General features: G+C 39.7%; 51 protein-coding genes and 1 pseudogene (1 of these 52 running past the window's edge). 16 read left to right on the top strand and 36 right to left on the bottom strand.

Annotated elements, in window-relative coordinates:
• The 4 genes from gltB to mutY form a co-directional block, all read right to left on the bottom strand.
• Window positions 1-2468 carry the 5' portion of a glutamate synthase large subunit gene (gene gltB, locus BW935_RS03435; RefSeq protein WP_076498599.1) on the bottom strand. 2023 nt of this gene lie to the left of the window's left edge, so the window shows 2468 of its 4491 coding nt (coding positions 1-2468); it begins with the start codon at window positions 2466-2468; its stop codon lies beyond the left edge, outside the window.
• A gap of 408 nt (window positions 2469-2876) precedes the next feature.
• Window positions 2877-4226 carry a gliding motility-associated protein GldE gene (gldE, locus tag BW935_RS03430; RefSeq protein ID WP_076498597.1) on the bottom strand — a complete coding sequence of 450 codons (1350 nt, stop codon included), beginning with the start codon at window positions 4224-4226 and terminating at the stop codon, window positions 2877-2879.
• 158 nt (window positions 4227-4384) lie between these two features.
• On the bottom strand, window positions 4385-4840 hold the full coding sequence (locus tag BW935_RS03425; RefSeq protein WP_076498595.1) for a single-stranded DNA-binding protein: 456 nt from the start codon (window positions 4838-4840) through the stop codon (window positions 4385-4387).
• Window positions 4841-4891: 51 nt separating this feature from the next.
• A complete protein-coding gene (mutY, locus tag BW935_RS03420; RefSeq protein ID WP_076498594.1) occupies window positions 4892-5965 on the bottom strand; it encodes an A/G-specific adenine glycosylase in 1074 nt (357 codons plus the stop codon).
• Between the two features lie 160 nt (window positions 5966-6125).
• Between mutY and BW935_RS03415 the strand changes: the two genes are divergently transcribed.
• The 4 genes from BW935_RS03415 (at window position 6126) to BW935_RS03400 (ending at window position 10341) form a co-directional block, all read left to right on the top strand.
• Window positions 6126-6434, top strand: a complete 309-nt coding sequence (locus BW935_RS03415) for an HU family DNA-binding protein (RefSeq protein ID WP_076498592.1) — start codon at window positions 6126-6128, stop codon at window positions 6432-6434.
• Between the two features lie 22 nt (window positions 6435-6456).
• Complete coding sequence (locus tag BW935_RS03410) at window positions 6457-7275, top strand: tetratricopeptide repeat protein (RefSeq protein WP_076498590.1); 819 nt, start codon at window positions 6457-6459, stop codon at window positions 7273-7275.
• Window positions 7276-7459: 184 nt separating this feature from the next.
• On the top strand, window positions 7460-9031 hold the full coding sequence (locus BW935_RS03405) for an Rne/Rng family ribonuclease (protein ID WP_076498589.1): 1572 nt from the start codon (window positions 7460-7462) through the stop codon (window positions 9029-9031).
• A 179-nt stretch (window positions 9032-9210) separates the two neighbouring features.
• Window positions 9211-10341: a DUF4221 family protein gene (locus tag BW935_RS03400; RefSeq protein WP_076498587.1), complete on the top strand. Its 1131-nt coding sequence runs from the start codon at window positions 9211-9213 to the stop codon at window positions 10339-10341.
• Here the strand turns inward: BW935_RS03400 and BW935_RS03395 are convergent.
• The 3 genes and pseudogenes from BW935_RS03395 to BW935_RS03385 form a co-directional block, all read right to left on the bottom strand.
• Complete coding sequence (locus BW935_RS03395; RefSeq protein WP_076498586.1) at window positions 10338-10808, bottom strand: YehS family protein; 471 nt, start codon at window positions 10806-10808, stop codon at window positions 10338-10340. The two genes, BW935_RS03400 and BW935_RS03395, sit on opposite strands and share 4 nt — an antisense overlap.
• A gap of 7 nt (window positions 10809-10815) precedes the next feature.
• Window positions 10816-10965, bottom strand: a pseudogene (locus tag BW935_RS03390) (SIMPL domain-containing protein); the annotation flags it as partial.
• A gap of 76 nt (window positions 10966-11041) precedes the next feature.
• Complete coding sequence (locus BW935_RS03385) at window positions 11042-12511, bottom strand: M14 family zinc carboxypeptidase (RefSeq protein WP_076498584.1); 1470 nt, start codon at window positions 12509-12511, stop codon at window positions 11042-11044.
• 77 nt (window positions 12512-12588) lie between these two features.
• Between BW935_RS03385 and BW935_RS03380 the strand changes: the two genes are divergently transcribed.
• Both BW935_RS03380 and BW935_RS03375 read left to right on the top strand, forming a co-directional pair.
• Window positions 12589-13611, top strand: coding sequence for a dipeptide epimerase (locus BW935_RS03380; protein ID WP_076498583.1), 1023 nt, complete (start codon window positions 12589-12591; stop codon window positions 13609-13611).
• Window positions 13612-13742: 131 nt separating this feature from the next.
• Entirely contained in the window at window positions 13743-14165 is a 423-nt protein-coding gene (locus BW935_RS03375; protein ID WP_076498581.1) for a secondary thiamine-phosphate synthase enzyme YjbQ, read from the top strand.
• Here the strand turns inward: BW935_RS03375 and BW935_RS03370 are convergent, their stop codons facing one another.
• Window positions 14166-15077, bottom strand: a complete 912-nt coding sequence (locus BW935_RS03370; RefSeq protein ID WP_175606631.1) for a TlpA family protein disulfide reductase — start codon at window positions 15075-15077, stop codon at window positions 14166-14168.
• A 96-nt stretch (window positions 15078-15173) separates the two neighbouring features.
• Window positions 15174-17579, bottom strand: coding sequence for an alpha-L-rhamnosidase-related protein (locus BW935_RS03365; RefSeq protein WP_076498578.1), 2406 nt, complete (start codon window positions 17577-17579; stop codon window positions 15174-15176).
• A gap of 296 nt (window positions 17580-17875) precedes the next feature.
• On the opposite strand from BW935_RS03365, the gene BW935_RS03360 reads away from it, so the two are divergent.
• Window positions 17876-18832, top strand: coding sequence for a Fic family protein (locus BW935_RS03360; RefSeq protein WP_217695341.1), 957 nt, complete (start codon window positions 17876-17878; stop codon window positions 18830-18832).
• Window positions 18833-18849: 17 nt separating this feature from the next.
• Here the strand turns inward: BW935_RS03360 and BW935_RS03355 are convergent, their stop codons facing one another.
• Window positions 18850-19437: a hypothetical protein gene (locus BW935_RS03355; RefSeq protein ID WP_076498828.1), complete on the bottom strand. Its 588-nt coding sequence runs from the start codon at window positions 19435-19437 to the stop codon at window positions 18850-18852.
• A gap of 129 nt (window positions 19438-19566) precedes the next feature.
• Between BW935_RS03355 and BW935_RS03350 the strand changes: the two genes are divergently transcribed.
• The gene (locus BW935_RS03350; RefSeq protein ID WP_076498574.1) at window positions 19567-20991 is read left to right on the top strand and encodes a DASH family cryptochrome; all 1425 of its coding nucleotides are present in this window, start codon (window positions 19567-19569) and stop codon (window positions 20989-20991) included.
• 531 nt (window positions 20992-21522) lie between these two features.
• Here BW935_RS03350 and BW935_RS03345 read toward each other — a convergent pair.
• Window positions 21523-22284 carry an alpha/beta fold hydrolase gene (locus BW935_RS03345; RefSeq protein ID WP_076498572.1) on the bottom strand — a complete coding sequence of 254 codons (762 nt, stop codon included), beginning with the start codon at window positions 22282-22284 and terminating at the stop codon, window positions 21523-21525.
• Between the two features lie 309 nt (window positions 22285-22593).
• Here BW935_RS03345 and BW935_RS03340 point away from each other — a divergent pair, with 309 nt between their 5' ends.
• The gene (locus BW935_RS03340) at window positions 22594-23682 is read left to right on the top strand and encodes a BF3164 family lipoprotein (protein ID WP_076498570.1); all 1089 of its coding nucleotides are present in this window, start codon (window positions 22594-22596) and stop codon (window positions 23680-23682) included.
• Between the two features lie 17 nt (window positions 23683-23699).
• Here the strand turns inward: BW935_RS03340 and BW935_RS03335 are convergent, their stop codons facing one another.
• Genes BW935_RS03335 through dxs form a run of 3 tightly spaced genes read right to left on the bottom strand, consistent with a single transcriptional unit; the run spans window position 23700 to window position 26068 of the window.
• Window positions 23700-23933, bottom strand: coding sequence for a DUF2442 domain-containing protein (locus BW935_RS03335; protein ID WP_076498568.1), 234 nt, complete (start codon window positions 23931-23933; stop codon window positions 23700-23702).
• On the bottom strand, window positions 23911-24147 hold the full coding sequence (locus BW935_RS03330; protein ID WP_076498566.1) for a DUF4160 domain-containing protein: 237 nt from the start codon (window positions 24145-24147) through the stop codon (window positions 23911-23913). Before BW935_RS03330 ends, BW935_RS03335 begins: the two co-directional genes overlap by 23 nt.
• Before the next feature lie 10 nt (window positions 24148-24157).
• Window positions 24158-26068, bottom strand: a complete 1911-nt coding sequence (gene dxs, locus BW935_RS03325) for a 1-deoxy-D-xylulose-5-phosphate synthase (protein WP_076498564.1) — start codon at window positions 26066-26068, stop codon at window positions 24158-24160.
• Between the two features lie 187 nt (window positions 26069-26255).
• On the opposite strand from dxs, the gene BW935_RS03320 reads away from it, so the two are divergent.
• From BW935_RS03320 to BW935_RS03310, 3 genes are read left to right on the top strand one after another with little or no spacing between them, the layout of a single operon-like run.
• Window positions 26256-27005, top strand: a complete 750-nt coding sequence (locus BW935_RS03320) for a segregation and condensation protein A (protein WP_076498562.1) — start codon at window positions 26256-26258, stop codon at window positions 27003-27005.
• Window positions 27006-27008: 3 nt separating this feature from the next.
• Window positions 27009-28058: a lysylphosphatidylglycerol synthase transmembrane domain-containing protein gene (locus tag BW935_RS03315; protein ID WP_076498560.1), complete on the top strand. Its 1050-nt coding sequence runs from the start codon at window positions 27009-27011 to the stop codon at window positions 28056-28058.
• A complete protein-coding gene (locus tag BW935_RS03310) occupies window positions 28058-30526 on the top strand; it encodes a bifunctional UDP-N-acetylmuramoyl-tripeptide:D-alanyl-D-alanine ligase/alanine racemase (protein ID WP_076498559.1) in 2469 nt (822 codons plus the stop codon). Before BW935_RS03315 ends, BW935_RS03310 begins: the two co-directional genes overlap by 1 nt.
• A gap of 35 nt (window positions 30527-30561) precedes the next feature.
• Here BW935_RS03310 and BW935_RS03305 read toward each other — a convergent pair whose 3' ends face one another.
• From BW935_RS03305 to BW935_RS03290, 4 genes are all read right to left on the bottom strand, one after another.
• Window positions 30562-31353, bottom strand: coding sequence for a M15 family metallopeptidase (locus BW935_RS03305; RefSeq protein ID WP_076498557.1), 792 nt, complete (start codon window positions 31351-31353; stop codon window positions 30562-30564).
• Window positions 31354-31485: 132 nt separating this feature from the next.
• Window positions 31486-31923: a ribose 5-phosphate isomerase B gene (gene rpiB / locus BW935_RS03300; protein WP_076498556.1), complete on the bottom strand. Its 438-nt coding sequence runs from the start codon at window positions 31921-31923 to the stop codon at window positions 31486-31488.
• 4 nt (window positions 31924-31927) lie between these two features.
• Window positions 31928-32776 (bottom strand): twin-arginine translocase subunit TatC, encoded by an 849-nt coding sequence (gene tatC, locus BW935_RS03295; RefSeq protein ID WP_076498554.1) that lies wholly within the window; start codon window positions 32774-32776, stop codon window positions 31928-31930.
• A 15-nt stretch (window positions 32777-32791) separates the two neighbouring features.
• Window positions 32792-34060, bottom strand: coding sequence for a serine hydroxymethyltransferase (locus BW935_RS03290; protein ID WP_076498553.1), 1269 nt, complete (start codon window positions 34058-34060; stop codon window positions 32792-32794).
• A 414-nt stretch (window positions 34061-34474) separates the two neighbouring features.
• Between BW935_RS03290 and BW935_RS03285 the strand changes: the two genes are divergently transcribed.
• Window positions 34475-35644: an ATP-binding protein gene (locus BW935_RS03285; RefSeq protein WP_076498551.1), complete on the top strand. Its 1170-nt coding sequence runs from the start codon at window positions 34475-34477 to the stop codon at window positions 35642-35644.
• A gap of 380 nt (window positions 35645-36024) precedes the next feature.
• Here the strand turns inward: BW935_RS03285 and BW935_RS03280 are convergent, their stop codons facing one another.
• From BW935_RS03280 to BW935_RS18160, 4 genes are all read right to left on the bottom strand, one after another.
• Window positions 36025-38289 (bottom strand): TonB-dependent receptor, encoded by a 2265-nt coding sequence (locus tag BW935_RS03280; protein ID WP_076498826.1) that lies wholly within the window; start codon window positions 38287-38289, stop codon window positions 36025-36027.
• An 88-nt stretch (window positions 38290-38377) separates the two neighbouring features.
• Window positions 38378-38695: a hypothetical protein gene (locus BW935_RS03275; RefSeq protein WP_245802632.1), complete on the bottom strand. Its 318-nt coding sequence runs from the start codon at window positions 38693-38695 to the stop codon at window positions 38378-38380.
• Between the two features lie 174 nt (window positions 38696-38869).
• Entirely contained in the window at window positions 38870-40039 is a 1170-nt protein-coding gene (locus tag BW935_RS03270; protein ID WP_076498550.1) for a hypothetical protein, read from the bottom strand.
• Window positions 40040-40138: 99 nt separating this feature from the next.
• A complete protein-coding gene (locus BW935_RS18160; protein WP_139325484.1) occupies window positions 40139-40546 on the bottom strand; it encodes a hypothetical protein in 408 nt (135 codons plus the stop codon).
• 157 nt (window positions 40547-40703) lie between these two features.
• Here BW935_RS18160 and BW935_RS03260 point away from each other — a divergent pair, with 157 nt between their 5' ends.
• Window positions 40704-41078, top strand: coding sequence for a UDP-glucuronosyltransferase (locus BW935_RS03260; RefSeq protein WP_076498546.1), 375 nt, complete (start codon window positions 40704-40706; stop codon window positions 41076-41078).
• On the opposite strand, the gene BW935_RS03255 is transcribed toward BW935_RS03260, so the two are convergent.
• Entirely contained in the window at window positions 41075-41305 is a 231-nt protein-coding gene (locus tag BW935_RS03255) for a hypothetical protein (protein WP_076498545.1), read from the bottom strand. The genes BW935_RS03260 and BW935_RS03255 overlap by 4 nt on opposite strands.
• A gap of 89 nt (window positions 41306-41394) precedes the next feature.
• Here BW935_RS03255 and BW935_RS03250 point away from each other — a divergent pair, with 89 nt between their 5' ends.
• Window positions 41395-42300 carry an AEC family transporter gene (locus BW935_RS03250; protein WP_076498543.1) on the top strand — a complete coding sequence of 302 codons (906 nt, stop codon included), beginning with the start codon at window positions 41395-41397 and terminating at the stop codon, window positions 42298-42300.
• 171 nt (window positions 42301-42471) lie between these two features.
• Here the strand turns inward: BW935_RS03250 and BW935_RS03245 are convergent, their stop codons facing one another.
• The 12 genes from BW935_RS03245 to BW935_RS03190 all read right to left on the bottom strand — a co-directional run bounded on the left by BW935_RS03245 (window position 42472) and on the right by BW935_RS03190 (window position 55529).
• A complete protein-coding gene (locus BW935_RS03245; protein ID WP_076498542.1) occupies window positions 42472-45486 on the bottom strand; it encodes an AsmA family protein in 3015 nt (1004 codons plus the stop codon).
• 78 nt (window positions 45487-45564) lie between these two features.
• Window positions 45565-46359 (bottom strand): inositol monophosphatase family protein, encoded by a 795-nt coding sequence (locus BW935_RS03240; protein WP_076498540.1) that lies wholly within the window; start codon window positions 46357-46359, stop codon window positions 45565-45567.
• Between the two features lie 144 nt (window positions 46360-46503).
• Window positions 46504-47190 (bottom strand): 16S rRNA (cytidine(1402)-2'-O)-methyltransferase, encoded by a 687-nt coding sequence (gene rsmI / locus BW935_RS03235; RefSeq protein ID WP_076498823.1) that lies wholly within the window; start codon window positions 47188-47190, stop codon window positions 46504-46506.
• Window position 47191: 1 nt separating this feature from the next.
• Complete coding sequence (locus BW935_RS03230) at window positions 47192-47419, bottom strand: 4a-hydroxytetrahydrobiopterin dehydratase (protein ID WP_076498538.1); 228 nt, start codon at window positions 47417-47419, stop codon at window positions 47192-47194.
• 25 nt (window positions 47420-47444) lie between these two features.
• Entirely contained in the window at window positions 47445-47711 is a 267-nt protein-coding gene (locus tag BW935_RS03225) for a DUF493 family protein (RefSeq protein ID WP_076498537.1), read from the bottom strand.
• A gap of 192 nt (window positions 47712-47903) precedes the next feature.
• Window positions 47904-50015, bottom strand: coding sequence for a peptidylprolyl isomerase (locus tag BW935_RS03220; protein WP_076498535.1), 2112 nt, complete (start codon window positions 50013-50015; stop codon window positions 47904-47906).
• Between the two features lie 74 nt (window positions 50016-50089).
• Window positions 50090-51376 (bottom strand): hemolysin family protein, encoded by a 1287-nt coding sequence (locus BW935_RS03215; RefSeq protein ID WP_076498534.1) that lies wholly within the window; start codon window positions 51374-51376, stop codon window positions 50090-50092.
• The gene (locus tag BW935_RS03210; protein ID WP_076498532.1) at window positions 51376-51585 is read right to left on the bottom strand and encodes a hypothetical protein; all 210 of its coding nucleotides are present in this window, start codon (window positions 51583-51585) and stop codon (window positions 51376-51378) included. The genes BW935_RS03215 and BW935_RS03210 overlap by 1 nt, the downstream gene beginning before the upstream one ends.
• 3 nt (window positions 51586-51588) lie before the next feature.
• A complete protein-coding gene (gene lptC, locus BW935_RS03205; protein ID WP_076498530.1) occupies window positions 51589-52131 on the bottom strand; it encodes an LPS export ABC transporter periplasmic protein LptC in 543 nt (180 codons plus the stop codon).
• An 89-nt stretch (window positions 52132-52220) separates the two neighbouring features.
• Window positions 52221-53525 carry a tetratricopeptide repeat protein gene (locus tag BW935_RS03200; protein WP_076498528.1) on the bottom strand — a complete coding sequence of 435 codons (1305 nt, stop codon included), beginning with the start codon at window positions 53523-53525 and terminating at the stop codon, window positions 52221-52223.
• A gap of 11 nt (window positions 53526-53536) precedes the next feature.
• On the bottom strand, window positions 53537-54820 hold the full coding sequence (locus BW935_RS03195) for a BamG family beta-barrel-assembly machinery protein (RefSeq protein WP_076498526.1): 1284 nt from the start codon (window positions 54818-54820) through the stop codon (window positions 53537-53539).
• Window positions 54804-55529, bottom strand: a complete 726-nt coding sequence (locus tag BW935_RS03190; protein ID WP_076498524.1) for a type III pantothenate kinase — start codon at window positions 55527-55529, stop codon at window positions 54804-54806. Before BW935_RS03190 ends, BW935_RS03195 begins: the two co-directional genes overlap by 17 nt.
• Window positions 55530-55674: 145 nt before the next feature.
• On the opposite strand from BW935_RS03190, the gene BW935_RS03185 reads away from it, so the two are divergent.
• The gene (locus BW935_RS03185) at window positions 55675-56742 is read left to right on the top strand and encodes an anhydro-N-acetylmuramic acid kinase (RefSeq protein WP_076498522.1); all 1068 of its coding nucleotides are present in this window, start codon (window positions 55675-55677) and stop codon (window positions 56740-56742) included.
• A gap of 256 nt (window positions 56743-56998) precedes the next feature.
• Here the strand turns inward: BW935_RS03185 and BW935_RS03180 are convergent, their stop codons facing one another.
• Entirely contained in the window at window positions 56999-57475 is a 477-nt protein-coding gene (locus BW935_RS03180) for a hypothetical protein (protein ID WP_139325483.1), read from the bottom strand.
• Window positions 57476-57671 lie beyond the last annotated feature (196 nt).

Genomic DNA, 57671 nt, shown 5'->3' with positions numbered 1-57671 from the left:
AGCTTGGTAGATTTCTGAAGTAAATGAATGGTTTCAGGATTGAAAAGGTGTTTTTCTCCCCTTCTTTTCCATTGGTATACGCCACCAGTCTCTAGCACTTGACGCTCCGCTTGGTAGGCTGCCTGATGTCTGATCAGGACTTCCTCAGCCAATTCATCAAATGAAATTCCCGAAATCCTACTTACTGTACCCTTGAAACAACGGTCAATCACCTCTGGTCCCAAGCCAATGGCTTCAAAAATCTGAGCACCTTGATAAGATTGAAGCGTACTGATTCCCATCTTAGAAAGTACCTTGAGCAACCCTTTGCCTACAGCGGCTTGATAATTGGCAAAAAGTTGCTTGGAAGGCAGCTTCTTACTAAGTTGTTCTTTTTCGTTGAGATCTAGAAGCGTCTCGAGGGCTAAGTATGGGTTGATCGCAGAAGCTCCATAGCCAATAACAGTAGCAAAGTGATGCGTCTCTCTAATGTCACCTGCCTCTACTACAAGGCCTGCTCTGGTACGGAGTTTTTTCTTCACCAAATGATGGTGTACAGCGCCTATAGCTAGCAAACTAGGAATTGGTGCTTTGGATTCATCCGTGCCTCTATCAGAGATGATGATGATGTTCTTGCCTGCATAGATGGCTCCTTCAGCTTGCTTTCCGAGTTCATTCAGTGCCTCGAGCAAACTACCCGGTCTGCTTGTGGCATCAAAATGTGCATATAAAGTCACAGCCCTATAGCCTTGATCTTCTAAATGTTTTAGTTTTTCTAAGTCTTCATTAAGTAAGACTGGCTGAGAGATATGGATCTGCCTTGTGTGTCTAGGGCTTTCATCCAATATATTATGGCTTTCTCCGATTCGGGTAAATAGAGACATCACCAGCTTTTCTCTGATCGGATCAATCGGAGGATTGCTGACCTGTGCAAAAAGCTGCTTAAAGTAATTTGAAATGTGTTGACTTTGCTTAGATAGAACAGCTAAAGGCGTATCTGCTCCCATTGAACCGATGGGCTCGTAGGAAGTATCACCCATAGGAGAAAGAATCACCTTGATCTCTTCTGAGGTATAGCCAAAAATGGTTTGCCTCTTCTTGATCTCTGCTGTGTCATAAGGGTTGCTGAGCGTCTTAGGGTCAGGCATTAACCTCAATTTTAACCGCTCTTCTCTTACCCACTTGTCGTAAGGCTTGTTGTCACATACTGTTGATTTAACTTCATCATCGAATGATATTTTACCCTTCTCTAAATCTATCCAAAGCATTCTTCCTGGGCTTATTCTACCCTTTTCTTTGACGGTAGCTTCTCTGATAGGTAGTGCGCCTGCCTCTGAAGAAAGGATAACTCGATCGTCATTGGTGATGAAATACCTCAAAGGTCTCAGCCCGTTTCTATCCAATGTAGCTCCGATTGATTTGCCATCTGTAAAAAGTAAGGCGGCAGGACCATCCCAAGGCTCCATCAAGGCAGCATGGAACTTATAGAATGCCTTGCGCTCTTTGTCCATCATTTGGTTGTCTTGCCAAGCTTCTGGCACAAGCATCATCATCACATGTGGTAGGGAGCGACCACTCAAAGTCAGCAGCTCTACCAATGCATCCAAGTTAGCAGAATCTGAATATTGCTTATTGGTCACAGGCATGACCTTAGCTAGCTCCTCATCAGTGAAGTTCACAGAGCGCATCAGAGACATTTTTGACTTCATTTTATTCAAATTTCCTCTGATGGTATTGATCTCCCCGTTGTGTGAAAGGTACCTAAATGGCTGCGCTAACCTCCAGTTAGGGAAAGTATTGGTCGAAAACCTTGAATGGACAATAGCCAGCCCTGAGGTGATTTTGTTGTTTTGCAGGTCTTTGTAAAATGGCAATACCTGATCTGTTCTAAGCTGACCTTTATATATAATGGTATTAGAACTGAAACTAGCAAAGTAAAAAGCATTATTGACACCAGCAATTTCTTTGTTGATCTCACGCGTAGCAAAGTTTCTCAATACATATAGCTTTCGCTCCAAGTCTATATCCTGTAGCCCATCTCTATGCCTAACAAAAACCTGCTCAATGATCGGCATCACATCCAGTGCACCTGAACCTGGTACTGTTTCATCTACTGGCACTTGTCTGTATCCGAGCAACTTGAACCCAAGTTCTTTGATAATCTCATTGAGCCTTTCTTTCGACTTTTTATAAAGCTGTTTATTTTTGGGAAAAAATGTCATCCCCACTCCATAACTTCCTTCTCCAGGAATATCAAAGCCAGCCCTACTGGTGACTTCTTTCAAAAATGAATGGGGTATTTGAATCAAAATTCCTGCCCCATCGCCAGTCTTTGGGTCACTTCCTCTTCCTCCTCTGTGCTCCATGTTACTCAACATATAGAGTGCATCGCTAATGGTCTCGTGAGTCTTCACTCCTTTGACGTTGACGACCGCACCTATACCACAAGAATCATGTTCAAATGCTGAACGGTACAATCCTTTATTCATTATCAATAAGTTTAATAGGTTTTCAATTTGGTTGCTGAATTTACAAAAAATATTCTTTTTATTAAAATTTAAGCAACCAAATAGCCGTTTATGTACATAGTTTGTATCGTAAAATGACTTTAATTACCATAAATAAAAAATAAAATCCGGTTTATAAAAACAACACATATATAGTTTTTTATACAATAAGTTCAAAAATTGGTTTATAATTTAACCACATTTTTTACTTTTTGTGTTAAAACGATCAATATTAGTCTTAATAATTTCAAGTGAAAAAAATTTAAAAATTTTTCACTTAACAATAAAAAATTCACAATTACCAAAAGCTTTTGTTACTCATCTCCACTTCTTAATCTATTGTAGGTGAGCAAAAACACGAATTATTATTTGGTTTATTTCAAAGGATTTTTAATCCTCGTATTGTCCAAGGTCCTTCTCTTCGCCTGTAATAATCCTTACTTTGACCTTTTTAATCTTGCGGGTATCTACAGCAAGGATGGTGAATTCAAAGTCCTCAAAATGAATCTTTACTCCATTCTTTGGAAGATTGGAATTCAACTCAAGCAGCAGCCCGCCCAGTGATTCACTTTCTCCTTTGACATCATCAAAAATCCCAGTGTCTAGGTCAAGCTTTTTGCAGAAATCATTGAGTGAGACCTTGCCTTCAAAAACAAAAGTCTGGGGATCGATTTCTTTAAAATAAAAGTCTTCTACGTCATCAAATTCATCATTGATCTCACCAATGATCTCTTCGATCAAATCTTCCAAAGTAACCAAGCCTGAAGTACCACCATATTCATCTACGACAATGGCCATGTGGACTCGTTTTTGTTGGAAATCCTTGAGCAAGGCATCAACTTTTTTATTTTCTGGGACAAAGAAGCCCTTTCTTATCAGTGTCTGCCATTGAAAATCTTCCTCTTTTTCTATATGCGGGAGTAAATCCTTGATATAAAGAATCCCTTCAATATTATCTATGGTTTCGTTGTAAACAGGAATTCTAGAGTAACCACTTTTATTGATTTTGTCCATCAATTCATGAAAATCTGTATCCAAATCAACAGCTGTGATTTCCATACGAGATTTCATGACCTGCTTGACTGACAAAGTGCCAAAGTTTACAATTCCTCTTAAAATGTCCTTTTCTTCTTCTGATGTATCTTCGGTCGTAATCTCTATGGCTTGATGCAACTCGTCAACTGATAGCGAGTACCCTTTTTTCTCAATTCTTCGCTCAATGACATTGCTGATTCCCATCAAGAATAAAGAAAGTGGCTTGAGTATAACTGAAAAAAAATGAATAAAAGGTGCCATCATCAGAGAGAACTCTCGCTTGGCTTTGGTCGCATAAACTTTGGGCACAATCTCCCCAAAAAACACAATAGCAAAGGTGACTCCTATGGTTTGAATCAATATAATCACAATACTAGTAGCATTGAAACCAAATATACTCCATGTGACAAAAGTAGTTAAGGTGACAATTCCAATATTAATCAAATTATTAAGTATAAGAATGGTACTCAGCAGCCGCTGAGGATTTTCTACAAGATGAACTACTTTAGGCGTGTTTTTTTCTGCCTGATCATTCAATTCTATAAGGTCTTCGGTAGTCAAGGAAAAAAATGCGACTTCTGAGCCTGAAATCAATCCTGATGCAATCAATAAAAGAATAAATATCAATCCATTGATCAAAAGATAGCTGACTGAGACCTCTGAGATCTCAGCCAGCAACATTATACTCGGATAAGGGTCGTCCATTAATGTCTAAATTGTTTTTGCAAAATTAACCAATTCTGAACAAGAAGCTCAAAATGTCATTGATAACTAAGCTAAAGATGAGAAATTATCTTATTTGTATCAAGTTTTTGCAATCTTGTTTGATTGTAATTGGTCGATAAAGCAAGGCAGGAGCCTTTTTAGAAAGGAAGATCATCTTCTTCCCCTGGACCTTCAGAAACTGTAGGTGAAGGCATCTGCTGTGTCGGAGCATTGTTGTAGCCTTGGTTAGAGGCACTTGAAGAGCCAGTATTTTGGCCATCAGGTCTACCGTCTAACATTGTCAGGTTGATTACTCTAATTTTTGTTCTTTTTCTATTATTCCCTTGCTCGTCTTGCCAGGTATCACTTTTGATTTTTCCTTCTACATAGAGCTTACTGCCTTTTTTCATGTACTGTTCTGCTACTCGAGCCAGTCCATCCCATACTTCCAAATCGTGCCATTCGGTATTTTCTACCCTGTTGCCACTTCTATCTTTGTACGCCTCTGTGGTAGCCAACCTTAAATTTGCTACTACCTTGTCACCTTCTAGGTGCTTTACCTCAGGATCTGCACCAAGGTTACCGATCAAAATTACTTTATTTACTCCGGCCATAATTGTATTGGTTTAAATGTTTAACAAAAAGTTTGCGATTAAATTTAAGCATTATTTTTCTTCGTTCAAAAACCGCAAAAGCAACCTAGGTTTAGGAAGATTTTCTAGCGTTTCCATATCCACCATCTCAAACCCACGCTGCTTAACCCATTCGCGCAATTGCTCTTGACTTTTTTCATTAATCGTAAACTCCACAAAGTTGGCGAAAATTCTTTGATGAGTGAGTATATGCTTGAATGTACTTTGTGGATTAAACTTAACTTTGTCAGTAATTGACTCAATATTTGAAAACATATCTAGGTCTTCAATATTACTGATCAATTCTCTCTTTGACTCGTGTAGCGGAAAATCATACAAACCCTGCCATATATCACCTGCACCACGTTGCTTGACAATTACATTTAATCCACACCTAATATATAGGTAATTGAAATACCTGGTCTTAACCTTCAATTTATTGATTTTGACGGGGAGTTGCTCAACCATTCCTTCTTTGAAAGCAAAGCAATTAGCTTTTAGTGGACAATGCGTGCAATCAGGATTTTTGGGAGTACATTGTAAAGAGCCAAACTCCATGATAGCTTGATTGTATTCGGCTGGGTGGTCTTTGGAGATGTTTTGATTTGCAATTGCTTCAAACTCCATTTTGCCTTTACTACTGGCAATGTCAGTGGAAATTCCAAAATATCTTGCCAATACTCTAAACACATTGCCATCTACCACTGCGACTGCCTGATCGAATGCAAATGAGGCAATTGCAGCTGCTGTATAGCTGCCGACACCTCTGAGTCGAAGAAGCCCATGATAGGAATCAGGGAACCGACCTCCATATATGGAAACTACTTCTTTTGCACAATAATGTAGATTGCGAGCACGACTATAATAACCGAGACCTTGCCACAATCTCATGACTTCATCAGCAGGTGCTACTGCTAGGTCTTCCACTTTGGGATAATTCTGAATAAATTTTTCAAAATATGGGAGGCCCTGTGCTACACGTGTTTGCTGAAGAATAATTTCAGATAGCCAAATTATATAAGGGTCTTTCGTGTTTCTCCATGGCAAATCCCTTTTGTGAAGACTATACCATTCCAATAAAGTAGATGCGAAATACTTGTTATTCAAAATGTTGAAATTTTTATTTAGTAATATTCGTTAAACAAATGAAGCTAATTTTGGGCAATATGTTTTTATATTGAAATGCTTCTTGTAAATTTGCAGTCCCAAAATTAGTTGGTTAATAGGTCGTTAAGCTTATTCGATAATAATTTAAATTAAACTAACAGTGACTAAAGCAGAAGTAATTAACAAGATTTCGGACAAAACTGGAATCCAGAAAGACGATGTGACTCAGACTATTGAGGCGTTCTTCAAAGTTGTAAAAGATTCCATGGCAGAAGGAGACAATATTTATGTGAGAGGATTTGGCAGCTTCATTAATAAGAAGAGAGCTAAAAAAATCGCCCGAAATATCTCTAAAAACACTGCAATTGTGATCGATGAGCATTATGTGCCAGCCTTCAAACCTTCGAAGGTATTTATCGAGAAAATTAAGAACAGCAAAAAAATTAAAGAACTAGCTCCTCAGGATTAATTCCTGAGAGCTTTTTTTCCTGATGAAGAAATCCCAAATCATAGCTATAGTCATCGGAGTCGCAGCCATTGCGATTTTGTTTTCTTTGCCACGGGTAGTCGTGGACAATGACGAGGGAGCTGCTCAAATCACCGATTCGGAGGAACCTACCTCATCCAACCCAGCTGATATGCATCTTGGTACTGTAGATGAGTCTATGGCAGCTGAGATTGCATCCCTCAAGGGCAAAATGGAGGCAGAAGATAATCAGGAAAATTTCGCTACCTTTGCTGACTCCATCGCCGAACTCTATTTAGAGATAGGTAAATTTGATAGTGCGGCTTACTTCTTTGAATTGGCAGCAGAAAAGATCAATAGCCTAGAGCGATTGGAAAAAACAGGTACTGCTTATTACGAGGCATATACATTTGCACTCAATGAGCAAAAAATAGCTTTCTTAGCAGAAAAAACTAGAAGCTACCTCAATCAAGTTTTGGAGAAAGATCCAAAACGGTTAGACTTGAAAACGAAAGTAGCTATGACTTATGTCTCTTCTTCCAACCCAATGCAGGGAATCACCATGCTCAGGGAAGTATTGGAAGCCGAGCCTACCAATGAAGATGCCCTATTCAATATGGGGATACTCTCCATGCAGTCAGGTCAGTACAAAAGAGCCGCTGATAGATTCGAAGAATTGGTCAAATACCATCCTAATAATCTTCAAGGGCAATTCTATCTGGCAGTGAGTTACTTTGAATCCAAGCAAAATAACAAAGCAAAAAAGCAGTTCGAGCAAGTAAAGGACATGACGACAGATCCTATGGTCTTGTCAAGTGTAGATAGCTATCTGGAAAGGCTGTAAAATAATTGTTCAACTTTAAATCTTTAAAACTATGCCTTGCGGTAAAAAAAGAAAAAGACATAAGATCGCTACGCACAAGCGTAAGAAGAGACTTAGAAAAAACAGACATAAGAAGAAGTAATTAATTACTTCTTCTTTTTGAGTTTTTACAGTAAACGTTCATTCACATAAATAGAGACACGATTTGAGCACAGAATTAATAATCGATTCTGCTCAAAGCGGTAGTCGTATCGCCCTTTTGAAGGACAAGGGCTTGGTGGAACTTCATTCTGATGGAGATGACAACAAGTTCAAGGTGGGAGATATCTATCTCGGCACAGTAAGGAAAATAGTCAATGGGCTCAATGCAGCTTTCATTGATGTTGGCTATGAAAAGGATGCCTTCCTGCATTATCAGGATCTTGGCCCCCAGGTCAATAGCCTCAACAAGTTTACCAAACTAGCCAAGAATGGAAATCTCTCCGCTTACAATTTGAAAGGACTAGACCTTGAACAGGATATAGAAAAGCTTGGAAAAATTTCCAATGTCCTTCCTAAAAACAACCAAATCCTGGTACAAGTAGTCAAAGAACCGATCTCAACGAAAGGTCCTCGACTATCCTGTGAGCTCTCCATTGCCGGTCGCTATCTTGTACTCGTACCTTTTTCCAACACAGTCAATGTGTCGAAGAAAATACGCAGTGCAGATGAAAGGCGCAGGCTCGTGAGGCTTATCACTTCTATCAAACCTGCCAATTTTGGCGTTATCATCAGAACAGTAGCCGAAGGTCAGTCAGTCACAGAACTAGACAAAGACTTGAGGAACTTGGTGAGCACTTGGGAAGATGGAATGAAAAAGCTTCCAAAAGCCAAGCCTAAAGACAAGATAATAGGAGAAATGAGCATGGCTTCCTCTATCATTAGAGACCTGCTCAACGAATCATTCGATGCAATCACAGTAGAGGATGAATTGATCTACGATCAGATCCGATCTTATATCCGATCGATCGCCCCTGAAAAGGAAAAAATTGTTAAGCTTTACAGTGGTAAAGCAAAGCTCTTTGAAAGTTTTGGAATAGAGAAGCAAATCAAAAGCTTGTTTGGACAGACAGTCAGTCTCCCTCAAGGTGGCTATGTCATCATAGAACATACAGAAGCCCTGCACGTCATCGATGTGAACAGTGGCAATAAGTCCAATCAAGAAAGTGATCAGGAAACAACAGCACTTAAAACTAACCTGGTCGCTGTAAAAGAAATTGCAAGACAATTGCGCCTCCGAGATATGGGAGGTATCATCGTCATTGACTTCATCGACATGAAGAAGGCTGACAACAAAAAGGCCATCTATGATGCGATGAAAGAAGAGATGAAATCAGATAGGTCCAAGAACACCGTGCTACCATTGACCAAATTTGGTCTTATGCAAATCACAAGGCAACGCGTGCGACCTGAAGTAAACATTGTCACTAAAGAAACTTGTCCGTCTTGTAACGGTACAGGCAAAATACAAGCTTCAATCTTAGTAGCAGATAAGCTAGAAAAGGATCTAGAACATATTGCTACCATCCAAAACGTATCGAAAATCCACATCGGATTGCACCCCTACTTGCATGCCTACTTTACGAATGGCATCATTTCACAGCGGGTGAGATGGTTTTTCAAATATTTCAAGTGGGTAAAACTGATCAAAGATTCCTCACTACCTGTGACGGAGTACAGATTCCTGGACGATTCAGGAGAAGAAATAGAACTACAAGTAAAAAGCGAGACTGAATAGTCTCGCTTTTTTTTTTGGTAATAGCCCAGTTTAGATAAGAACTTTTCCAAAGTTTGGAACTTTGGAAAAGTTAAACACGAGTTAAAGTAGTCTGATTTTTAGTAGATTAGAATTCTCTAGCACTAAACTTTGTTTTATAAATGTTAATTTTTTAGTTTACACTGTTCTTCAAAAAACTTATGAAAAAGCAAACGATTTTCTTCTTTGTATTTGGTTTACTCTTCTCTTGTAGTCAAAAGGCTACAGATGATTTTGGGGAAGTGTTCTCCTATAGTTTAGATACTTTGGTGATTGACTCTAAAGATAGAAATCTCGATCTATCTAGAAATATCACCAATGCGAGTTTAAACATGGAGAAAAACACCATTTATCTATTCAATAAGTTTGATCATTCAATAGATGAGATCAACCTAGAAAAACTGGAGTATGTACAAAGTATTCCTTTTGATAAGGAAGGACCTAATGGTACAAGTCATATCAATTATATCTACGCGTTGGAAGATGACCTGTTTTTCATCAAAGGATCAGTCAAATCAGGTGTATACGACAAGGACGCCAAGCTACTCAAAAGTGCTGATTGGTCAAAGGTCAATGATGGTGATGATTTTCAAATGATTAGAAATGAATTAACCTTGGAATATTCCGATTCTATGAAAGTTTTTGGTTTGCCATTTAATTTCGATAGAAGCATTAGCTTAGACATATTGTCTGTAAATACCCATACAAAGGAGACTATTGAGATTGATTCAGAAAAAGCATATCAAAATAACATTTTGGAATTTGATGATGATGGCCGGTATTTCTTTTTAGACCCAATGGTGTACTTGACATCAGAAAATGGCTATGCCATGGTAAGTCATGATTTTTCCAATGAAATATATATTTTCAATGCAGCAGGGGAACAAGTAAAAAAGGTCTCTTATGAACCAACCTTGACTCCCAAAAGTGTCAAACAAATAGATAAAAAAGAGATTGTGTCGGTAGCTATTTTAGAAAAAACATATCAGGGGTTTCTAGAACAGGTAAAGTTCAGCCCTCCCGTTTGGGATCAGGAAAATAAAAGATACTTACGCTTATCTGCCCAAAGGGAGTATACCGATATAAAGCCTGAAAATGCCTTTCTTCCACAAATTAAAGAGACCAAAGTCTTCTTGACAGTGTTTGATGATGACTTCAATCTAGTCCTAGAAGGAGAAATTCCTGAACTGGTCACAGAAAGCACCAAGTATTTCGTCAAAGATGGTAAGCTTTGGGTGTTTGCTAATTTGGATGATGAAATGGGGTTTGTAAGGGTAAGCTTGGGGAATTAACCTCCACTAGCAGGCCTAAATTTCTCTTGTAAGCTTTTCAAAAAATACCTCAATACTTGGTCTTTGCAGGGACGGTATTGGCTTTGGGTGGGCTTGCGGAAAAGTGCGCTGAGTTCATGCTTGCTAAATCTAAAGCCTATCAAATCCAAGGCATCCAAAATATCTTCATCCTTCATGTTAAGGGCAATTTTGAGCTTCCTGAATACCATGTTATTGTTTAGACTCTTCTCAGGCTTGGGATCTTCTCCATCCTTTTTGCCGCGGTTTTTGACAATCAGGCCATTTAGAAATGCTGCTAAATCCACATCATAAATGGCGCTAAAACCCGGATCATCATCTCTCTTGAGCCAATTGCTCACCGTTTCTCTATTGACTTCAAGTGTGCCCTTCTTGAAAATGGAGATCATCTGTTCATCATTGAAATCAAATGTGTAGCGGAGACTTCTGAGTATATCGTTGTTATTCATTTATTCTTTATTTTACACTATAGCTAAGTCTCATCGTGATTGAAGCTGTTTTCTCCTTTGAACTTGTATTGAAAGTTCCGCCCCAAGAATAGTCCTCTGTGGAATTTTGTCCCGTGATTTGGAAAATTCCCATGTTTGCAGAAATGATGATTGCCAAGGCAAAAATAGCTGCGGTGAGGTGTTTTTTCATAAAATGGGCATTTGTGTTTCAAATGTAAAAACATTGAGAGAAATTATTGAACTTTCATTCGGTACTCTTGAGGGTTTTTGTTTTGAAGATCTATCAAATAGCCATTCACAATGGCAAATTTCATGTCCTCACCCTTTGCCAAGTAGAAATTGGGACTGCCTCCAACTCTGATACTAAAAGGAATTTTGTCATTTTTGGATAAGGTCAATATTGGTAAACTATGAACTTCAGCTCCTTTTGTATCTTTCAAACTTACAGCTAAATAGCCCTTTTGCAAAAGCTCATAAGCCCTTTCTTCGGTAATATCTGTGATTTGTTCAAACGGTATATCGTAAACCTTTCCCTCACGGATTTGGAGTCCTGATGCATCCAATGTTTCATAACCATAAAATACAGAAAGATCCCCTATATCTTCGATGCTGCCGTTGACATAATACCCTTCTTGCGTATCTCCTTCCCTTCTTCTGATTCCTAAATCAGCCTGATAGGTATAGCCTGAGCTCTCCAAACTAAGATTCTTGATCAGTAAATCCATCATTTTCAAATCATTGTCAGGAATCGCATAATAATCATCCAGATTTTGTTCTGGATAAGTCTGTTCGGCGATTTGAATCAAAGCATGAAGCATCATCATAAAGTTGAGCTTTCTAATATATTGCTTCTCTGGATCCTGTACATAACCTCCTGATTCAATTAAAATTGTACTCGTCCCCCACTTTTGAAAATTATCCCCAAATGCTCTTGGCTCAAAGGCGTCATCATATTTTCCAACTTGTCCTGGAATGGTCTGTTGGAGCATCTGATTCATACCTATGATCACTTGCATGGCTCTTTTTCGTACTTCATTGACCTCTGTTTCATAGTTATATGCTGGAGCTAGTACAGAAATAGTAGCAGGTTTTGCTGTCCCACTTACATTATAATAAATCTGCTGATCGTGTAGGTTAAATCCAAACTCAGGCTCAAAAGTGTCTCTGGCTTCTTTCAGGATTTTAGCTTCTGGAGAGACCAACGCAACAGCATCCCTGTTGAGGTCGATTTCTAAAGCATTTCTTCTAATCCACATATCCATACCATCTGGATTCACCATAGGAATAATTCGGATTTGAAGATTTTGCAGTATGGTGTTTCTAAGGGATTGAAACTGCTGATCATCTGCCTCTAGGAAATTCATCAAATCAAAAAGTGCCATTGTAGCGGTGCTTTCATTCCCATGCATTTGTGACCAGAGCATGACTTTAACCTTTCCCTCTCCTACGCTAAGCTGATAAATCGCCTTATTATGGACTGATTCACCCAGTTTTTCCACTTCAAACAATCCCACACGATCAGTGATCAAATGGATCACGTCTGCATATTTAAACCTTCTATTTTGAACACTTTTTTCTTGATAGGTTTCAAAGGCTGCTTCCAATAAATCCAGTTCTACACTGTCAAAAGTTTGGTTTTGACGATCACAGCTGATTAACGTTATCCACATTAAAGAAAGGAAAACTAGGGTGTGCTTCTTCATTGAAATAGAAAGTTTTTACCAATAATGTAAACTTAGCCAAAAATTTACATTTACTTTTGTTTTAAACATTTACAGATATGAAGCTCACCTTTTTTGTTCGCGACTTAGCATTAAAGCACACCTTTACTATCGCTCATCAGAGTAGGGATATCCAAGACACGGTGATTGTCAAATTAGAAGACAAGGGTTTCTATGGCTTGGGTGAGACGACTACCAATCCATTTTACGGAATGACGCAAGAAAACATTTGTATGTCGCTGGAAGCCTCTAGAAGAGTGGTAGAAACTGAGCCATGGGAGACTCCTGAGCAACTTTGGGAAATTTGTAAGGAGATTTTTGTGGATAACCCATTTGCCCAATGTGCTTTGGATATGGCAGCATGGGACTTATACACCAAAAAAAGAGGAAAGAAACTCTACGAATACCTGAATCTAAACCCTAAAGCTATTCCACTAACGAACTTTACGATAGGGATAGACAATGTGGATAAGATGATTGCAAAGATGAAGGAGGTAGATTGGCCCCTTTATAAAATCAAGCTGGGCACAGATCATGACTTAGAAATTATCCGTGAATTGAGGAAGCATACAGATGCCCCATTTCGTATCGACGCCAATTGTGCATGGACTGCGGAACAAGCTATTGAATACGCGGTAGAACTAAAGAAATTGAATGTAGAGTTTATGGAGCAACCACTAGGAAAAGATGACTTAGCAGGGATGAAGGAAGTGTTCAAATACAGCAAGCTACCAGTCATCGCTGACGAGAGTTGTATTGTGGAGTCAGATGTAAAAAAATGTCATGGGCTATTTCATGGAATCAATGTGAAGTTGGTCAAAGCTGGAGGTATTACTCCTGGGCTTAGAATGATTAAAGAAGCGAAAAAGCTTGGCATGAAAACCATGGTAGGGTGCATGACAGAGTCTTCAGTAGGCATCACGGCAATTGCACATATTGCTCCGCTTTTAGATTATGTAGATATGGATGGAGCAATGTTATTGAAAAAGGATATTGCAAGAGGGGTTATCATCACAGCTGAATCTGTGATTTTTCCAGAAGGAAATGGGATTGGAGCGGAGTTGGTGGATTTGGTGGATTAAGACGCAAAATTTTAAACTACTTTTATATGTTGGATTAGTCTGTTCTTTTTTAATTTGGATTACTTTTATCTTAATTGTGTCTTTAGGCGCTAACTAAAATAGAAAACAAGCTTTTCAAATAATATAATTCAATGAAACTTTACCAAAAAGAAATTCAGCTAAAAAGCTATCCAAGAGGGTATCATTTGGTCTCTGCAATTATTGAAGAAATGCTACCTGAAATCAAGCAGGTACAAATGGGCATGTTGCAGGTATTTATCAAACATACCTCAGCAGGATTGACCATTAATGAAAATGCCGACCCAACTGTAAGAAAAGATTTTGAATCCTTTGTCAATGAGCTTATTCCAGAAACTTATCCACGATTTGTCCACACTTACGAAGGTGCAGACGATATGCCTGCGCATCTTAAAAGCAGTATTTTAGGAAATAGTCTCCAAATACCTATTACTGGTGGAAAACTTAACCTTGGAACTTGGCAAGGAATTTATCTATGCGAATTTAGAGATTATGGAGGCCCCAGAAACCTAGTTCTTACAGTCATGGGAGTTTGATTAATCTAGGTTTAAGGCAGCGATTTTACGTTTGACTTTTCCATTACCAATTATCAAGAATTTATCTATCATCTCACCATGTTCATTCAATAGTATAAAAGTTGGGTAAGTATTGACTTGATTTACCCTTGAAACAAAATCAGTTGGATCCCAAAGTGAAGTCCAGATAACTAATTCTTTTTTATAAACTGGGTTATTGTTTTCAAATGACTTTCTTGTTTTGTCACTGTAGATGCTAACAATATTCAATTTTCCTTCATATTGATCGTAAACTTCTCTTAGCTCTGGAAGAATTTTTACACATCCAGCACAACCCGTAAATGTAAATTCTATTAAGGTAGGCTTCCCTTTTAAGTCTTCAAGGGTGACAATTTCGCCATCTTTGTTTTCTAATTCGAATGCCGTAAAAACCTCTCCCTTCTTTGATTTTGTGAGGACCTCTTCATTTTCCAAAAGTTTATTTTTAAGAAGCTCATCTTCTAACTGTAAGTAAATTTGATTTTGATGCATGGAAGGAGGTATTTGCTCAATTAGTGCTTCTAACTTTTCTGATTCTAGTTTACTACTGATTGTAATCAGGTTTGACAATGAAACTATATTTTCCAAATTTGATTCAATAATTTCTAATTTAGTAGACAGGGAAATCGCATTATTGATTTCATTTTGAAAACTTTGATATTCATTAATTGGATCCAACTCGACATGAAATGGATCCAATGTACCTGTAAAAGTAGATTCTCCCGGTACAATCCAAAAATCTTTGATACCTAATACTCTTCCTCTCTTTGTTAATTTCATTAAAGAGATTTGCTCAACAGTACCAGCTTTAAAATCAATTCTTTCTTTACTCAAATCTCTTGGAGAATATTGTTGACCACCAATATAGAATAGACATGTTTCATTTTTTTTCAACTTTCCCTCCATTTGAAAGTTGAGAGATGCGTTTTGAGAAAATAAATTTGAACTGATTAAAAAGATCAAAATTAAAGAAAGAATAGACTTCATAATTTAAAATTTTAAAATGTAGGAAACTAAATTGCCAGTACTTGAGTAGGTTCCCTTTATTACGGAATCAAAGATTGTTTCGTTCATTTTAATTGATTGTGCGGGATAAAATGATGGATCCAAATGGACTTCCCAGTCATCTTTCTCCTGAGTGACCAAGACTTGTATTTCATCACCCTGCTTCTTGAATTCCATAGAAATACGATTATCTCCGATGATGACATTATCGATTTTAGCATTGTCCCAACTGCTAGGCATCTGAGGCTTGATGAGGATAACTTTGTTTTGAGCATCTGGCTGTATCCCAAAAAACTGTGTCACTATAGGAACTGCATAACTGTATAGATTCCAAGCTTGAGCCATCATCCCATAGTCAGGAGAGACTTCATAGATGGACCCTGGAAGCGCAAAACCGAATGATCTTGTCATACGCTTCAAATAATCAAGTGCTTGGTCTGGTCTGCCATAATTGTTTTCTGATATTGCTTGCACACCTGTTGGTAAAGTCATCACCGCTCCTGTGTAAGAGAATACCTTACTTCCTTCAAACTTCCCATCGGCTAACTCTGAACTTTCATCACGATCAATACCCGTCACAAAAACCCCAAAAGGATTGACAAATTTACTCCCTTTGTCTAGTGCTTTGATTGCCTTTTCATGATCTGCTATTCCCATTTCCATAGGCGTATTGACCACCCAGTTGTGAAATAGTACAAAACCTTGTTTTTGGTTTCTTGGATAGGTGGATAACTTTTTCTTCGTTGCTCTCAATTCTTCCACAGCCCACGGCTTATTGAGTGTATCTGCTCTCACGATAGCTGCATCTATCAAGTGAAGCGCCTCGGCTGTAGTACCAATAAAATCAGCATAGGAATTGAATTCTTCCACCCAAAATTCTTCGTTTATTTTCTCCCTCAGCAAATCAGCGGTTTGTTGATAACTTTCAGCTTGATCATTCTCTCCCATGATGATCGCCATCTTAGCAGCATCTGAGAAAGCCCTTTGGGTGTAAACCGCCACATCAATCATTTCTGATTCCAAGCCATGGATTTCCATCATGCCATATCCATCAGGGAAAAGATTCCCATCTTCATCATTTTCCTCCATCAACCAAACCAGACCTTGTTTGATAAAGGGATAGTATTTCCCCAAAAATGCCTTATCTCCAGTCCACTGATATACCCACCAAATCAGAGAAGCAAACTGAGGTGTTTCATTGATATTACCAGGATTGAAGATTACCCCATTCGTACTGACTTCATGAATAACTTGTCCATTGCCATTGAACTTGGAAAGTTTGTGGATAAGTTCAATCGTACTATAAACCAAATCCTTCCTACCTGTCGCAATTGCACCCTTGAGCGTATACTCGTTGTCCACACCAAACCACCATGGATAATCCGGCATGCCTGCGCCAAGGCCCCTGCCTTGCTCAGGCACATCGCGAACCAACCATTCCGTATTGTACTTTACCCATTCGAATGCCTGCTCCAATGCTTTATCAGGTATGGTTAGTTTTGATAAGGATGCAATCTCTTCGTAATGTTTGATTTTTTCCTTAAGCAAGTCCTCAGGCCTAGATTTTATCAAATCAAAAGTCTGCTCAACATCCTGTTGACTAGTATAAGACCCAGCAATGTAAAATCGGATTGTAGTTTCTTTACCTGGCTTGATGCGTAGCTGATATTGAAGATTTGCAGATTTTCCCTTTCCCTGTGGCTGATAATCACATCCTACTTCAGGGGACTCAGTTGCTGACACTTTCCTGTCAGAACCAAAGAGTACAAACCACTCATTACCTTTGTCTTTACCTCTCCAAGCTTGTCTACTGTCATCGAATGTCAGCTCATCTTCGTAGTCAATCATTCCTACTTCTTCACCCAGCCAAACAGGCATCAAGTCAGTATGCCCAGAAAAATCGAAATTGGTGTCCAGGACAGTATCTCCTTGATTTCGAATCAAAAACTCGACTATCAAACCTTGTTGCCCCTCGGGCACAAACTGAAAGCGATCTATCAGTAAATTGAGTTCTGGAATTTCAAATTGATGTTTATTTGCAAAAGGAAAATTGACAAATGAGCTGGCTTGATTTAAGCAAAATTGAGAGCCATTAGCCCCAACACTAGCCGTAAACCCATCCATTAGCTTGATCGGATGATTCCAAATTCCACCCATCTCTCCTGCTACATGCCAACCCAAATCAGGGAAAGTCCCATCCTGGTGGCCCACCATATAGACCCGATCCCCAGCTGTGACATAAGGTGAATTGAGGTATTCTTTTTTCCCAATCAACTGTTGGCTGTCAGCTACAAGGTTTTGAAAACTTAATTTCGGAGATTCAGATTTACATCCAATAAGTAGAAGAGTTGAAAAAAGAAAGTAGAGGTTGTTTTGGGCGAACTTATTCATAGGGAAATATATAAGACTGAAAATTAAATTTAAGTCTTATATCTTAATTTTCACAGCTATGATTTGGGAAACAAGTTCACCGACTATGAATAAAAGAACAAGTGGTATATATGCTTCACAAAGTCAAAAGAAAAGCTCCACTTCTAAAACCTACCATTTATACAATCATAGCAAACATGATTAATTTACTGAGGAATCAATAGATATTGTTGATTTAAACTTTAGAGAGGCTATAATATCGGATAAAATATTCTGAGATCTTACCGATATTCATTTAAAAATCGTACCTTTAGTGTGTGAAATATGTATTTAATATAGGGCAACTGAGTGAGATCACTTTGCAATTGATGCAATCTGTGCATAAGAAAAAGCAAAGACTGGATGAATTCCGTCCAATTCCTTATGCAGTACTTGCCAATATTAGAGAAAACTTGAATGTTGAATGGACTTATAATTCCAATCACATTGAAGGAAATACGCTAACCTTGCAAGAGACCAGAATGGTACTTGAAGATGGAATTACCGTAGGTGGCAAATCTTTGAACGAGCATCTGGAAATTGTAAACCACAGAGAGGCCATCACCTATGTACAGTCTCTGGCATCGGCAGATTATAAATTGACAGAAAGAGACGTCCTAGATGTGCACGAAATAGTCCTCAATAAAATCCAAAAAGACTTTGCTGGAAGGTTCCGCACAGCAGGTGTTCGTATTGGAGGGGCTAATTTCATACCCCCAAATGCCCTTAGGGTCCCCGACTATATCACTGAACTGATTGAATGGGAGAATACGAGCAAGATGGATATTCTTCAAAAAGTCACTTTGTTTCATCATCGCTTTGTCTGGATCCATCCTTTTTTTGATGGCAATGGACGTACAGTAAGGTTGTTGATGAATTTGCTGCTTATGAAAGAAGGATTTCCTCCAGCAGTGATCTTAGGTGTGGACAGAAAGCGCTACTACCAAGCCCTGAATCTAGCCAACAATGGTAATTTTGATAAATTACTGTTTCTTATTGTACAAGCTGTCGATAGGTCGCTGACGATTTATTTAAATAGTTTGGAAGATACAACTGGTGATTTTGATGCAATTTCCAATATTGTCCAAGAGCCAGATGTTCCTTATGGTCAAGAATACATCAGTTTGCTGGCGCGTCAAGGGAAAATAGAAGCTTACAAAGAGGGTCGAGTATGGTACACCTCCAAAAAATCAATTGAGAACTACCTAAAAAACAAAAAAGGGAAGAAATCTTAAATCTTCCCTTTTTTTAATTAGTCTTCCCAACCCCAAGGAGTAGGAGGAGTTTCCACCTCTCTGGTCAAATCAAACTTCACATTAATAGACGAATCATTGTTGATCCTTCTTAGATTATAAGAAAATGTAGTATCGTCCAAAGTAATCCACCAAATATTAGTGGCAGCATAAGGAATCAAATCCGTAGTTTCTTGATCTGCGGGGAAAAACTGTAACCTTGCCATTCCAGTATTGCTGCTAATTCCACCATATTGAGTCACTCTATCTTCTGATCCATCTTCATGCCTATGATCATGTTTTAGCTTGATGACATTCCCCTCTTCCATAGTCAGTACCCAAGTCCTAGAATGATCATCACCCACATGAAAAGGAATGGTGATCTTTCCATCTTCACAAGTTCTGACATGCATCACTAATTTTTTACCATAGAATTGATCATTTTCTGAGGCATTGAGCATTTCTCCTTCAAATGATTTTCCACATAATTTGGAGAGATTTTCCCAAAAAGCCAGTGAACCTGGACCTTGAGGTGCTTGATCTCTCTGAGGATAGGCATGAAATGAAAGGAAAAGTAGGGTGATAAGGACTGTTGTTAACTTATTCATGGTGTTTTTGATTGTTTGCAATTGATTTGTGTGCAGCTTTAAAGAAAGCATGTTTCAATGGATTGGCAATAAAGGGAATATTATATAGAAAGCACAAACACTTTATATAAACAGTCGGTTTTATTGATAATGAAATATAAGCGATTATTAGTTTGGTTTAGGAATGATTTAAGGCTGCATGATCATGCAGCCTTATTTTCAGCTGTAGAAAAAGCAGAAGAAGTAATTCCAGTATATTGTTTTGACCCAAGACAATTTGACTCTTTATCTATAGGTCAGAAAAAAACTGCAGGATTTAGAGCTCAATTTCTACTTGAATCTGTTCTTAACTTACAAGATAACCTAAAATCTTTGGGTTCTAATTTGATAATTAGCTCGGGACTTCCTGAAAATGTGATACCAATTCTTGCTAAAAAATATAAAGTTGATGCGGTTTACTTCACAGAAGAAGTGACTTCTGAGGAAAAATCTGTGGAAGCCGCCTTGGAGCATTCACTTTATAAAGACAGAATAGGGACAGAGGCATTTTGGCAAAGCACACTTTTCCATATTGATGATTTACCATTTCCAGTTAGCCAGACACCTGAGGTTTTTACTCAGTTCAGAAAAGAATGTGAAAAACTTTCCAAAGTAAGGAAGACTTATCCACAACCTAAAAAAATTAATACACCTGATTTAAGTAATGACCTCCATTTCAAATTACCCAGTTGGATGCAAGTGGAAAAGGTCACTGATGATCGAGCAGCCATCAAATTTGAGGGAGGTGAAAGTGCTGGAATGCATAGGTTAAAGACTTATTTTTGGGAAAGAGATCAGCTTAAAATTTATAAAGAAACCAGAAATGGTTTACTTGGAGAAGATTACAGCAGTAAATTTTCGGCATGGTTGTCTTTGGGATGCCTTTCCCCTAGATATATCTATGAGGAAGTGAAGCTTTACGAAAAAGAGCGGAAGAAGAACCAATCTACTTATTGGCTAATCTTTGAATTGATATGGAGGGATTACTTTAGGTTTATTGCAAAGAAACATGGCAATAATGTTTTCAAGCTATCAGGGATCAAAAATTATGTGGATAACTGGGTTAGAAATGAAAAACTATTCCAAAAATGGGCAGAGGGTAATACAGGGATTCCTTTCATAGATGCCAATATGCGGGAACTTAATGCAACTGGATTCATGTCCAATCGGGGTCGACAAAATGTAGCTTCATTTCTAGTAAATGACCTGAATATTGACTGGAGATGGGGTGCGGAATATTTTGAAAGTTTATTGATAGATTATGATGTCTGCTCCAATTGGGGAAATTGGATGTACGTAGCAGGAGTGGGTAATGACCCGCGAGAAAATAGGTACTTCAATATTCTCAAGCAGGCCAATAATTATGATAGAAAGGGAGCGTATATCAGGCATTGGATACCAGAATTAGCTGAAATACCTGGTTTTGATATTCATCAACCATTCGACTTATCCACAAAGGAACTCAAAGAATTTGGAGTCTCCTTAGGTAGCACTTATCCACACCCCATGGTAAAGCTACCCAAGTCATTCCTTTAGAATAGAACGCAGATGATACGGATTGAGGGATAGGCACGGATTTTAAAAATTCTCTGTGAACCATTGCGCCCTCTGCGGCTTATCTTTTTTTTACCACAGAAGACACAGAGAATACTCGGAAGAACAGATCAAAAAATTATCCGCGGTAATCTGCAAAATCAGCGTCATCCCCGTTCCATTAACCATAGAACGCAGATGACACGGATTGAGCGGATAGGCACGGATTTAATAAATCTCTGTGAACCATTGCGCTCTCTGCGGCTTATCCTTTTTTAACCACAGAGTACACAGAGAATACACGGAAGAACAGATCAAAAAATTATCCGCGGTAATCTGCAAAATCAGCGTCATCCCCGTTCCATTAACCATAGAACGCAGATGACACGGATTGAGCGGATAGGCACGGATTTTAAAAATTCTCTGTGAACCATTGCGCCCTCTGCGGCTTATCTTTTTTTAACCACAGAGGACACAGAGAATACTCGGAAGAACAGATCAAAAAATTATCTGCGCTAATCTGTAAAATCAGCGTCATCCGCGTTGCTCCAAGAAAGCTTTCAGTATTTCTAAACACTTTTCCTTTGCCTCAAACATTCCCATGTGTCCGACATCTGCTAATTCATGGTATGCAGTAGTGAAATCTTGATGGGCTCTACTAGAATCAATTTTTACAGCTTGATCCAATTCACCTGCAATTAGGAGTTTGGGTCCTTGAAAAGTTTTCCAAACTTCAAATCTATCTTTTCTATCTCGCATCGCCTTGATATAATTGAGCACAGTTTCCTTTGGTGTTTTTTTCCCTATTTCAATAAGTAGGTCTATAGCTTCCTGATTTTCCGATTTATGTAATTCTGCAAATAATGGAGGTACGAATGATGCTATAAACTTATCCACACCATGCTTTTTGACAAAGCTGATGGTTTTATTTCGTGTATGCTGCTTTGCTTCATCATCGGCAAAAGCGCTAGAATGGAATAATCCAATACCACGAAGCTCTGAGCCCATCAGTTCGGCTAGGGCTAAAGCTACATAGCCACCCAAAGAATGGCCAATGATTATTGGATTATAGACACTTTGTTCCTCCATCCATTCTTGAAGGATGACCGCTACTTCTTCTAGGTTCTGTGGAAGACTTTTCCCTTGTGAATCGCCAAAACCTGGCAAATCAAGACAATAAACCCTATGCTCCTGAGCAAGCTCTCGAGATATGTCTTGCCACATTTCCTTAGATTCGCAAAACCCATGTAATAAAATCAGAGGATTACCTTTTCCTTGTTTTGTAAAAGAGATCATAATTTAATATGTATATCCGCTTTTATACCACTAACCAAATTAAATAAGTTCCTAGATTAATCCGATCCCGAGGCTTCGGGATTAGATCCGCCATGGCGGACAAGTTATTCATTGATATTGGCTTGAAATCATAGGCTTATACCACTTTATAGGTTCTACTGGTAAGAAAGCGGATATACATATAATTTAAAATATTAGTAAATAGTGCTTGAGTTTATTCAAATAATTTTTAGTTTTATTGGAAATAGATTGTAAGTGCTATCAAAAATAAAGATGGGATGCAGTAATTGAGGCATATTTAGAAAATTTATGAAACAACTATTCCTTTTTATTATATTATCATTGTTGGGTTGTTCTAATCAGAAAGATAATCCCTACTTTGATAAGTATGTGATTTTTAACCCTGAAAATATCCCTGAAATAAATGTTTTTTCAGCTAAAAGAGAATTAGCCGAATTAATATATCCTTATAATATTTCTGGAAAAGAAGGTAAATATATTTTTGTAATTGAAGACAGTAAGATTCCAGAAGAAAATAAATTTATTCACATCTATAATCCTATTACTCTTGAACATATTAATGAAAAAGGTGTAATCGGTTTTGGACCCAACGAAATCCCATATGTTTCTTTAATTGATGTTGGTTTTGATGATGACAATTTCTGGGCGTACAGCGCAGTGGACAAAAAGATATCAAGGTTCAATTTACTTGATCAATCCCCTTACTCTGTTGAGCAATTCAGACAGCCTGAGAGCTTTTTCAAAATGATTAGAATGATTAGTTCAACTGATTCGACATATCTAGGTGTGTCAATAGATGAACCTAATAGATTGGTAGAATATCACAAAGATGGAAGAAAAATAGCAGGATATGGTGAATGGGAACCAATAAAAACCAAACAGGAAATGGATAATTATTTATATAGTTCTATCAATTCAAGTTGGTTTATAGGTGATGAATCCAAGAGATACTTCATTTCTGCATGTATACATAGAGATAGACTAGAAATTTTTGACTACCATACCAAAAAATTTGTTGTCATAGATGGGCCTGATTTAGACATTCCACCATTTGATATTGTTGGTCCTGCTAATAAATCGGAATTAATCCTAGATATTAAAAGTAACCCATACCGCTATAGGGATGTAAGTATAACAAAAAATTATATATATGCACTTTATGGAGGAATTAAAGAAGATGAATTTAGAGAGACAGGGATCTTAGCAAGGAAAATTTTTGTATTTTCATTAATTGGAGAGCCTGTGATAGTTCTTAATTTAGATAGATCATTGAGAGCTATAACTGTAGATGAAACAGCAGGGAAAATATTTGGTGTGACAACAGACAAAGATCCAAATGTTACATATTTTGATATTCCAGATATTTTAAAGAAATAAAAAAAGCCTTGCTGAAATTACAGCAAGGCTTCTACTAAAATATCTTCGTCTAAAACTTCCCAATGAATTCCTTCTCCATTCCCGATTAGTCTATATTGATTTAATTCTTCTAAGCTAGCTGATTTAAGTTTTCTAAACCATTCTAAAGGTATACCTATTTCTCTTTCATCGTCCAGTAAAACATAGAATCTGGTTTTGTCAAACCAGACTTTTTTTGCTAATGGAGATTTATGTATTACCGAAATATTCATGCCAAGAATCAATTAGGAGCTCAATATTTATTTCAATTAATTTAGTAATTTCTTTTAATTCTTTTGAATTAAAACCATTTGATTTTACGACTTGAATTGGTTTAAGGTTAAATTTTGCCGTTGAATCTCTAGATTCAACATGAATATGAATTGGTTCATGATCATTAGAATAAAAGAAGAATCTTAAACTTCTAATTTTCAAAACCGTTGGCATAAATCAAATCTTAAACCTGAACCTCTATCATTTCCCTTACAGCATCTGCAATTCCTTCTGGATCGAAGCCACATTCTCTGTGAAGCTCAATTTGTTCTCCGTGTTCTACTATTCTATCAGGAATTCCTAATCTCTTTACTTGAGCAGAATAACCGTTGTCAGTCATCCATTCTACTACAGCAGAGCCAAAGCCTCCCATCAGCGCTCCATCTTCCACGGTGATCACTTTTTTGAATTTTCCAAATATTTCATGAAGTAGCTCTTCGTCCAAAGGCTTGACAAATCGCATATCATAGTGCGCAGGATTCAAGCCTGCTTCAGCAAGTTTTTCAGACGCCTCCACCGCATAGTTTCCTATGTGGCCGATTGTCAAGATGGCTACTTCTTCACCTTCCTTTACAACTCTACCCTGACCGATTGGAATCTCGCGCATGGCTGTTCTCCACTCTGGCATCACTCCTTGACCTCTAGGGTAGCGAATGGAGAATGGACCTTGATATTGAGTAGCGGTGTACATCAGATTTCTCAGCTCTTCTTCATTCATCGGAGCAGTCACTACCATATTTGGGATACATCTGAAATAAGGGATGTCATAGGCACCATGGTGTGTCGGGCCATCCGCTCCTGCAAACCCCGCTCTATCTAAACAGAACACTACCTGCAAATTTTGTAAGGCTACATCGTGAACCACTTGATCATAGGCTCGCTGCATAAAAGAGCTGTAGATATTACAGAAAGGAATCATGCCTTGGGTAGCTAAACCCGCTGAGAAAGTCACAGCATGCTGTTCTGCTATCCCCACATCAAATGCTCTATCGGGCATTTCCTTCATCATGATGTTCAGAGAAGAACCCGAAGGCATCGCTGGGGTGATCCCCATAATTTTATCATTTTCCTTGGCTAGCTCTACAAGTGTATGACCAAATACATCTTGATACTTTGGTGCTTGAGGTGCCGTTGGTGTCTTTTTATATATTTCGCCAGTGACTTTATCAAACAGTCCTGGTGCATGCCAGGTGGTCTTGTTACCGTTTTCGGCTGGAGCGTAGCCCTTCCCTTTGACAGTCACACAGTGTAGGATTTTTGGCCCTGGTATATTTTTCATGTCCTCAAGGATCTCTGCTAGGTGATTGACATCATGTCCATCTACAGGGCCAAAGTACCTGAGGTTAAGCGATTCGAAAAGGTTGCTTTGTTTAAGCAAGGTAGACTTGATCGCTCCTTCTACTTTGGAGATCACTTCCTGAGCAGAAGTACCAAACTTGCTGAATTTCCCAAGCAAATTCCAAACTTCATCTTTTACCTTATTGTAAGTTTGAGAAGTTGTAATATCTGTGAGGTAGTCCTTGAGCGCACCTACATTGGGGTCAATAGACATACAGTTGTCATTCAAAATAATCAGCAGATTGGTATCAGAGACACCAGCATGATTCATCGCTTCAAATGCCATCCCCCCGGTCATCGAACCATCACCAATTACGGCTACGTGTTGCTTATGCTTTTGTCCTTTATACTTAGAAGCTACAGCCATCCCCAAGGCTGCTGAAATCGAAGTACTAGAGTGGCCTACGCCAAAAGTATCATATTCACTTTCTTTTCTTTTCGGAAAACCAGATAGTCCTCCATAGATTCTATTGGTGTGGAATTGATTTTTTCTTCCTGTGAGGATTTTGTGACCATAAGCTTGATGCCCTACATCCCATACCAATTGATCCTCTGGCGTATTCAATACATAGTGTAAGGCAACGGTCAATTCAACCACACCTAAACTCGCTCCAAAGTGACCTCCATAAATGGACACATTGTCTATGATGAACTGACGAAGTTCATCACAGATTTGAACCAATTGATCCTTAGAGAATTTTTTTAGATCGGCTGGGGAGTCGATCTGAGCGAGTAATTTGCCTGGTGTTATGATCATTTTGAAGCTTTTGACTTTTAAAAGTAATAAACTCTTTCAAGTTATGATTGTTTTTGCACTTTCCAATATTCAAGCCATATCTGTCAGAAAGCGCATAATTATCTTTACAGAGATATAATTTAGCATTTATTTAGATATCTTTGAATGCTTGAGAAGTGCAAAATTAAGATAAATAAAATAGTATCCAGTGAGTTTTGAGATCAAATTGCCTCTTTTCGAAGGTCCCTTCGATCTGATGCTCTTCTTTATCGAAAGAGACGAGCTGGACATCTATGATATTCCTATATCCAAGATTACCAATGACTTTTTGGAATATATCCATCAATTAGAGAAAATGGAGATTGAAGTGGCTAGTGATTTTATCTTGTTTGCGGCCACCCTGATGAAAATCAAATCCAAAATGCTCATTCCAAGACCTCAGCTCAATGAAGAGGGGGAGGAAATCGATCCTAGAGAAGAATTGGTCAGACACCTGCTAGAATACAAAAAGTACAAGTCTGTCATCGGTGAACTTGCTACTATGGAGGAAACCCAATTCTCCAAAGAAAAGCGTGGCAACATCGCCTCAGAACTCAAGCAACTTTCAAAAGTAGATGACGTAGAGGCAGAGATACAGGATTTGGATCTTTATAAAATGCTCAAGGTGTACCAGAAAGTCATGGCAAAGTTTGCCGCTAGAACTGATGAAACCAAGCATACGGTGATCCAATACCCTTATACCATCGAACAACAAAAAGATTTCGTCTTGGAAAAAGTAAGTTTCAGAGCCCAGGTTCCCTTTACTGAATTCATCGAATACAAGCCCGATAAAATATTTGTCATCTATACTTTTTTGGCCATTTTGGAACTCCTTCAGCTTTCTATGGTTACCATCAAGATAGGAGAAGGTTTTAATAATTTCTGGGTAGAAAAAACGGAGCCAGTCACCACGGCTTAGTGTATGAAGTTAGACAATAAGAAGATTTTTGAGACACTTAATCCCAATAAGGTCTGGGTTCCCGTGCTGATAGGGCTTGGCATTGTCTTTTTGATGTTTTACCTAGATCCGAATGTGAATGCTAAAACACTCAGAGGTGTTTTTGACGCTTCATTTTTGGGAATTTTCCTTGCTGTGATTTTTATTTTGTTTCGTGATGTTGGCTATGTCTACCGGATTAGAACCATCACTGACAAAAAACTAACTTGGGTCAGGGCTATCTATGTGATCATCTTATGGGAATTTGCCTCTGCTGTGACCCCATCCATTGTGGGAGGTACCGCTGTAGCGATATTTATTCTTAACAAAGAAGGAATCAAATTAGGTAAGGCCATCGCTTATGTAATGGTGACTGCTATCTTAGACAACTTGTTCTTTGTAATTGGTGCACCAATCATACTCTTTCTAGCAAAAGGAGAAATATTCCCTGCCAGCAGAGTCATGGAAATGCGCTTAGGCAATAGCTTAGAAATCCTCTTTTGGAGTAGCTATGGCCTGTACACGCTCTATTCTGTGGTGATGGCTGCGGCTCTATTCTACAGGCCTCGGGTGTTCAAATGGGTGCTGTTGAAAATCTCCTCCATCAAATGGCTCGTCAAGTGGAAACATGCCGCACATGAATATGGCAATCAGATCATAGAAGCTTCCAAAGAACTCAAAGGGAAGAAAAAAGACTACTGGCTGCCTATTATCGGGGCGACAATATTTATCTGGAGTTCGAGATATTTGATGCTCAACGCACTGATCTCAGCTTATGAATCTTTGTCTTGGACAGAGCATATCATTATATTCGCTAGACAGGTGATCATGTGGATCGTGATGATGATCTCTCCTACTCCTGGTAGTAGCGGTACTGCTGAGTTTTTCTTCAGCCAATTCTTCCGAGAATTCCTCTCTGGCTACACATTTGTGACGAGTATCTTATGGAGAATGCTTTCGTATTATCCATATTTGATCTTAGGAGCGATTTTCCTCCCTAAGTGGATCCGTCATGTTTTCTTTAAGAAAAAATAATGATCAGAAGACTCAACCTACAAGAGATCAGTGAAATCGTAGGCAATGCCCAAGAAACCCTTGTGGAAGTGCCTGAAGTGCTCCACATCATCATCGATTCCCGAGCTGTCATTCAACCTGATCAATCACTTTTTGTGGCTTTGAAGGGTGCGAAGTTTGATGGTCATGATTTTATTACCGAGCTTTATGATTTGGGAGTGAGAAATTTTCTGGTCAAGAATGGTTATCAAGTACCGAGCGGCATTAGCCATGAAGTAAACCTAATCCATGTCAAAGACACCAGAAAAGCACTTCAGCAGCTAGCTGCATACCAAAGAGGACTTTTTGACAAGCCTGTAGTCGCGATCACTGGCAGCAATGGAAAAACCATCATCAAAGAATGGCTTGGGCAGATCTTGTCTCAACAATTTGCAGTAGCCAAAAGCCCCAAAAGCTACAATAGTCAAGTCGGTGTGCCGCTATCGGTGTTTGGCATAGAGGCCTATCATCAAGTAGCTGTCCTAGAGGCTGGTATTTCCAAACCCAATGAAATGCAGGCACTAGCTGAGATCATCAAGCCAGACATTGGAATATTCAGTAATATCGGTACAGCTCATGAAGAAGGTTTTGAATCCATGCAGCAAAAGCTACAAGAAAAAGTGTTGCTTTTCAAGGATGCTCGGTACCTTATTTACAGAAAGGATCAAGCTGCTGTTGCTGCCTATCTTGAACAAAAATTTGAATCAAGTAGATTGATTTCATGGTCCGAACATCCCGGTGCAGACTATACACTATCTATCAAAAAAGATTCAGAAAGAACCAAAATCATCCTGCTCAAACCAGACTTAGGCATGTTTACCTTTCAAGTGGCTTTCGCTGATGAAGCTTCTCTGGAAAATATTCGACATGTCATCGTTGCAGCGCTCAGCTTAGGAATGTCAGAGCCACAAATCCAAGAAGGCATCAACCACCTAAAGGCAGTGGATATGCGCTTGACTCTCAAGTCTGGCTATAATGAAAGCATCATCATCGATGACACCTACAACAATGACCTAGCAGGACTCAAACTGGCACTGGACTTTATGGCAGCCCAAAGGCCAAAGAATAGAAAAGTACTGATCCTATCTGACCTAATGCAGGTAGGGAAAGCAGATGAAGTCTATCAGGAAGTGGGAAACTTAATCCATTTCTACCAGATAGATTTGTTGATAGGAGTTGGACTAGATATCGCGCGTTTGCGAGGTATCTTGTCCTGTGAGCAACGATTCTATTCTAATACTGAAGAGCTATTAGTGGATTTACGAGAAGATACTTTTGAAAATGACCTGATCTTAGTCACTGGGGCGAGGACTTTCGGATTTGAGCGGATTGTCAACAAGCTACAGCAAAGAATTCACGGAACTACTTTGGAGATCAACCTCAATGCGCTGACGCACAATTATAATTTCTACAAGACCAAAGTAAATCCAAGTACCAAGATCATGGTTATGGTCAAAGCTTTTGCTTATGGAGGAGGGGCTACTGAGATAGCCAATCACCTCCAACAGCTCAAAGCTGATTACTTGGCTGTAGCCTACACAGATGAAGGGGTAGCGCTGAGAGAACAGGGGATCAAACTTCCCATCATGGTACTCAACCCTTCTCAAGATGCTTTTCATCTATTACAGAAACATGAACTAGAGCCCGTGGTCTATAGTCCTTCCTTTTTCAGACAATTGGGCAAATATTGTAGGACACAGCATGCCAGTATGAAGATTCATCTAGACTTGGATACAGGGATGCACCGTCTTGGGTTCGATATCAGCCAATTGGCTGAACTGAAGGAGCTGATTCAGCAGTTTCCAGAATTAATAGTCGCTAGTTTGTATACGCACTTGGTCGGTGCGGATGAAGCTACTCACGAAGACTTTTCGATCAAGCAGCTGGAGCTTTTCTCAAAAATGTGCTCACAGGTTTCGAACTTTTTGGGTTTTATGCCTCTCCGTCATGCACTCAATTCTGCGGGTATTATACGATACCCTGCCTACCAATTTGACATGGTTCGCTTAGGCATTGGCTTGTATGGTGTAGAAGTAAATGGACTATTCGATACTGCTCTCAGACCAATTTCTTCTTTGAAAACGACGATATCACAGATCAAAACAATCGAAGCGGGAGAAACGATCGGCTACAGCCGAAAAGGTAAAATGAAGAACTCTGGCAAAATCGCCACCATTGCCATAGGCTATGCAGATGGCTATGACCGTAGATTCAGCAATGGAAAAGGTTATGTTCTCATCCAAGGTCAAAAAGCACCTATCATCGGCAATGTCTGCATGGATATGTGCATGGTAGATATTACAGGCATAGATGCCAAAGAAGGGGACGAAGTACTGATCTATGGCCCTGGTATCTCTCTCAAAGAGCTGGCCACCCAAATAGGTACTATTCCTTATGAATTGCTAACTAATATTAGCAGCAGAGTCAAGAGGGTGTATTATTTGGATTAATTATTAAAATATTTGAGTGTGGATTTTAATATTTATCACAAACTCGCCGCCTGCACATGCATCCAGTCAAAATTACGCTGTCTACCTAGGCTTACCCAGCCCTCTGCTTCCCAGATTTCCCACCAAGCTTGGTACGCTGGTCTGGCAAATGTAGCTCGGTCTCTTCCCCATCTCAGTTGATTATTGGCAGGGTCAAAGTCTATAGCTATGCCCCAGCTATGCATACTTGGCAGTGTACCGCCTCTGATGCTCCTGTCATTGTAGCAGCCCCCGAAGTAATCTAGCCTTAACTCCTGCACTTGCTCAAGTCCATAGTGATCCAAAACTGCCCGCATGACCTTCTCAATACTTGATTTGACCTTTTCATGGCATAAAAACCTCCAAACTTTTTGATTAGGATTCCAGGCTATTTTCAATTCATATGGACATTCTGCATAAGTCAGACTTGAGCCTTTTGGGCCATAAAACTGCTCAAAAGCAGGCGTATATTGTTTTGGCCACTTACTTTCTTGTAAGCCTAGCTCTTCAGGTCTCCATATAGGCGGGGGACTGTCTTGCGCTATAATAAAGCGGGTATTTTCAAATGCATGCTGGGTATTAGGCCCATAATATCCATCTATCGGCCCTGGTTGCTGACCATATTGTAGGGTAATGTATTGTAACATTCCTACCAGTTTTCTTCTAGCCGACCAATTTCTTGGGATCTGTCCTGTAGCATCAATGGCACTTTGAGTCATCGGCCCTGGGATACCATCGATTCTTCCCTTGTATAGCCCCTGTTTTTGTAACCAAGTTTGTACAAAAATTGCAACTTCCTTAGTGTTCATATCATTCTTGCTTTTTCATTAAAAATTACTTTTTAAAAAACTATTCAAAAAAATTACAACTATAATAAAGAAAATGCAAGGTAATCAACTGATTTTTAACACAAAAAGCGAGATTTTCACCTCGCTTATGCATTATTTACAAGCTATCTTATTGACTCTCGTGGCATGCCTTCCTCCTTCAAATGCCGTCTCTAGAAAAATCATCGCCAGCTCGGTGGCTAGTTCAAAGGATATAAACCTCGCTGGTAGTGCCAATACATTGGCATCGTTATGTTGCCTCGCTAAAGCTGCTAAATCCTGATTCCAACACAAAGCCGCTCGGATTCCCTGATGCTTGTTGGCCGTGATGGCTACACCATTACCACTGCCGCAGATTAGAATCCCCTGCTCGTACTCACATGACTCTACCGCTACTGCAAGTGGATGTACGAAATCTGGGTAATCTGCCGAAGCATCCGAGTAAGGCCCAAAGTCCTTTACTTCATAACCAGCTTCTTCTAATTTGATGATAAGGTCTTTCTTGTATGCAAAACCTGCATGGTCTCCTCCTATGGCAATTTTCTTAGACATGTTATTATTGATTTTCGCTGAGTTTTTGTTCTTCTAATGCTCTTTTCTTTTCCAATCTCTTGGCAATCATGATTCCAGTCTCATAGAGCACCATGATCGGCATCGCGATGATGATCTGACTGATCACGTCTGGTGGGGTAATGATCGCTGAAATCACCAATATCACCACGATCGAATGTCTTCTATATGACCTGAGCATGGCTGCAGAAACCAGTCCAGACATCGACAAGAAATAAATCACTACTGGCAACTGAAACATCAATGCAGAAGCCAATACCAACATGACCACTGTAGTCACATAAGAAGTGATATCAAATTCGTTGAGTATGGAAGGGTCTAGCTGATAATTAGCTAGGAAGTTGATCGACAGAGGTGAAAGGATAAAATAACCAAAGCCAGCACCCATGAAGAAAAGCAAACTTACAAAGAACACTGCCCCTCGTGCAGCTTGACGCTCCTTACTATATAGCCCTGGACTGATGAACCTCCAGATTTCCCAAAACAGATAGGGAAATGCCACTATCAAGCCCACTACCAAACTTGAGGTGATGTGCATGGAAAACTGTCCCGTCATCTGACGGCTTTGGATAGTGAAAGGAAGCGTATCGATACAGAGCGCTGGAATATTGAGTGCGTCTGAGATCTTGCAGAGCACTTGATAGGTCACAAAAGAAACCTTGGACGGGCCTAGGATTACTTTTCCAAATACAATGCTCTTGGCAAGAAATGCTGCCACTGTGAAAATCAAAACTGCCGCGACGGATCTGAGCAAGTGCCAACGCAATTGCTCCAAATGATCCAAAAAGGACATGCCTTCGTCTTCCTCCTCGTCTCTATACTGATCTAATGCCACTTGAAATTTGGGTAATTAATATAATGGGAATTGAACCATCCACTCATTGACTTCTGACTTAATCTTAGCTAATGCTACATCATTGTCGTGATTGGTCAGTGCATTGTCAATCAATGATACGATACGGATCATATCTGATTCTTTTAGTCCTCTCGTAGTCACAGCTGCTGTACCTACACGCATACCAGAAGTCACAAATGGAGAACGCTTGTCAAAAGGCACCATGTTTTTATTGATCGTGATATCTACTTTGCCTAAGGTCTCTTCCGCTATTTTTCCTGTAAGCTCTTTATTGCCAAGGTCGATCAACATCAGGTGATTATCTGTACCTCCAGAAATAATCTTGTAGCCTAACTTGACAAATTCATCAGCCATCACAGCTGCATTTTTCTTTACCTGCACGACATACTCCATATATTCATCAGAGAGTGCTTCTTGAAAAGCCACTGCTTTGGCCGCGATGATATGCTCCAATGGACCACCTTGAGTACCTGGAAATACACCTGAATCTAGTAGAGAAGACATTTTTCTCAACTCACCCTTAGGCGTCTTGATCCCAAATGGATTATCAAAATCTTCTCTCATCAAGATCAATCCACCTCTTGGACCTCTCAAGGTCTTGTGCGTAGTCGTAGTCACGATATGACAATATTCTAATGGATCATTGAGCAAGCCTCTTGCGATCAAGCCAGAAGGATGCGAGATATCAGCCAAAAGTATTGCCCCCACTTGGTCAGCGATGTCTCTCAAGCGCTCATAATCCCAGTCTCTACTGTATGCTGAAGCACCACAGATCAATAACTTAGGCTTCACTTCAAGCGCTGTTGTCTCTACTTTATCATAATCAATCAAGCCTGTCTCTTCTTCTACACCGTAGAAATGTGGCTTGTATAATTTTCCAGAAAAATTCACTGGCGAACCATGCGTCAAATGTCCTCCATGTGCCAAATCAAAACCCAAAATGGAATCTCCTGCATTCAATACTGCCAAAAATACAGCTGCATTGGCTTGGGCACCAGAGTGAGGCTGCACGTTGGCCCAGGTCGCTCCGAAAAGTTCCTTGGCACGATCTATGGCCAATTGCTCAATCTGATCTACTACTTCACAGCCACCATAATACCGCTTGTTGGGAAGACCCTCTGCGTATTTGTTGGTCAACACACTTCCTGCCGCTTCCATCACCTGCTTGCTGGTGAAGTTTTCAGATGCGATCAATTCAATACCCGTCTTCTGACGGTTTTCTTCTTTTGCAATGAGGTCAAAGATTGCCTGATCTCTTTTCATGGATATGATTTTTAATAGGTTGCCCAAAATTAGTTTTAATCAATGGATAATCCAATTCAATATATACTTATGTGAGCCACGGAAGTGTTTCACAAGATGAATGATCAGTGAAACTATTTACAGTTGTTAAAAATTTTGATACAGGTGGATATTAGTCGAAATTAATAGATACCGGATCTTACTTCGTTAAAAATGGTGTTATTTGGCTGTTTGAAAACCTAGAAGATGAAATGGGTTTTGTGAGGATAAAAATTGGTTAAAAAGATTTCTCCAAGAGGTGAATTGGTGCTAATAAATTTCTTTTTACCATGAAAATCGTAAGTCAAAATTACGTTTTTCATGGTAAATTATTTCTTGTCTATTAATAATTTCATACTTTTACCATGAAATTCGTAAGTTAAAGTTTCATTTTTCATGGTAAAAAATCGACACATATGGACACTGCTCGAGGAATATTTAGCGCTTTTCCCAGCCGTGGGAATCATAGGCCCAAGGCAGGTAGGTAAAACCACCTTGGTCAAAAATATCAATCTAAACAAAGAAAGAATATACCTTGATCTTGAAAAAGCAAGTGATAGAGCTAAACTCAATGATGCTGAATTATTTCTTAAAGCGCATGTAGATAAAACAATCATTTTGGATGAGATTCAAATGATGCCTGAGCTATTCACTGAACTTAGAAGTCTCATTGATGAAAAAAGAGAGGCAGGAAGGTTCATTATTCTTGGTTCTGCCTCTCCCGAATTGATTAGAAGTTCAGCAGATTCTCTTGCAGGGAGGATAGGCTATTTAGAGCTTACGCCATTTCACATAGCAGAAATAGAAGAAGAAAATTTAGATCAATTATGGATCAGAGGAGGTTTTCCGCTTTCATTTTTAGCCAATTCAGAAAGAGCTAGCCAACTTTGGAGAGAAAATTTTATCAAAACCTATATCGAGAGAGATCTAGGGTTATTGGGACTTAATACCGACCCATATTTGGTAGAGCGCTTTTGGAGAATGCTTGCTCACGCGCAGGGTGGTTTGTTGGTTTCTGAAAATTTTGCAAAAGCTCTTGGAATTTCTCGTCCTTCTGTGAACAAATACCTCGAGTTTCTAAAGGGTTCATTTATGGTACGATTACTACACCCTTATTTTCCTAATGTCAAAAAGCGATTGGTGGCCTCACCAAAAGTCTACATCAGAGATTCTGGAATTTTGCATAGCTTAGCAGGGATTGGGACTTATGAAGACCTTATTAATCAATTATTAGTAGGTCACTCTTGGGAAGGATTTGTAATCGAACAAATTTGTAATGCTTTAGGAAAAAGATATGAATATTACTTTTACCGAACCCATCAAGGTGCAGAATGCGATTTGATTCTTGTAAATTCTGGACAAGTAAAATTCGCCATTGAAATCAAAAATACCCTCTCACCTAAAGTCGGAAAAGGTTTCCGGATAAGTCTAGAGGATACCCAAGCTGAAAAAGGAATTCTAATCTATCGGGGAAAAGAAAGCTATCCTCTAGAAAAAAATATCTTGGTAATGGGACTTTGGGAGTTTATCCAAACTCTAAAACCAAATAACCCTCCAAATAATTAGTTTGGAGGGTTATTGGTTTCTTCATTTACTCTTTTGAGCCAGTATTTTTCACATCCTTGAATTACTGGTTATTTTTTATACTATTCGAGCTAGGAACGAAGGTATAAATACATCGCTGTAGGCTTATTTCTATATATTTCGCGCAGCATAGTTCACAATCTACTCCTATTAATCTTAAGGGTTTTTCTTTGTCTTGTCCTAAAAATACTTAACACTTTTTCCTATTGATTAAAGTAGTTCAACCCACTTCGGGGTTGTTGTCTCCTGTATAATCATTATTCCCCGGGTTGCGACCCGGGGCTATTTAAAGTTTAACCCCATTGGGGTTAATGAATGACATGACACGAAGGTCTTAAATCTCATATCTCAAGTCTCGCTTCTCAAAACGGAATCCTTACATTCAAAGCAACATTTCTACCCATCTGATTGACACCAAATGGTCTAAATAGGGAAAGGTGATCTAGGTAAGTCTTGTTGAGCATATTGGTTCCACTTACATAGACATCCAAAGGCTTGCCTCCTACCATCACCTGACTGCCTAGATTCAAACCAAGCAAGTAATATCCGGGAGTCTCCTCCTCAAGTGGTGCTGCCCTATTTTGGTCAAACACAAAAGATCCGGTCAAGCTGATGTATGGCTTTGATAATACCCCGATATCATTCAATTTAAAATCAATGGACTGATTCCATCTGAACGCTGGAATATAAGGCAAGTAGCTCATATCAGATCTTCGCTGACCAATCACCATGCTGTAAGAGGTAGTGCCTGCTATCCATCTAGCCGATCTAGGGTGAATATCCAACTCAATCTCTCCTCCATATAAGCGCGCATCAGCTTGCTCAAACTCCCATATCGTCAAATCACCTCTTGTCTCCGCAGTAGGTGAGAAGAAGATGTAATTGTCTATGTGATTGTAAAACACTTCCCCTGAAATTGAAAAGTCTGATTTGCTATACCTGATTCCAAAATCAGATTGAATATTCTGTTCTCTGACAAAATCAGCATTTCCTCTTTCAAATCGGTTGGTTCCAGGATGTGGCCCATTGGAAAACAATTCTCCCAAATCAGGGGCTCTGAATCCTTGAGCTACATTCAATCGGAATCTCCATTCCGAATTAGGTCTAAAAGTAGTCCCCGCACTGGCTGTTACCCCATCAAAAGTCCTAGTCAATGTCCTATCTGCTGGCTCTCCAGGAAGTAAAAACCCATAATCTACCAGATTAGGAGCACTAGCATCGGCCACTACTTTTCGGTAATCATACCTAATTCCTCCTTGGGCTACCCACTTGTCTTTGTTGTAGTTCAAGAGCAAATAGACAGAGCGGTCATCCTTGGTTGCGTCCGGAATAAGGATTTCCTCAGCCTCCTGCATGTTGGTGTTTTGTAGATAAAAACCCTGAACACCAACGATCGCTTCAAGTCCATCAGTCAACTCTTTGAAATACTTGATATCATACATGAAATTAGACTGACGTAACCCTAGATCAATCTCGTTGATGTCTTCTTCGATCTCTTTCCTATTGTTCATGTGAAGCCCAAAGGTCGCTTTCAGCCTGTCTTCGCCAATGAATACATTGGTTTCGGAATTGAGAAAATGATCCGTCACATCTTGGAATGGGAGCTGCATGGCTCTATCATTTCGGCCTGTGGCCAACTCATCCACTTCATCTTCCTCTACAATTCCAAGACGCTGTCTGAGATAGGTATACCTCAATCGGGTATCACCCCACTTTTTCTTAATTCCGATACCTGTCTTGATATTTTGGGTATTGAATCGTGAGTTACCAATGGCATTGCCATCCCCATCCAGGTAATCCGCATGAGATTCCGCTGCTGCTCTCAATGACCATACAAAGCCATTCTCGCTAGCGCCTTTTATACCAGCCTCAGACCTCAGCCCTAGAGAATTGCTGTAACCTCTTAGGTTGACATCTCCTTCAATATTACCAGCTATTGCATCTGTCTCCTCTATGAGGTTGACCACTCCAGCCATAGCCCCAGAGCCATAGATGATCGATGCAGGCCCTTTGATCAATTCTATATTGCTGATACCTGTCTCGGATAGTCCTAGTCCATGGTCAGCTCCCCATTGTTGGTTTTCAAACCTTCCTCCCTGATAGACAGAAAGTACCCTGCTAAATGAAAGTCCCCTAATCACTGGCTTGCTGATGCCAGGACCCAGCGAGATTTCATTGACACCCGGTGTACGTGTCAAAGTCGTCATTAAACTCGGCGCTGGCACCTTAAGTATCGCATCACGACTGACTTTCTCGATGGCAATGGGTGAGCTTTCCTTGCTCATGATGTATGCACCTGAGATCACTACTTCGTCGATGTTGGAAATGCTCTCTTCCAATTCAATGATCAAACTCCCTCTATCAGAAACCCTCAAGGTCTGGGTTTTGGTACCATAACCCACAAATGAAAACTGTACGGTCAGGGTTCTTTCAGGAAGTGAGGTTAGGGAAAAAGTCCCGTCCAAATCGGTCACTACCCCTCTACTCAATTCAGGAATGTATACAGATACGCCAGGTAGTGGTTGTTTGGAGATTTTGTCGATGACTTTGCCATCCACAGAGATATTTTGAGATGCCCATGCGCCCAATGATAGGAAACATGCAGCAACGAGTATAATCAGTCGCATAAAATTGACGATAAATTTTTTGTGAGAATATAAAGTAAGAAGGCTTTCGCTCCATTGAGGAGCGGCAGCAAAAATCAAGTAAGAAAAATCAAACTACTGGCGGGCCTCTGTGGTCAAACCCAAACTCTATCTCATAATCAGCCACCCCAGCGGAGGCAAACATGTCCTGAGTAGCGATCAGTGGGGTAAGCACCGGCAGCTGATACACAAAGTCAAAAACAAAATAGTCAGCATGGGCAATCAGATCCAAGAAGATCAATTCCTCTTCCGTATGACCGTGATCAGGTAGCTCCTGCTGCTCTTCTGTAATCAGCGGGTGAGCATGGGTGATGATACGCCCATTATCAAGTTCGTGCGCATGAAAAAAGAATACCCCATTGGCTAAAACACTTAGCAACAATGCCAAACAGAAATGGCTGAAAAGGGGTAATATTTTTCTAAATTGACTCACGCTATACAATAATCTTCAAACTGAATACTTGCAGAGATGTTGCGAAAATAGAAAAGAATATTGAAAATCGCAGTAATGATTTACTTTTAGAAGGATTTTTGGAGTTTGGGTGGTAGATTTATTTCATGTTCATTCCTCATCCAACACTACTTTAACTTTATAAAAAACCTCTCCATTCAACGACTCATCCCTTATCCAAGGACTGAAGAGTAGGGTGTTTTTATCAAAAGCATACCAGGGCATGCCAAGTTTGCCTTTTATATCTACATCTCTTAATTTGTTTTGCCCATCTTCAAAAATCGTAAATACAAATTTCTTTTCCTGTGAAATGTATTCCATCGACTCTGGACTATTGTCATAAGAGAATCCTCTTCCTATAAACTTTTTATGATCAACAGCACTTGAGTATGCGATGAATACCCTACCTTCTGCTTCCAGAAGATTTACTACCCTAGAATCCAGTGCTCCTGCAAAAACCTCTTTTCTACCTGCTGCAAAATTGGAAAGTTCCATTCCATAATATTCAAGGTTCATGTTGATTACAGTATCAGGATAGATAAGGTCTTTTTCCAAATCGTACCTATAAAGATTGGGATCACTGCCAAATGCAAAATAAAACTTCCTTGAATAATTGCTATATGCAAAACATCTGACAAAAAGGTTGAAATCATATCTTGGATCTACATAAATAGACTCTTTGGGAGTTTTAAATACATGATCAAATATTTCACCATCAAACCTCCCAAAAACTGGAGAAGCTAGATAAACGTCAATTCCTTCCAAACTCCTACTTTCTTCATTCCCGCGATACAAAAACAAATAAGAGTCTCCTCCATTTTCGTTCACTCTCATCAACTTGTGCCAATAATTGTAATATGTATCTGTTGTATTCAGATCAGGAACAAAATCAACTACTTCCCAATGTTCATTATAGTAATATACACCTCCTCCTGAAGCTATCATATAGCCATCAAGGTGAAATCCGACGCCATATAAACTCCCCTTGTAAGCATTTGATCCAGCTATTCTATTATCAAAGGTATTGATCACAGTTCCCTGTTCATCAAAAACTACAAAAACTTGCCCATCGTAATTATAGTCTTTGGCGAGGTAGCGATTATTTTCCTTATTAAAATCAATCACACCTAAAACACCCAAATATTCAACAAGAATGGAGTCTTCTATCACCAAGCTAAAGGACTTCTGATCTTCATAGGATACTTGGCTTGAATTTTTTTTACAGGAAATAAAGCACAGACTGAAAGTAATAATTGTAATACCAAAAATTAGATTCTTCATTCAACTAAAATAATAAATTATTGACTTTTTTATTAACTAAAACTCGTAGAAGCATATAAAATAAATGCCTCTACGAGTATATACATAACATCTAAACGTTTATTGAGGAGTACAATCTTGACAACATATTTGTCCTTCTGCCAAACCGCAAACATGAACTGTTTGACCTTCCATACCTCCAGAACTTGGATTAACTACATCAACATATCCACCTCTAGACTCACACTTACCTATCTGTGTACAGGGACTGATTCCATCTGAACTTATTGCAGGATTTATAGATCCAAAACTTAGGAGAGCAACTCCTAAAATAAATAAAGAATTAGCTATTAAACTTTTCATCGTTGTTAAAATTAGAATTTTTAAAATTTGTTTAAACACCCGATCTAAAAAATCCCTGCGCAGTTCTTTTTGTAATGATCTGATTATCAATAATACCAAATCATTAGTACATTCTCCAAAATTTAAACTATTTTTTTCGCTAAACCATAAGTAGTTGACAATCAATCCTATTATTTTTCCATGATTGGAATACCCTTATCCGAATCAATGATCTAGAAGCGTTTATACCTCAATCAGGTATAGCCTATTTTATTTCAAAAGTGACATTAGAATAACTTTTACTACTCCTAGTTCTTTGGTCATTTATCCCTAATTTCACAGCATGATCAATTTTGACTATCAGCCGGCAAGCTACTTCAACGGAACAGGTCCCAATACGCTGATCTGCAAGCTCAGCTATCCCGAAAGTCAATGGGGAGAAGAGATCAGCATCTATGCCAATGCCTTGGATGGGGTCTATTATTACGAGGCAGTAGATTTCTATGGCAATGATATCAAGCTGAATCCTGAAAAATCACCCCAACCTCTCAGCTTACAAGAACTGATTTTTATGATTGAAACCATGGATGTATCACCCAGTACGGCACAAGGAAACATTCAGCTCACTTTAGCTGGGATTCCCCTTGCTGAAAGTCTGCTGTACCAAGAACTGGAGCGCTACTTTAGCGAAAAGCGAAAAACTTTTGGAATGATCTAAAAATCTAAAATCGTCTGGTATGATTTGCTTAGGATATGGTGGCTCTTGAACCAGTAATCATAAGTCTCAAAATCCACGCAATCTTGAAGGTCTACGCCATGAAGGCTAACTTTTTTCAGACTATCGGAAGGTAACCAACTCCTCAAATCATTGGCCTGATCGATGGTCAGTTGGGCCAACTGAACCAGCTTCTTGCCTTCTATCTCAATGGGTATCAGCCTTGTCATGCTCTTTTAATTTTGCCTTTACAAAAAAAGTAGATATTCTGATAGCAGCTGTCAAGACAAAATTATGATTGTGTTAACTTTGATCGCTTATGGACAAACTCTTCTTGATTCTGATTTTTCTGCTGCTGGGCTTGCTACTGCAAAGGGTCAAGCTACTTCCGCACCAAACAGCCCAATACCTGAACAAATACCTGATTTACTTGGTCTTGCCAATGCTTTCACTCAGGTTGATTCCTGAAATCAGCCTTGATAGCAGCTTGCTTATGCCCGCATCGGTGGCTTGGATTTCATTTGGGTTATCTTGGTTGCTTTTTGGATCACTGGGACGTATTTTTCGATGGAGTTTATCTCTCACAGGTTGCCTGATCATCACAGCCGGCCTAGCCAATACTTCCTTTGTGGGATTTCCCATTGTGCATGCTCTATACGGAGAGGAAGCATTGAAAATTGCACTGATCATTGATCAAGCAGGCTCATTTATCATCGTCAGTTCACTTGCGATCATTGTGGCTTCCATTCATGCCAAAGAGAAAAGTAGGAAGCGAGACATCAGTAGAAAAATCCTGACATTCCCTCCATTCACTTTTTTTGTATTGGCCTTGGTGATGAATTTATCTGGATTGCGTGTTCCTAGCGAACTAGATTTCTTCTTTGATCTTGTAGCCATGACGCTCACTCCTGTAGCCCTGATCGCGGTAGGCCTACAGCTCAAAGTCAATTTTCAAGCCATCAAATCTACATATCTGTGGCTAGGATTAGGCTACAAGTTGGTTATCGCTCCATTGGTGATGTTACTGCTGTTTGGCTGGATTTTGGGAGCAGAAGGCTTGGCTTTCCAAGTGTCTGTAATCGAAATGGCTATGGCACCCATGATCACCGGATCAATCATCGCGATCACGCATGACCTAGAGCCCAAACTAGCTTCTCTTTTAGTAGGCGTAGGCATTCCGCTTTCCTTTGGCACAGTGGGCGTATGGTACTGGATCTTGGGATAGTATGATCCATTCAACGGAGATGCATTTTTTGCAAGGGAGAAAAGCAAGGTTACACAGAGAGAAATACTGGACATTGCTATCGATTGCTTGAAATTCCTTTTTCCCAATTACTGCTTATGATCCTTGGCGAAACTTTGCTCCTTCGCAAACTTTGCGAGAAACCAAAGATGCCTAATTATTACCCGACTTCGTAGTATCTCTTTTAACAGTATCTGGCTTTGCAGCTGGTCTTACTCGGTTTCCCAGAACCCCTTTGAGTACATTTTTGGCCTCCTCCACTGCTCTATCCTTGGTTTCAGAAACCTTCTTCTCAGCTTCTCTTTTTGCAGAATCCTGTAAAGCTTCTGCTCTCGTCTTCAACTCACTTTTGATACTATCTTCTGTAGCTTTGAATTGTTCTGTGGCACGCGCTTGTAAGTTTTCCCGCTCAGAGCTCACTCTTGATCTTAGCGCATTGGTAAGAAGTGACTCTATGGAGTTACCTCCAGCAAGACCGACTTTTGGACTACCATAAGTGCCTCCAAGGGTAATGGCTACTGGGATCAAAGTAGAGGTAGTCGCCTCAGTTCCAGAAATAGTAGCAAGCAAATTATTAGCTTGTGCACCAAATCTGCCAGCTGGAACTTGCATATTGACGAGGTAATTGATGCTCCCATCAAAACCCGTACTCCCTTGCACATTGGCTTGATAGTCCCAAAGGCGAAGGTCTACAGGCTTCAAACTGAGCATTCCGTCTTCTATTTCAATTGGCAAATTGAGGTTTCTGAATTGTAGGGTATTGGTATCATTGAGTCTAGTCAAGCTTGTCACGCCCTGAATCAAAGGACTGTTTTGAAAAGCAGCTTCCAATACCCTAACCACGCCTTTACCATCCAAAGAGGATAAAATAGGCATCATATCCTGTCCAAGAAGACCTGAAAAATCTAATTTGGTTGAGAATTTCCCAGTCAAATGCTCCGCCACAGGGGCTAAAACTTTGACAGTGTTCAACTTGTCAAAAGCCTCTGCAATACTGAGGTCAATCACATTAAAATTGAAATCAAATTTGGGAGCAGTCAAATCTCTTGGATCGTAGGAGCCATTCATCACCAATTGACCACCAAGAGCTGCCATAGAAGCCTCTCTGAAGCTCAAGACGCCTTCCTTCAGCGTCATATTACCCTTCACTTGCTTCAAATTGAGATTGTCATAGATCACCTCAGCTGCATCTACAGACATGGTAAAATCAATATTTGTAGGCAACTCGATAACTGTCAGACTGTTCTCTTCTGTACTTTCTGACTCAGTCATCCATTGATTCACATTGAATCTGTTGGATTGAAGGGCAAGTTGTCCTTTAAGTGTTTCATTTTCCTTCAAGAAGAAATTCATATAGTTGGACAAGAATCCTGTTGCTGTCAACGGGCTTTCTCCAACCCTTGAGTCAAACTTGGTCAAATTAATGCGACTTGGTGTAAAATCAGCTTTGGCTTCATTGATTCTAATACCTTGTGGTAAGTCATAGGAAGTGAAATAAAACTGCTCCACGCTCATTTCTCCCCGGGTATCCAAACGATCAAATCGCTCAAGCTCCACGTCTTTGTAAGAGCCTTTGGTATTCAAATCTGCGCTGATTTTCCCTTCCATGATGGTATTCTCCATAGGAAAGATGGCCATCATTTTTCCAAGGTCTATGGTTCCTTTGACAGCCCCATCCCATTTGAGCAAATCAAAATCGGCTACTTTCAAATTCCCACTGATCGCTTCATCATCCAGCTCAAAGCCAAAGTTGCTTAGATCCACTAGAAAGTCCGCCATTTTCCCACTGGTATTGATGATATTGGCGGAGACATTCAAATTTTCAATGGGAGCAGGATACTCACTGCTTTTGATGTAACCATTGCTAAGCAGCATTTTGGCATTGATCGCAGGGATCATATTGGCAATGGAATCATAGCGACCCTTAGCGGTAGCATTGACATCTAGCATGCCACGCAGAGCCATCCCATCTATGGGGAAGATAGAGGTCAATTCTTCAAGGTTAAGTTTTCCTACTAATCTACCATCTATATCATAAGTGACTAAATTTTCCAAAAGTAGATTACCCGAGATTGGATTAGAACCAAAGTTCAAGGAAAATGTAGGAATATTGACTTTGGTTAAATCTAAATTATCCGTAGTGTTGACTACTTGCATGGCAAGTTGTACATCACTCACAGGGCGAGGCAGGTCTGGATATTGAAACATGCCGTCTACCACATTCAGGTTGATATCGAAAGCAGGAAAGCTTGAATCATTATAAATACCCCTGAAAAACCCATTGAAATCCATGGTTCCTGAGGTCTTCAAACCTGCAAAACTCTCGGAATAAATGCCAGGAACCAAAGAAAGAATACTTCTGAAAGAATTGTCTTTGCCTTCAAAATTCAGATCAAATTCAATATCAGACGCAGACATAGCTACAAAGCCATAAAGGTCAAATAGAAAGTCATTCAATGAAAAATCCCCATCTGAGAATGCAAACTTCATATTCCCCATATCCACATCTACCGTGGTATTTCCCTTAAAGTCTTTATTCCTCAAATAATTGGTCCCTTCATAGGTGATGTCTGCAATCAGCGCCTCCATTTTCAATGGGAGCTGATAGACATCTGCGGTAAAGTTTCCTTTTCCAGCTAGCTGTACATTGCCCAAAGCCATGAAGTAATCCAATTCCCTGTCATCGTAAATAAAAGTTAAGTTATTGACTTCTATCAGGTCCACTCCAATTTCAAAATTGCTTTCGCTGGTTTCCTCTACTTGTGAAGGATAAGTGATGTCATAATTAGCACGTCCATCTTCGAGCACCTTCACATAAATACTTCCTCCATCAAGATGAATCCCCGTCAAGGAAGGCGTATCGGCAAATAGAACAGACCATAAGTTAAAATCTACCTGAAATTGATCCACATGGACTAGGGTGTCATTTTGGAAAGGGGGATTACCTGTGATGCCAAAGTCCCTCAAAGTCATACTGATATCAGGAAAGCGCTTGAACACACTCAGGCTAATATTTCTAAAATCATAATGTACTTGCGCATTGACAGATTGGGCAATCTCCCGATCTACGCGCTCGATGATTTTATCTTTGAAAATAAATGGAGTCGCTATCAACGCGACCAATAAAAAAGCAAAAATCGCCAAAACAATATAGACGGTCTTTTTCATGTGTATCCTGTTTATGTTTACAAATCATTCAACGAAAAGAAGAGACTGATGGCGAAGCCTTAGGGTACATTTCTACTATTATGACCAGATTTTATGCAACTCTTTCCAAAGCTCTTCATGAACTTGTGAATTGCTAGCCAAAATTTCCCTACCAAAGATGTAATCTTTCCCTTTCTTGAAGTCAGTAACTTGACCTCCTGCTTCTTTTACAATCAAAGACCCTGCCGCGACATCGTAAGAATTAAGATTGTATTCGAAATAGGCATCCATTCGTCCACAGGCTACGTAGCAAAGATCAGCTGCTGCACTCCCTAGCCTACGCAAGCCATGCGTCTTTTGCATCAGTACTTTCAAGATAGTCAAATATTCATCAATCTGCCCAAATGCGCTGTAAGGAAATCCTGTTGCGATCAGTGACTCTGATAAGGTTGGTGCCTTGCTCACGCTGATTTTGGTGTCATTACAATAAGCTCCTTGGCCTTTGAGCGCATAGAAGCACTCGTGCAAATTGACCTCATAAACTACCCCTAGGACAATTTCCTGACCTTTCATCAAGCCTATACTTACGCAAAAAACAGGAATACCATGGATAAAATTGGTCGTTCCGTCCAATGGGTCAATGATCCAAGTGTACTCTTTGGTTTGCTCAGCTCTGGTGCCCTCTTCGGTGATGAATCCTGCCTCAGGTAATACCTGTACCAATCGCGCTACGATCATCTCTTCTGCTTCCTTATCCACGTAAGAGACAAGATCATTCAATCCTTTGGCTTCAACACTAGCTAGGTCAAAATGCTGCCGCTCTCGTCTTATAAATGCCCCAACCTCCTTCGCAATCTCCTTGGTCTGATCCAAGACCACATTCAAATCAATCATTGTATTTGTTTAATAGGTTTTTATAAAAATTTTGATGGACTAACTCTATCCAAGCCAGTCTTTTGCCATACTATTACTAACACTTCCCCAAAGCCTTTTCTACCAATTGACTAATAACTAATTTACCAATTAACTAATAACCAATTACCCTTTCCCCTGTACGACCAATACGATCTCTCCTTTGATGGGATGCGCTTCGTAATAGGCGATCAGCTCGGCGAGTGTGCCTCTGACGTTTTCTTCATAGATTTTGGTCAATTCTCTGGATACACAAGCCATACGCTCTTCTCCAAAAACTTCGGAAAATTGTACCAGTGTTTTCATCAAGCGATGAGGTGATTCATAGAAAATCATCGTGCGCTCCTCTTCCAGTAGTTTTTCGATTCGAGTTTTTCTACCTTTTTTATGAGGCAGAAAACCCTCAAAAGTAAAACGATCATTTGGAAGTCCTGAATTGACTAGGGCAGGTACAAAAGCAGTTGCACCAGGTAGACAATTCACTTCCAAACCTGCATCTCTGACCGCTCTGACGAGCAAAAACCCTGGATCCGAGATAGCAGGAGTTCCCGCATCAGAGCAAAGCGCCATGACTTCACCCTTTTCTAGGCGCTCTACCAATCGTTCCACGGTCTTGTGTTCATTAAAAATATGGTAACTCTGAAGGGGTCGTTGTATTTCTAGGTGTTTGAGCAACTTTCCTGTAGTGCGTGTATCTTCTGCGAGAATGACATCCACAGACTTTAATACCTCGATTGCTCTAAGTGTAATGTCACCAAGATTACCGATAGGAGTAGGGACTAGGTACAGGCTGATGTGTTTATCCTCTACCATATCAGATTGCATCGATTGCTTTGGCAAGCTTGTGGTCTTTATCTGTGACGATATTCCCCGCATCATGCGTAGTCAGTTCTATGGAGACGGTATTGTAGACATTGCTCCAGTTAGGGTGATGCCCTTGAAGTTCTGCTAGAAATGCCACTCTAGTCATAAAGGCAAAAGCCTCTTGAAAATCTTTAAACTCAAAAGTTCTTTTTAGCTTATTTTCTTCTTCCTTCCACATATCCTAAGTGTTTTTTTAATTAAAATTAAAGGGAAATAACTCCCTCTATCTTCGCTGCACGCTCATAGACATCCAGTACTGCATCACTAGAGCCCATCATCGCCTTGATCGTAGCGCTGACATAGGTGCCTTTACTAGAACTTTTAAGCTCCATGTTGTTATTTGGCAAGAGCGCTGCTACTTCATGCTCTTTTCCCGTCTGAACGATAAACTTGAACATGTAGAGCGCAGGGAAGTTCATCTGTGCCTCAAGCTTTTCTTTGAAGGCCTGTTTATCAAATGTATTTTTCATAATCACTACGAATTTAATGCTTATCCCTCATTCAACCCGAATTAAAGAAAGAAAATTCAGACATAAAAAAACCCGTGATTGAATCACGGGTCTTCTTCAAGCGTATTTTGTAATGATCATATCTACTTAACTAGTAGTCAGCGGTTGAACATGGGATGTGGTCAATCGACTACCTAGTAGCAGACAAGTTAATTAAAAGAATTTATATCTATAATCCTTCACATTGGCTAAGTCTTCTAAGGCCATCATGATCATGTAGGTAGTTCTTTGGGAATTGTTCTGAGCGATACTTGCTTGGTAACTATTATAATCAGCAACCTCAGTAGCAGGTGTGATAGCATTAAGCTTTGCAACAATCACCCCAACATCTTCATGGATTGGCTTGGTCATTTCTCCAGAGTTTTTTAATCCAAAGATTGCACCAATAGCTCTAGGAGCAAATCCAACACCTGGCAACACACTGCTACCTAATGTCAGATCAGCAGAATTGTCCAAAGAAGCATCATCACCAAACTCAGCCTTAATTTCTTCTAAGGTTGTTTTTCCTTTGATTCTTTCGGTGATTTTAGCTGCTTTCTTCTCGTTTCTCACTTGTACGAGCACTTGCGCTCTTACCTGATCCAGAGAAGCAACACCTTCTTCATATTTACCTCTCAATTTGGCTACGATGTAAGTATTATCTAATTCAAAAACCTGAGACACTTTTCCAACAGAAGCATCATTGAATGCCCATCTGATGATTTCTCTGGCGTTAGTTTGGTTATTCAAGTTTCTTGAGAACGCACCCACACCATTTGCTTGGATAATTCTGAATCCTTCAGCTTCTGCATTCGCTTGGAATTCTTTGGCATTGGTAGAATTGGCTGAAAACGAATCTGCTTGTCTGAAGATATCATTTCTAGTAGCATCACTTGGGATCAATTCCAACTCGATTGCTGCTATTTTGTAAGTTTCTGTCTTAGGAAGTTCGGTTACGTTGATGATGTGGTAGCCATACTCAGTCTCAACCAATCTATTGATCAAGCCAGTAGCTCTTGCAGCATAGGTAGCTTCTGCGAACTCAGTCACGAAGTCATCCTTTGCAAACCAGCCTAGGTCACCACCTCTCTGAGCAGTTCCATCTTGACCATATTGGGTAGCTGCTGTAGCGAAATTAAGACCACCCTGAATTTCTTTCAATATTTCTTCAGCCTGCGCTTTTACTTCAGCTTTGTCAGCATCCTCTAGACCTTGAGTACCAAATAGGATATGGCTAGCTCTCATTCTTGGCGTACCATTGAATTTGTCTGTAATCTTATAAGAAATATAAGTAGATCTTGCGGTAACAAATGGGCCGTAAGTTTCTCCAACTTCAATATTGTCCACATTGCTAGTCAAGGACTCAGGAAGGGTCTCACCAGGAAGGATTGTTCTGAAGGCATTATTGGTCTCAGAATTTCTTACTGCAAAAGCAGAATCAGACTCAGAAGTTCTCAAAGCTTCTGTCAATCTTTCAATTTCAGAAATTACCGCAGTAGAGTCTTCACCACTTGGGTATAAGTTGAAAACTACATAGTCTAAGTCTACTGCATTAGAAACTTGGAATTTTTCTTTATGCTTGTTGATATAAGCTTTGAGCTCAGCGTCAGTTACCTCTATTTCAGCATCAGGAATTACATAGAATGGAATAAATACATGGTCCACATCAGCGATGGTATTGGCCATCTTGTGCTGTAATCTTCCTTCAGCTTTCGTAGCATATTCAGAAGTTGCCAAAAGATTGTCATACTTGATTCTCAATCTTGCGTCAGCAAAAAGTTTTTCTTGCTGTGCCCAGAAAGCTCTTTGCTCGGGACCCGCATTTTCCAAACTTTGAAGGAAAGTGATCAACTGTGCTCTGTCAAACTCACCTGTCGTAGGGTTGACAAGTTGTTGTCTCAGTTCTGGAATGATATTTTCACCCTGAACCATATCCACCAACTCAGCATCAGAAATAGTCATTCCCAATGCTTCATATTGATTTTTGAAAACCTTATCAACGATCAAGGCCTGCCAAGCTTGCTCGCGGATGCTGTACATTTCCGCTTCTGATGGTGTCCTACCTGTATTTTGTTGAAAAGAGAATTTGGTTTCTTCGATTTTCTGAATGTATTCCTCGTAAGTAATACTTTCACCTGCAATCTCGCCTACCTTATTTGAACTACCCCCTAAAAGGGTAGAATTCGGACTTAATATATCTCCTCCTACAAGGAAAAATATCAAACCTACTGCAATTACACCGATCGCAAGACCTGTTCTCTGTCTGATTTTTTTAATTAATGCCATTCTTCTGGTTTTTTGAAGTGCCGCAAAATAATTACATCTAGCGTTAAATTCAAAATATTATCGCTCTCAATAAATTACTTCTTGGAAATTGTTGCGGAATTGACTTTGATTTTCAAAGTATCTATGCGGTGATCTTGCTTAGCCACCACCGTAAAAGTGTAAGGACCATACGAGACGGACTCACCTTTGTTGGGTATATTTTCGGTAAGAGAAATGACCAATCCGGAGAGGGTCTCAAACTCTCCGTAGGGCAGTTCCCAATTGTACTTATCATTCAGATAATCTATTTCATGTCTAGCACTCATCAAGTATTCATGATCTGAGACCTTCTGCTCTATCAGGTCATCGTTGTCATACTCATCCTGAATCTCTCCAAATATCTCCTCGATGATATCTTCCATGGACACAATGCCACTTGTTCCTCCAAATTCATCCACCACCAGCGCCAAACTTTTCCGCTCTTGGATAAACTGCACCAAAAGCTCGTTGGCAAGGGCTGATTCGGGAACGATAATAATAGGTGTCAAGATATCGGCGATCGTTTTGGGTTTTTTGAACAACTCCAATTGATGGCAATAGCCGATCACATCATCAATACTCTCTCTGTAGACAATGATCTTGGAATGTCCACTTTCGGCAAAGATATCTTTAAGCTCGGCAACACTATCATCAATATCCACTGCCACGATGTCGGTTCTAGGCACCATACACTCCCGTACTCGGATGGTCTTGAATTCAACTGCGTTATCGAAAATCTTGGTATCTACTTCTACTTTACCTTCCTCACCATCTTGGTGAAGGTTGTTTTGAATAAAGCTATTCAAGTCCGTCACTTTAAATACCGGCTTATCCTCACTATACTCCAAGCCCAATATTCTGGTAATAAAAAACCTTGACAAGCCAACAACAAACCAAACCACGGGATACATCACATAGTAAATTGCCAAGAAAGGCAATGAAAATGCAGTCAGCAAGCTGTTTGGATTAAGCATAAAGATACTCTTAGGAATAAACTCGGCAGTGATCAAAACAATAATAGTCGATATGATTGTCTGCACCACCATCACAGTCGCCTGATTGTCAAAATTGTCAGGAATCCATGCCTTGATCATCGGTTCGAGCAAACTGGCCATAAAAATCCCGTAAAGAACCAATGCGATGGTGTTGCCTATCAGCGTAGTCCCTATAAACTGTCCTGGTCTTTTGACAAATCTTGCTAGTATCTTGCCTGAGAAGAGACCTTGCTTATTTTGAAGTTCTATCTGTAGCTTATTGGCGGAAATGAAGGCAATCTCCAATCCCGAAAAAAGTGCCGAGAAGACCAAAGTAATCAATACATAAGTGAGATACTGGTATTCCATTATTTCTTCTTCTTGGTCTTTTTATTGGTTTGCTCCTCTTTGTCTTTGATCAGGGCTTCATTTTTCCTATACCTGTACCAAAACAAAATCGCTACAGCCAGCATAAATACTGGATAGGATAGTGTAATGCCAGCTGTAATCGTCAGGTGTGTTCCGATCACCACTAGGGCAGCAGAAAGTGATAAAAGTATGATATCTGTCAATTTCATGCGCTATTTTCCTTCTCCCGGGATAATTGTTCTACTGTCTATCACGGAATAAATTTCATATTCACTAAAAGATTCATCAGCCTCCATGCCTGTACCTTTGATCAAGCGTTGTGGATCTTGGATGGTGACAAATTTCTCCGTGTATATTTTTTTTCGAGTAGGGTTCCAGAAGAGCTCTTCAGAAGAAAGCTTTTGTTGCTTTTCAAAATTCTCTACCTGTACGTCTCCCTCACCACGATAGATGTCGTCCTTTTTGATATAGAAGCCTCTGTCAGCTCGGATTGTGGTAGTAAGCGCTCCATCTTCATCATAGAAAAAGATTTCTATGCCTTCAGGAAATTCGTTGTCCCCATTCTGAAACTCAAGCTGCTTCTTGGCTTTGAGGTTGATCTTGATGACCGTACTATCCGAATGCACCAAATCAATGTCATAAGCTATAGATGCCGGGCCTAAGTAAGACTCCAGAAAACTCGTATCCTCGTCTTCTTTGCAGGATACTAGCAACAAGATTCCTAACAGTCCAATAAAGGGCAATTTTCTCGACATCTGGCAAATATACATAAAGCTTACAAAGCAAAAAAAGGCGGTTTCAGGAACCGCCTTTTTAGATAGTTTTATTTTTTATCTGATTTGACTTAGTCTCTTGTAGCCAAGGTCACTGTCTCACCTATCCAACATCCTGTGTTGATGGTCTGACCAGCCTGAAGACCTTCAGTAAACAACTCTTCTTTAGATGGGAACTGGTTTTTGGCTTGATTCATACCAGCAGTGTTACCTGCTCTTTGATAAGCATTGTAAGCTGCAATGTACACTGATCTATCTTTTGCTCTACTCACACCACCTTTACAGTCATTGAAAGATTCCATATAAAGTTGCGCAATTAGCGTCCAAGCATCTTTTGATTTTTCAGTTCCAAGTTTGACTACCTCCATTGCTGAAGATCTAGCCGCTCCTTTTCTTCCTGACTGCGCATGTACTTTAGCCAAATCTAGGTATACCTCTGATTTTTGCTCATCGTTTTCAGCCAAGGTCAAAGCTTTTTCCAAGAGAGGCTGAGCTTTTTCATAATCTTTGTTTTGAAGCATTCTCATTGCTCTCACTTGAGAAGTATTGAAGGACGGGTTTGTAGTATCAATATATTCTAAAGCCAGATTGAAAGCTTCTGTACTGGTACATTTGTATTGCACTGAATATTTGAAGATCTGATTAGCCAAAACCTCGTCTTGTGGGTTGGCTTTGAATTTTGCACCTAAAGTATTCTCAATAAAGTTACAATCTATTAGGTCCATTTCAACAATTAGCACATCTCTAATACCAGTGGCTTGAGCAACATTAGCTCCGTTAGCTTCAGCTGCATCAACCAGTTTAGTAATTTGATCATACTTTTCTAAAATCTCCTCCTTGGTATAAGCTTTATGATATGCATAATTCTTATAAACTAAATCATAATAGGCCGCCAATAATTGAGGGTATGAAAATTCTCCATTTACTTCAACTACTCTATCAAAAACCTTGATTACCTCAGGTATTTTATTTTTATCAACTTTGTAGTAAGAATATCCATAGCTTGCCTTATTTTCAATCCAAATAGACTCTTTGTCATATTTTTCTTTTCTCAAATCATAAATTAATAACACTGAATCTTGGTAGACTCTTTTTTGAGTAGCCTCAGAAACAGCATTCTGGGCACCATTGTAAACTGTAACTCCATTGATATAGATTGATTCATTCAAGTCTGGAACATTTACCAAAAGCCAATTTAAGGGCTTTGTCGCTTCTACAAACTGCTCAGCTTTCATATAATCCACATAGGCAGCATTATACTCCCTCGCTTTCGCTTCCATCTTCTCATCAGATGGCCAATTCCAACCGTCTTGCGCCTGCGCAAATCCTGCCACCATGAAGGTCACTAACCCGGCTAATACAAATTTAAGTTTCATAGGTGTTTAGTTTATTCAAATGATCGTTTATAAAACCACGTGTTATCGTTGAGAGAAAATCCGAAACTTATGTTAAAGTAATTTTCTCTTATCAGGCCATTTCCAGTTGTTCCGCGCGTTCCAACTTTGACAGCCATATTGACCAATGACAGGGAGTTTACTGGAAGCGATCCTCCAAAATTGATGCCAACATCCGTGATCTGGGATTGGTTGACAACGTATGGAGTTTGGATATATTCCAGCCCAACTCTGTAAGTAGCTCGCTTGAGCAGGTTGTCCATAGAGAAAGCGTCTGGGACAAATTGAGCACCTAAGCCCACTTTGAAGCTTTCTCCAAGATCTCCACTTTCTCCTGCAAAGTTCCTGTATTGGCTAAAGTCCTGAAATTGAGCTTCAAGACCAACTACAAATTTATTAATTTTTTCGAAAGATATACCATAACCTAATCTATTAGGAAGGAAAATTGTTCCTCTATCATTATTATTGATGATATCTCCAGGTGTATCGGGGTCGCTAGCTTCGCCCTGATCGGCGACTTTCGCAAACTGTTTTCCTCTAATATCCCCAAACATATGATAAATGGCGCCTAGGTGAATGTTTTTGCCCTCGCCTACTTTGAAGAAATAATGTATCCCTCCTTTGAAGGAAACATCCGCTACTGTGAATCTTTCATAATACTCGGAAGTAGCACCTATTTGATTTCTTGCACTATCCAATAAACTCAGCTGATTGGTTCTGATTGTAGAACCAAAAAGGTAGGAAGCATGCAAACCTACACTGAGGTTTTTGGCTAAGTAATATCCAGTCGAAAGGTATGCTTCTGATATCCCTCCTTCACCTTCTACCCTATTGACAGCGCTTAGATTTGAATTAGCAACATCTCCATTGACCAGAATGTTATAATTCACACCTGTCAATTGATTGATTCCCATGCCCATGGAAAGCTTTGTAGACTTGAGAGGCAAGGACAAGGCCAGGTAAGAGAGTCCTCCACCATCGAGTGTTTCTGACTCCGAAGTGGTGGCTGCATTCACATTTCTGTAAGTCATCGCCGCCTGAAAGTTGAACACTGTATTTCTGGTAGAGAGCGCTGGGTTGACATTATTGATCGCCCATCCTGTACCATAACTGATACCCAAACCACCCATGGCTTGATTGTGTGTAAGCCCTCCGTAGTTGAATTCACCAAGACCCAAGGCACTGTAAGAGGATGCCGTCGTCTGAGAAAAAGCATTGGTAAATATGAAAAAGACACCCAAGGTGCCGAGTAATCGCAGTCTATTTTTTATGGACATTGTATGTTAATATTCTATTCAATCCGAACAGGACCAAATTGGGGATTACAAATATGTAGTCTTTTGTTAAGGTTTCAAAGAATTTTGAGTCTCCTCCACAAATAATGACCTTTAAATCTTGATGTTGCTGCTTGTAAGCTGCTATAAATCCTTCCATTTCGAAAAGGATACCATGATATACACCGCTCCTGAGGCCGCTTCGTGTACTATTTTCCAGTAACTGTGGCATTTCTTGTTCGTTGAGCACTTCCAAAGGCAATCTGGCTGTCTGCTGATGCATAGCTTTGAAACGCATGGCAAGTCCTGGAGAAATCGCTCCTCCTAAGTACTCGTCAGCTGCATTGAGGAAATCATAAGTAATGCAACTCCCTAGGTCAATCGCTAGCAGATTTCCTTCAGGAAACTTCACCCTAGCACCTACTACAGCCGCTTTGCGATCTACTCCCAGCGTATCGGGCGTACCATACTTGTTGCTAATCGGTATTGCCGTTTCCCGTGTGAGATACAGAAAGTCAAAACCCAAAGCTACTTTCAAATCTTCCTCAGCATACTTGACTGAACTGATCAGACAGGCCTCAAATTCCTGCTCTGAAGCATATGATTTCAACTCGGCGAGTGATTCGAAGGAACTCATAGCTAGCATCTCCTCTCCATCAAAAATCGCCGTCTTGATCCTTGTATTGCCTATATCTACAATAAATTGTCTCAATATTCATGTGAATTAGCGCTGAGCTAACCCAGCATTTTTTGATTTGAAAATCCAGTCAGTCGGCTAAATTAGTCATTTTAACCTGAGGGCTGTTTTCAAAAGATTATTTTTAACTTTAAGCCTATTTATTTAACAAAAATTAACCATGACCAAGAGCTATCATATGATCGGGTTGATGTCTGGTACATCGGGAGATGGCTTGGACATTGCCTTTGCTCAGTTTTCCAAGGGTGAAAAATGGACCTTCGAAATCCCTTATGCAGAGACCATTCCCTTTCCAGAAAACCTTGGAGAGCGATTGCTCAAGAGTCACGAGCTTTCTGGTCTAGAGCTTACTTTATTGGATGTGGATTTTGGTAGATGGATGGGGCAAGAGGTCAAGCTATTTTGTGAGAAATATGCCATAGCGCCACAGGCGGTCGCTGCTCATGGGCATACTGTATTCCATCAACCCGACAAAGGACTCAGTCTACAAATTGGGAATGGCTGGGCGCTTCATGCGGCGAGTGGTCTACCAGTCATCAATGATTTCCGCATGTTGGACGTGCAGCTTGGCGGGCAGGGTGCTCCTTTGGTGCCTATTGGAGACCTTTTGTTATTTGGAGCGTATGATTGCTGTATCAACTTGGGCGGAATAGCCAATATCAGTATACAGGAGGCTGGTCAGCGGGTAGCTTTCGACATCTGTCCTTTCAATTTGCTATTGAATCACTATGCACAAGAACTTGGTCTGCCTTATGACCGAGGAGGCGAATTGGCTAGAGGAGGCACATTGCTTCCTGAGGTCTTGGCAAGATTAAACCAATTGCCATATTATCATTTGGAAGGAGCTAAGTCTTTGGGCAGGGAAGATTTGCAGGCATATTTTTCTATTCTAGAAGAGGGTGGGGCTAATCTGCGGGTCGACAAGCTACATACCTTGATTGCGCATTTTGTTCTACAAATCAAAAAGGTTATACATGCCAATAGTGATAGTGGCAAAATACTGATCACTGGTGGAGGTGCTTTCAATTCCTACTTTATGGAAGAATTACAAAAAGCCATGGGGGCAAAATTTGACATCCCGAGCGCAGATCTACAACTGATCAATTATAAAGAAGCTTTGATCTTTGCCTTTTTAGGTGTGCTTCGCTTAAGAAATGAAAATAACTGCTTAGCTTCTGTGACGGGTGCTAGTCGAGATAATTGTGGGGGGAAGATTTATGGGAACTAAACACAATCAATGGAAATCCGCCCAATCAGTGTCTTCCACGTTCAATCCTAATGGAACACCGATAACGCGGATTAAACTGATGGTCGCAGATAGAATATCTTTCCTCTGCGATTTCTTTGCGCTTCACTGCGGTTAAAAAAAATTTTGCCACAGAGGACGCAAAGATTCACGGAGAAAAACCAAAAAAAATCAGTTGTCATCCCGATTTTCGGGACAGGTTCCGCGTGCCAATAAAACGCTGATAAGAGGATACTTTTTAGAAAGTTAATACCAGTCCAGAAGCAAGGGGATCGACTTTAAAATCTAATCTCATACTTGTCTTTTGATCTTCAAATAAGTTCTTATTGTATAGATTGACAGCTCTTTGCACATTAAGGTTGTAATTGGCTTCGAATATTGAGGCAGTGATTCCTAGACCCGTAGCCGAAAGGCCAACAATATCTCTTGTCCTAGAATCACTTATGAAAAAGGTAGAAGTTAAACCTACAGTCGTGATCACATAAAGTGGCAATATTATTTTCTGGCTTCTCAACGCTTTATCCAAAAATTGCTTAGTATCTGAATTTAACTCCATCAATGTTTTTATTTCGCTGTTTTTAAGACGAGTTTCATTTTGGTAGTATTTTGGAGCTGAAAGCAAGCGGTTTTCTGTGTCTATAAACGTTTTTGCTTGTTGGCCAAAAGAAGTAAAAGCAAATGCAAGAAAGAATAGAATTAACGTTATCTTTTTCATAAACATTAGTTTTTAATTAAATAATCGCAAAAAAACAAAATCATATTTTTAGTTACGTTAGACTGTGATCCAAGTTGCAAAAATCTAGACTTAAACTCAAAAAATTAATGAACTCCAAGTAGTTCAATAATAAAGAAGGAGAGAAAATGCATTTCATCAAATCTGTATACAATGTGAATCGAATTCACTAGTTTTC

The sequence above is a fragment of the Belliella pelovolcani genome, assembly GCF_900156785.1.
GTDB lineage: Bacteria > Bacteroidota > Bacteroidia > Cytophagales > Cyclobacteriaceae > Belliella > Belliella pelovolcani.
This window is presented reverse-complemented; position numbering and strand designations above follow the sequence as displayed.

Bases quoted from the DNA above. Each gene is read 5' to 3' on its own strand.
- gldE (WP_076498597.1), bottom strand. From the start codon at position 4,226: ATGGACGACCCTTATCCGAGTATAATGTTGCTGGCTGAGATCTCAGAG.
- BW935_RS03385 (WP_076498584.1), bottom strand. From the start codon at position 12,511: ATGAAGAAGCACACCCTAGTTTTCCTTTCTTTAATGTGGATAACGTTA.
- BW935_RS03200 (WP_076498528.1), bottom strand. From the start codon at position 53,525: ATGAAACTTAAATTTGTATTAGCCGGGTTAGTGACCTTCATGGTGGCA.
- BW935_RS03335 (WP_076498568.1), bottom strand. From the start codon at position 23,933: ATGAATATTTCGGTAATACATAAATCTCCATTAGCAAAAAAAGTCTGG.
- BW935_RS03425 (WP_076498595.1), bottom strand. From the start codon at position 4,840: ATGGCCGGAGTAAATAAAGTAATTTTGATCGGTAACCTTGGTGCAGAT.
- BW935_RS03245 (WP_076498542.1), bottom strand. From the start codon at position 45,486: ATGAAAAAGACCGTCTATATTGTTTTGGCGATTTTTGCTTTTTTATTG.
- BW935_RS03410 (WP_076498590.1), top strand. From the start codon at position 6,457: ATGAAGAAATCCCAAATCATAGCTATAGTCATCGGAGTCGCAGCCATT.
- BW935_RS03400 (WP_076498587.1), top strand. From the start codon at position 9,211: ATGAAAAAGCAAACGATTTTCTTCTTTGTATTTGGTTTACTCTTCTCT.
- BW935_RS03250 (WP_076498543.1), top strand. From the start codon at position 41,395: ATGGACAAACTCTTCTTGATTCTGATTTTTCTGCTGCTGGGCTTGCTA.
- BW935_RS03365 (WP_076498578.1), bottom strand. From the start codon at position 17,579: ATGAATAAGTTCGCCCAAAACAACCTCTACTTTCTTTTTTCAACTCTT.
- BW935_RS03310 (WP_076498559.1), top strand. From the start codon at position 28,058: ATGATCAGAAGACTCAACCTACAAGAGATCAGTGAAATCGTAGGCAAT.
- BW935_RS03270 (WP_076498550.1), bottom strand. From the start codon at position 40,039: ATGAAGAATCTAATTTTTGGTATTACAATTATTACTTTCAGTCTGTGC.
- BW935_RS03185 (WP_076498522.1), top strand. From the start codon at position 55,675: ATGACCAAGAGCTATCATATGATCGGGTTGATGTCTGGTACATCGGGA.
- BW935_RS03285 (WP_076498551.1), top strand. From the start codon at position 34,475: ATGGTAAAAAATCGACACATATGGACACTGCTCGAGGAATATTTAGCG.
- BW935_RS03280 (WP_076498826.1), bottom strand. From the start codon at position 38,289: ATGCGACTGATTATACTCGTTGCTGCATGTTTCCTATCATTGGGCGCA.
- rpiB (WP_076498556.1), bottom strand. From the start codon at position 31,923: ATGTCTAAGAAAATTGCCATAGGAGGAGACCATGCAGGTTTTGCATAC.
- BW935_RS03395 (WP_076498586.1), bottom strand. From the start codon at position 10,808: ATGAATAACAACGATATACTCAGAAGTCTCCGCTACACATTTGATTTC.
- BW935_RS03290 (WP_076498553.1), bottom strand. From the start codon at position 34,060: ATGAAAAGAGATCAGGCAATCTTTGACCTCATTGCAAAAGAAGAAAAC.
- BW935_RS03330 (WP_076498566.1), bottom strand. From the start codon at position 24,147: ATGCCAACGGTTTTGAAAATTAGAAGTTTAAGATTCTTCTTTTATTCT.
- BW935_RS03215 (WP_076498534.1), bottom strand. From the start codon at position 51,376: ATGGAATACCAGTATCTCACTTATGTATTGATTACTTTGGTCTTCTCG.
- dxs (WP_076498564.1), bottom strand. From the start codon at position 26,068: ATGATCATAACACCAGGCAAATTACTCGCTCAGATCGACTCCCCAGCC.
- BW935_RS03255 (WP_076498545.1), bottom strand. From the start codon at position 41,305: ATGACAAGGCTGATACCCATTGAGATAGAAGGCAAGAAGCTGGTTCAG.
- BW935_RS03260 (WP_076498546.1), top strand. From the start codon at position 40,704: ATGATCAATTTTGACTATCAGCCGGCAAGCTACTTCAACGGAACAGGT.
- BW935_RS03220 (WP_076498535.1), bottom strand. From the start codon at position 50,015: ATGGCATTAATTAAAAAAATCAGACAGAGAACAGGTCTTGCGATCGGT.
- BW935_RS03230 (WP_076498538.1), bottom strand. From the start codon at position 47,419: ATGTGGAAGGAAGAAGAAAATAAGCTAAAAAGAACTTTTGAGTTTAAA.
- BW935_RS03225 (WP_076498537.1), bottom strand. From the start codon at position 47,711: ATGAAAAATACATTTGATAAACAGGCCTTCAAAGAAAAGCTTGAGGCA.
- BW935_RS03340 (WP_076498570.1), top strand. From the start codon at position 22,594: ATGAAACAACTATTCCTTTTTATTATATTATCATTGTTGGGTTGTTCT.
- BW935_RS03180 (WP_139325483.1), bottom strand. From the start codon at position 57,475: ATGAAAAAGATAACGTTAATTCTATTCTTTCTTGCATTTGCTTTTACT.
- BW935_RS03240 (WP_076498540.1), bottom strand. From the start codon at position 46,359: ATGATTGATTTGAATGTGGTCTTGGATCAGACCAAGGAGATTGCGAAG.
- BW935_RS03315 (WP_076498560.1), top strand. From the start codon at position 27,009: ATGAAGTTAGACAATAAGAAGATTTTTGAGACACTTAATCCCAATAAG.
- rsmI (WP_076498823.1), bottom strand. From the start codon at position 47,190: ATGGTAGAGGATAAACACATCAGCCTGTACCTAGTCCCTACTCCTATC.
- BW935_RS03210 (WP_076498532.1), bottom strand. From the start codon at position 51,585: ATGAAATTGACAGATATCATACTTTTATCACTTTCTGCTGCCCTAGTG.
- BW935_RS03350 (WP_076498574.1), top strand. From the start codon at position 19,567: ATGAAATATAAGCGATTATTAGTTTGGTTTAGGAATGATTTAAGGCTG.
- lptC (WP_076498530.1), bottom strand. From the start codon at position 52,131: ATGTCGAGAAAATTGCCCTTTATTGGACTGTTAGGAATCTTGTTGCTA.
- BW935_RS03355 (WP_076498828.1), bottom strand. From the start codon at position 19,437: ATGAATAAGTTAACAACAGTCCTTATCACCCTACTTTTCCTTTCATTT.
- BW935_RS03195 (WP_076498526.1), bottom strand. From the start codon at position 54,820: ATGTCCATAAAAAATAGACTGCGATTACTCGGCACCTTGGGTGTCTTT.
- BW935_RS03345 (WP_076498572.1), bottom strand. From the start codon at position 22,284: ATGATCTCTTTTACAAAACAAGGAAAAGGTAATCCTCTGATTTTATTA.
- BW935_RS03375 (WP_076498581.1), top strand. From the start codon at position 13,743: ATGAAACTTTACCAAAAAGAAATTCAGCTAAAAAGCTATCCAAGAGGG.
- BW935_RS03380 (WP_076498583.1), top strand. From the start codon at position 12,589: ATGAAGCTCACCTTTTTTGTTCGCGACTTAGCATTAAAGCACACCTTT.
- BW935_RS03305 (WP_076498557.1), bottom strand. From the start codon at position 31,353: ATGAACACTAAGGAAGTTGCAATTTTTGTACAAACTTGGTTACAAAAA.